This window comes from Ruegeria sp. CDSB113, from assembly GCF_059611045.1.
Genome location: NZ_JBXWOU010000001.1, coordinates 340517 through 397792, shown reverse-complemented (window position 1 = coordinate 397792; position 57276 = coordinate 340517). Strand labels below are relative to the sequence as shown.

Annotated in this window: 55 protein-coding genes and 1 tRNA gene (2 of these 56 only partly in view); 31 read left to right on the top strand and 25 right to left on the bottom strand. The window is 57.6% G+C overall.

The window, feature by feature from the left end; all coding sequences use genetic code 11:
- The 4 genes in view from AC2FIS_RS01980 to AC2FIS_RS01965 are tightly spaced (each overlapping or abutting the next) and all read right to left on the bottom strand, a layout consistent with a single transcriptional unit that may run on beyond the window.
- On the bottom strand, positions 1 to 269 hold the beginning of the coding sequence (locus AC2FIS_RS01980; protein ID WP_496771780.1) for an LLM class flavin-dependent oxidoreductase. Its footprint begins 766 nt before the window's first position; the window shows 269 of its 1035 coding nt (coding positions 1-269); its start codon is at positions 267 to 269; the stop codon falls past the left edge of the window.
- Positions 269 to 1189: a flavin reductase family protein gene (locus AC2FIS_RS01975; RefSeq protein ID WP_496771779.1), complete on the bottom strand. Its 921-nt coding sequence runs from the start codon at positions 1187 to 1189 to the stop codon at positions 269 to 271. The genes AC2FIS_RS01980 and AC2FIS_RS01975 overlap by 1 nt, the downstream gene beginning before the upstream one ends.
- The gene (locus AC2FIS_RS01970) at positions 1186 to 1965 is read right to left on the bottom strand and encodes an alpha/beta fold hydrolase (RefSeq protein ID WP_496771778.1); all 780 of its coding nucleotides are present in this window, start codon (positions 1963 to 1965) and stop codon (positions 1186 to 1188) included. The genes AC2FIS_RS01975 and AC2FIS_RS01970 overlap by 4 nt, the downstream gene beginning before the upstream one ends.
- Positions 1937 to 2536, bottom strand: a complete 600-nt coding sequence (locus tag AC2FIS_RS01965; protein WP_058271883.1) for an amino acid synthesis family protein — start codon at positions 2534 to 2536, stop codon at positions 1937 to 1939. Before AC2FIS_RS01965 ends, AC2FIS_RS01970 begins: the two co-directional genes overlap by 29 nt.
- Before the next feature lie 107 nt (positions 2537 to 2643).
- Here AC2FIS_RS01965 and AC2FIS_RS01960 point away from each other — a divergent pair, with 107 nt between their 5' ends.
- The 5 genes from AC2FIS_RS01960 (at position 2644) to AC2FIS_RS01940 (ending at position 8631) form a co-directional block, all read left to right on the top strand.
- The gene (locus AC2FIS_RS01960; RefSeq protein ID WP_496695255.1) at positions 2644 to 3507 is read left to right on the top strand and encodes a LysR family transcriptional regulator; all 864 of its coding nucleotides are present in this window, start codon (positions 2644 to 2646) and stop codon (positions 3505 to 3507) included.
- Positions 3508 to 3584: 77 nt separating this feature from the next.
- Positions 3585 to 4835, top strand: coding sequence for a sarcosine oxidase subunit beta family protein (locus AC2FIS_RS01955; RefSeq protein ID WP_058277766.1), 1251 nt, complete (start codon positions 3585 to 3587; stop codon positions 4833 to 4835).
- Between the two features lie 13 nt (positions 4836 to 4848).
- Positions 4849 to 5136: a sarcosine oxidase subunit delta gene (locus tag AC2FIS_RS01950; RefSeq protein ID WP_282168437.1), complete on the top strand. Its 288-nt coding sequence runs from the start codon at positions 4849 to 4851 to the stop codon at positions 5134 to 5136.
- A complete protein-coding gene (locus AC2FIS_RS01945; protein WP_496771777.1) occupies positions 5133 to 8078 on the top strand; it encodes a sarcosine oxidase subunit alpha family protein in 2946 nt (981 codons plus the stop codon). The genes AC2FIS_RS01950 and AC2FIS_RS01945 overlap by 4 nt, the downstream gene beginning before the upstream one ends.
- Positions 8071 to 8631, top strand: a complete 561-nt coding sequence (locus AC2FIS_RS01940; RefSeq protein WP_496771776.1) for a sarcosine oxidase subunit gamma — start codon at positions 8071 to 8073, stop codon at positions 8629 to 8631. Before AC2FIS_RS01945 ends, AC2FIS_RS01940 begins: the two co-directional genes overlap by 8 nt.
- Before the next feature lie 7 nt (positions 8632 to 8638).
- Here AC2FIS_RS01940 and AC2FIS_RS01935 read toward each other — a convergent pair whose 3' ends face one another.
- Genes AC2FIS_RS01935 through AC2FIS_RS01925 form a run of 3 tightly spaced genes read right to left on the bottom strand, consistent with a single transcriptional unit; the run spans position 8639 to position 10286 of the window.
- The gene (locus tag AC2FIS_RS01935) at positions 8639 to 9643 is read right to left on the bottom strand and encodes a GlxA family transcriptional regulator (RefSeq protein ID WP_496771775.1); all 1005 of its coding nucleotides are present in this window, start codon (positions 9641 to 9643) and stop codon (positions 8639 to 8641) included.
- Between the two features lie 43 nt (positions 9644 to 9686).
- Positions 9687 to 9941, bottom strand: a complete 255-nt coding sequence (locus AC2FIS_RS01930) for a hypothetical protein (RefSeq protein WP_108858788.1) — start codon at positions 9939 to 9941, stop codon at positions 9687 to 9689.
- Positions 9942 to 9953: 12 nt separating this feature from the next.
- Complete coding sequence (locus AC2FIS_RS01925) at positions 9954 to 10286, bottom strand: hypothetical protein (RefSeq protein ID WP_496771774.1); 333 nt, start codon at positions 10284 to 10286, stop codon at positions 9954 to 9956.
- 73 nt (positions 10287 to 10359) lie between these two features.
- Between AC2FIS_RS01925 and AC2FIS_RS01920 the strand changes: the two genes are divergently transcribed.
- Positions 10360 to 11271, top strand: a complete 912-nt coding sequence (locus AC2FIS_RS01920; RefSeq protein ID WP_496771773.1) for a LysR family transcriptional regulator — start codon at positions 10360 to 10362, stop codon at positions 11269 to 11271.
- Between the two features lie 129 nt (positions 11272 to 11400).
- On the opposite strand, the gene AC2FIS_RS01915 is transcribed toward AC2FIS_RS01920, so the two are convergent.
- On the bottom strand, positions 11401 to 12078 hold the full coding sequence (locus AC2FIS_RS01915; protein ID WP_496771772.1) for a GntR family transcriptional regulator: 678 nt from the start codon (positions 12076 to 12078) through the stop codon (positions 11401 to 11403).
- Positions 12079 to 12218: 140 nt separating this feature from the next.
- Between AC2FIS_RS01915 and AC2FIS_RS01910 the strand changes: the two genes are divergently transcribed.
- On the top strand, positions 12219 to 13220 hold the full coding sequence (locus tag AC2FIS_RS01910; protein ID WP_496771771.1) for an AbrB family transcriptional regulator: 1002 nt from the start codon (positions 12219 to 12221) through the stop codon (positions 13218 to 13220).
- A gap of 46 nt (positions 13221 to 13266) precedes the next feature.
- On the opposite strand, the gene AC2FIS_RS01905 is transcribed toward AC2FIS_RS01910, so the two are convergent.
- The 8 genes from AC2FIS_RS01905 to AC2FIS_RS01870 form a co-directional block, all read right to left on the bottom strand.
- Positions 13267 to 13356: transfer RNA gene (locus AC2FIS_RS01905), tRNA-Ser, on the bottom strand.
- Between the two features lie 90 nt (positions 13357 to 13446).
- Positions 13447 to 15876, bottom strand: a complete 2430-nt coding sequence (locus AC2FIS_RS01900; protein WP_496771770.1) for a DUF3772 domain-containing protein — start codon at positions 15874 to 15876, stop codon at positions 13447 to 13449.
- Positions 15876 to 16910, bottom strand: coding sequence for a cysteine synthase A (locus tag AC2FIS_RS01895; protein ID WP_113788936.1), 1035 nt, complete (start codon positions 16908 to 16910; stop codon positions 15876 to 15878). The genes AC2FIS_RS01900 and AC2FIS_RS01895 overlap by 1 nt, the downstream gene beginning before the upstream one ends.
- Before the next feature lie 69 nt (positions 16911 to 16979).
- Complete coding sequence (locus AC2FIS_RS01890) at positions 16980 to 18095, bottom strand: NUDIX domain-containing protein (protein WP_496771769.1); 1116 nt, start codon at positions 18093 to 18095, stop codon at positions 16980 to 16982.
- Positions 18096 to 18127: 32 nt separating this feature from the next.
- Positions 18128 to 18568 carry a TrgA family protein gene (locus AC2FIS_RS01885; RefSeq protein ID WP_496771768.1) on the bottom strand — a complete coding sequence of 147 codons (441 nt, stop codon included), beginning with the start codon at positions 18566 to 18568 and terminating at the stop codon, positions 18128 to 18130.
- Positions 18569 to 18584: 16 nt separating this feature from the next.
- Positions 18585 to 19793 (bottom strand): class I SAM-dependent methyltransferase, encoded by a 1209-nt coding sequence (locus tag AC2FIS_RS01880; protein ID WP_496771767.1) that lies wholly within the window; start codon positions 19791 to 19793, stop codon positions 18585 to 18587.
- A 69-nt stretch (positions 19794 to 19862) separates the two neighbouring features.
- On the bottom strand, positions 19863 to 21287 hold the full coding sequence (locus tag AC2FIS_RS01875) for a cryptochrome/photolyase family protein (protein WP_496771766.1): 1425 nt from the start codon (positions 21285 to 21287) through the stop codon (positions 19863 to 19865).
- A 54-nt stretch (positions 21288 to 21341) separates the two neighbouring features.
- A complete protein-coding gene (locus tag AC2FIS_RS01870; protein WP_496772102.1) occupies positions 21342 to 22568 on the bottom strand; it encodes an aminotransferase class V-fold PLP-dependent enzyme in 1227 nt (408 codons plus the stop codon).
- Positions 22569 to 22842: 274 nt separating this feature from the next.
- On the opposite strand from AC2FIS_RS01870, the gene AC2FIS_RS01865 reads away from it, so the two are divergent.
- The gene (locus AC2FIS_RS01865) at positions 22843 to 23220 is read left to right on the top strand and encodes a VOC family protein (protein WP_496771765.1); all 378 of its coding nucleotides are present in this window, start codon (positions 22843 to 22845) and stop codon (positions 23218 to 23220) included.
- A 53-nt stretch (positions 23221 to 23273) separates the two neighbouring features.
- Here the strand turns inward: AC2FIS_RS01865 and pyrH are convergent, their stop codons facing one another.
- Positions 23274 to 24026, bottom strand: a complete 753-nt coding sequence (gene pyrH, locus AC2FIS_RS01860; protein WP_058273777.1) for a UMP kinase — start codon at positions 24024 to 24026, stop codon at positions 23274 to 23276.
- Positions 24027 to 24123: 97 nt separating this feature from the next.
- On the opposite strand from pyrH, the gene miaA reads away from it, so the two are divergent.
- The 5 genes from miaA (at position 24124) to AC2FIS_RS01835 (ending at position 31852) form a co-directional block, all read left to right on the top strand.
- On the top strand, positions 24124 to 25017 hold the full coding sequence (miaA, locus tag AC2FIS_RS01855) for a tRNA (adenosine(37)-N6)-dimethylallyltransferase MiaA (RefSeq protein ID WP_496771764.1): 894 nt from the start codon (positions 24124 to 24126) through the stop codon (positions 25015 to 25017).
- 327 nt (positions 25018 to 25344) lie between these two features.
- On the top strand, positions 25345 to 27015 hold the full coding sequence (locus AC2FIS_RS01850; RefSeq protein ID WP_496771763.1) for an ABC transporter substrate-binding protein: 1671 nt from the start codon (positions 25345 to 25347) through the stop codon (positions 27013 to 27015).
- A gap of 135 nt (positions 27016 to 27150) precedes the next feature.
- Positions 27151 to 28197: an ABC transporter permease gene (locus tag AC2FIS_RS01845; RefSeq protein ID WP_058274233.1), complete on the top strand. Its 1047-nt coding sequence runs from the start codon at positions 27151 to 27153 to the stop codon at positions 28195 to 28197.
- 12 nt (positions 28198 to 28209) lie between these two features.
- The gene (locus AC2FIS_RS01840) at positions 28210 to 29673 is read left to right on the top strand and encodes an ABC transporter permease (RefSeq protein WP_496771762.1); all 1464 of its coding nucleotides are present in this window, start codon (positions 28210 to 28212) and stop codon (positions 29671 to 29673) included.
- Positions 29674 to 29764: 91 nt separating this feature from the next.
- On the top strand, positions 29765 to 31852 hold the full coding sequence (locus tag AC2FIS_RS01835) for a dipeptide ABC transporter ATP-binding protein (protein WP_496771761.1): 2088 nt from the start codon (positions 29765 to 29767) through the stop codon (positions 31850 to 31852).
- A gap of 62 nt (positions 31853 to 31914) precedes the next feature.
- Here the strand turns inward: AC2FIS_RS01835 and AC2FIS_RS01830 are convergent, their stop codons facing one another.
- Positions 31915 to 32496, bottom strand: a complete 582-nt coding sequence (locus tag AC2FIS_RS01830) for a lytic transglycosylase domain-containing protein (protein WP_496771760.1) — start codon at positions 32494 to 32496, stop codon at positions 31915 to 31917.
- A gap of 207 nt (positions 32497 to 32703) precedes the next feature.
- On the opposite strand from AC2FIS_RS01830, the gene ssb reads away from it, so the two are divergent.
- On the top strand, positions 32704 to 33216 hold the full coding sequence (gene ssb, locus AC2FIS_RS01825) for a single-stranded DNA-binding protein (protein ID WP_496771759.1): 513 nt from the start codon (positions 32704 to 32706) through the stop codon (positions 33214 to 33216).
- Between the two features lie 18 nt (positions 33217 to 33234).
- On the top strand, positions 33235 to 34305 hold the full coding sequence (locus tag AC2FIS_RS01820; RefSeq protein WP_496771758.1) for a site-2 protease family protein: 1071 nt from the start codon (positions 33235 to 33237) through the stop codon (positions 34303 to 34305).
- On the opposite strand, the gene aroB is transcribed toward AC2FIS_RS01820, so the two are convergent.
- Both aroB and AC2FIS_RS01810 read right to left on the bottom strand, forming a co-directional pair.
- A complete protein-coding gene (gene aroB / locus AC2FIS_RS01815) occupies positions 34306 to 35418 on the bottom strand; it encodes a 3-dehydroquinate synthase (RefSeq protein WP_108858807.1) in 1113 nt (370 codons plus the stop codon). It lies immediately after the preceding gene.
- Entirely contained in the window at positions 35419 to 36006 is a 588-nt protein-coding gene (locus AC2FIS_RS01810) for a shikimate kinase (RefSeq protein WP_496771757.1), read from the bottom strand. It abuts the gene before it with no gap.
- A gap of 79 nt (positions 36007 to 36085) precedes the next feature.
- Between AC2FIS_RS01810 and AC2FIS_RS01805 the strand changes: the two genes are divergently transcribed.
- From AC2FIS_RS01805 to AC2FIS_RS01765, 9 genes are all read left to right on the top strand, one after another.
- On the top strand, positions 36086 to 36235 hold the full coding sequence (locus AC2FIS_RS01805; protein WP_170557697.1) for a hypothetical protein: 150 nt from the start codon (positions 36086 to 36088) through the stop codon (positions 36233 to 36235).
- The gene (locus AC2FIS_RS01800; protein WP_496771756.1) at positions 36225 to 37748 is read left to right on the top strand and encodes a hypothetical protein; all 1524 of its coding nucleotides are present in this window, start codon (positions 36225 to 36227) and stop codon (positions 37746 to 37748) included. Before AC2FIS_RS01805 ends, AC2FIS_RS01800 begins: the two co-directional genes overlap by 11 nt.
- 2 nt (positions 37749 to 37750) lie before the next feature.
- On the top strand, positions 37751 to 38704 hold the full coding sequence (locus AC2FIS_RS01795) for a site-specific tyrosine recombinase XerD (RefSeq protein ID WP_496771755.1): 954 nt from the start codon (positions 37751 to 37753) through the stop codon (positions 38702 to 38704).
- A gap of 63 nt (positions 38705 to 38767) precedes the next feature.
- Positions 38768 to 40078 (top strand): HlyC/CorC family transporter, encoded by a 1311-nt coding sequence (locus AC2FIS_RS01790; protein ID WP_113788952.1) that lies wholly within the window; start codon positions 38768 to 38770, stop codon positions 40076 to 40078.
- A gap of 203 nt (positions 40079 to 40281) precedes the next feature.
- Complete coding sequence (locus AC2FIS_RS01785) at positions 40282 to 42699, top strand: GcvT family protein (RefSeq protein WP_496771754.1); 2418 nt, start codon at positions 40282 to 40284, stop codon at positions 42697 to 42699.
- A 31-nt stretch (positions 42700 to 42730) separates the two neighbouring features.
- On the top strand, positions 42731 to 43330 hold the full coding sequence (locus AC2FIS_RS01780; RefSeq protein WP_496771753.1) for a nucleotidyltransferase family protein: 600 nt from the start codon (positions 42731 to 42733) through the stop codon (positions 43328 to 43330).
- A 756-nt stretch (positions 43331 to 44086) separates the two neighbouring features.
- The gene (locus AC2FIS_RS01775; RefSeq protein WP_496771752.1) at positions 44087 to 45529 is read left to right on the top strand and encodes a Do family serine endopeptidase; all 1443 of its coding nucleotides are present in this window, start codon (positions 44087 to 44089) and stop codon (positions 45527 to 45529) included.
- A gap of 181 nt (positions 45530 to 45710) precedes the next feature.
- A complete protein-coding gene (locus AC2FIS_RS01770; RefSeq protein WP_058273791.1) occupies positions 45711 to 46391 on the top strand; it encodes a response regulator transcription factor in 681 nt (226 codons plus the stop codon).
- Positions 46384 to 47754 carry a sensor histidine kinase gene (locus AC2FIS_RS01765; RefSeq protein ID WP_496771751.1) on the top strand — a complete coding sequence of 457 codons (1371 nt, stop codon included), beginning with the start codon at positions 46384 to 46386 and terminating at the stop codon, positions 47752 to 47754. Before AC2FIS_RS01770 ends, AC2FIS_RS01765 begins: the two co-directional genes overlap by 8 nt.
- Here AC2FIS_RS01765 and AC2FIS_RS01760 read toward each other — a convergent pair.
- The 3 genes from AC2FIS_RS01760 to AC2FIS_RS01750 are packed head-to-tail and all read right to left on the bottom strand — an operon-like array spanning position 47751 to position 50488.
- Positions 47751 to 48218 (bottom strand): CYTH domain-containing protein, encoded by a 468-nt coding sequence (locus AC2FIS_RS01760; protein ID WP_496771750.1) that lies wholly within the window; start codon positions 48216 to 48218, stop codon positions 47751 to 47753. The genes AC2FIS_RS01765 and AC2FIS_RS01760 overlap by 4 nt on opposite strands.
- Positions 48215 to 48970 carry a ParA family protein gene (locus AC2FIS_RS01755; protein WP_496771749.1) on the bottom strand — a complete coding sequence of 252 codons (756 nt, stop codon included), beginning with the start codon at positions 48968 to 48970 and terminating at the stop codon, positions 48215 to 48217. The genes AC2FIS_RS01760 and AC2FIS_RS01755 overlap by 4 nt, the downstream gene beginning before the upstream one ends.
- A gap of 3 nt (positions 48971 to 48973) precedes the next feature.
- Positions 48974 to 50488, bottom strand: coding sequence for a CHAD domain-containing protein (locus AC2FIS_RS01750; protein ID WP_496771748.1), 1515 nt, complete (start codon positions 50486 to 50488; stop codon positions 48974 to 48976).
- 162 nt (positions 50489 to 50650) lie between these two features.
- On the opposite strand from AC2FIS_RS01750, the gene AC2FIS_RS01745 reads away from it, so the two are divergent.
- Positions 50651 to 50998, top strand: coding sequence for a TfoX/Sxy family protein (locus AC2FIS_RS01745; protein WP_496720090.1), 348 nt, complete (start codon positions 50651 to 50653; stop codon positions 50996 to 50998).
- Between the two features lie 57 nt (positions 50999 to 51055).
- Here AC2FIS_RS01745 and ndk read toward each other — a convergent pair whose 3' ends face one another.
- Positions 51056 to 51478, bottom strand: a complete 423-nt coding sequence (gene ndk, locus AC2FIS_RS01740) for a nucleoside-diphosphate kinase (protein WP_058273797.1) — start codon at positions 51476 to 51478, stop codon at positions 51056 to 51058.
- A gap of 114 nt (positions 51479 to 51592) precedes the next feature.
- Complete coding sequence (locus tag AC2FIS_RS01735; RefSeq protein ID WP_496771747.1) at positions 51593 to 52795, bottom strand: multidrug effflux MFS transporter; 1203 nt, start codon at positions 52793 to 52795, stop codon at positions 51593 to 51595.
- Positions 52796 to 52903: 108 nt separating this feature from the next.
- Between AC2FIS_RS01735 and AC2FIS_RS01730 the strand changes: the two genes are divergently transcribed.
- The 6 genes from AC2FIS_RS01730 to AC2FIS_RS01705 all read left to right on the top strand — a co-directional run.
- Positions 52904 to 54754, top strand: a complete 1851-nt coding sequence (locus AC2FIS_RS01730) for an ABC-F family ATP-binding cassette domain-containing protein (protein ID WP_496771746.1) — start codon at positions 52904 to 52906, stop codon at positions 54752 to 54754.
- Positions 54751 to 55143, top strand: a complete 393-nt coding sequence (locus AC2FIS_RS01725) for an ACT domain-containing protein (protein WP_496771745.1) — start codon at positions 54751 to 54753, stop codon at positions 55141 to 55143. The genes AC2FIS_RS01730 and AC2FIS_RS01725 overlap by 4 nt, the downstream gene beginning before the upstream one ends.
- Positions 55140 to 55763, top strand: a complete 624-nt coding sequence (locus AC2FIS_RS01720) for a MarC family protein (protein ID WP_496771744.1) — start codon at positions 55140 to 55142, stop codon at positions 55761 to 55763. The genes AC2FIS_RS01725 and AC2FIS_RS01720 overlap by 4 nt, the downstream gene beginning before the upstream one ends.
- A gap of 39 nt (positions 55764 to 55802) precedes the next feature.
- The gene (locus AC2FIS_RS01715) at positions 55803 to 56384 is read left to right on the top strand and encodes a retropepsin-like aspartic protease family protein (protein ID WP_282151030.1); all 582 of its coding nucleotides are present in this window, start codon (positions 55803 to 55805) and stop codon (positions 56382 to 56384) included.
- 60 nt (positions 56385 to 56444) lie between these two features.
- Positions 56445 to 57065, top strand: a complete 621-nt coding sequence (locus AC2FIS_RS01710) for an ImuA family protein (protein ID WP_496771743.1) — start codon at positions 56445 to 56447, stop codon at positions 57063 to 57065.
- 62 nt (positions 57066 to 57127) lie between these two features.
- On the top strand, positions 57128 to 57276 hold the beginning of the coding sequence (locus AC2FIS_RS01705) for an MFS transporter (RefSeq protein ID WP_496771742.1). 1066 nt of this gene lie beyond the right edge of the window; only the first 149 of its 1215 coding nucleotides appear in the window; the start codon lies at positions 57128 to 57130; the stop codon falls past the right edge of the window.

Below are 57276 nucleotides of genomic sequence, written 5' to 3'. Positions count from 1 at the left end.
TCACCGGCCAGTTTGATGGGATGCCAGAACGGCGCAATTACCGTCCCGGTCCCCAACCGAACATTGCGCGTGTGATGCGCCAGATCGACCAGCGACAGAAACGGGTTGGGGGCAATGGTGAACTCCATCCCATGATGTTCACCTGTCCAAACTGCCCGCATGCCCCCGTCATCAGCCATCTTCACCAGGCTCACGAATTCATCATACAGAACATCGTGAGGCTGATCCGGGGTCAGACGTTCCACGTGGGCAAACAGTGAAAACTCCATCAAATGGCTCCTTTACCGAAACTGTGAATTTCGCCGCGCTCGGCGTCACCGAGATACAGCCCGAAAACGCCTTCGCGGGCTTCGAGGGCGTAGCGGGTCATCATGTGGTGCAAACTTTTGCTGGCATAAGTCAGATCGGCCAGATCGCCGATGTCTACCCATTCGGCATTGTCCGTCTCGGCGGTCTGACCGCAGGACGCCAGAAAGAACGTATAGTGCAGGTTCGTTTCGGCATCGTTGAACGAAGAATAGACCTGTTCGATCTGTGCCCGAATGCCCCGATCGGAAAGGCCCTGTGCCAACCTGTTGCGTTGCCCCCCGGGTTCCGCACCGGCGATTTGAACCGGGCGAAACGCGCCTTTGTGGCGTTCCAGAAGAACTTTGCCATTTGCCGCAACAATCGCACCGCAGATTGTCGGAACCTGCGCGTCCATCTCACGCTCAAGTCCAAGACTGAAATACGACCCGTTCACATAACCCAGACCGTTTCCACCGATATGGGTGAAGTCTGTGACTCGGCCAATCAGAACCGTGTGGTCGCCTGCGGGCAGCGCCTGATGCGTTTCACAGCTGAACTGCGCCAGCGCTCCGTCGATCAGCGGCAAGCCATTGGCTCCGTCGCGATGCGCCACCCGACCAAATCGGTCGCCCTTGAAACTTGCGAAAGTGTTGGAGACGCCCTGCTGCCCATCTGCCAGAACATTCACCGCAAAATGTGTGCATCCGGCAAAGGTATCGTGGCTGGACAGAAACTTGCCGGGACACACCAACAACAAAGGCGGATCAAGCGACACAGACGTGAAGGAATTTGCCGTGAACCCGACCGGATTACCGGACATATCCCGGGTCGTCACAACCGTTACGCCGGTCATGAAGTTGCCGAATGCATCACGTAGGGCGCGAGTGTCAATCTCGGTCATGGCAGGCACCTCCGAACGAGCTCAAGCAAATTTGCGTTAACGTCAGCCGGGTGCGTCATGGGCATCATATGGGCGGCGTTCGGAACAATTTCGACACGCCCTTTTGTCACCTTCTGCGCCATGTCCTGTGACATGCCCGGTGTGGAATTTGGCTCATCCTCGCCCGTCATAAACAGTGCCGGGCACTTGATGTTTCCCAGTTGTGCGTCAGTCGGGCCATCGCTTTCGGCAAAGACGGTATAGGCTGCTTTGTAGCCCCCCGGATCAACATCTTTCAGCCAACGCGAACAGGCTTCGCCTTCTTCTGAAACCTGATCGCCGAACCAACGCTGCAAGGTCACGGTAGGTTCGTTCATGGCCACAGCATCCAGTGCCGCCGCGCGGGTCGTGACAGCCGCACGCGCTTCAGGGGTTCGGCGGTAAATTGCGTTCAACGCGGCAATGCCTCTCACCTGATCATGCCCCGATGCCGCAATGTCCAAAGCAATCAACGCCCCCATGGAATGCCCAATCAGAACGGCAGGCTCGGTCAATCGGGCCGCGATCGGGTTGGCGTATCCATCCAGCCCAATAGCACCTTGGAACGGGGTTTCTCCGTGCCCGGGCATATCCGGACACAGAACACGATACCCGGCGGCAGACAGCGCATCGATCTGCGCGCCCCAGGCTTCGGCGCGCAAGCCAACGCCATGGAGCAGAACCACAAGCGGGCCTTTACCTTCGTCTATCGCGGCGAGCCCGCCGATGTCAGACCGAGGCCGGGTTGTCCACGTCATGGCCCAGATCCTTCAAGTCCTGATAACGGTCGCCGATTCGATGATGCGGACGGCCCGAGGTTGCTCCGCCCAAAACCACGACGATCTCATCCGCACGGGGCGCGTCGGGGATGGCGAATTGCAGCGTCAGATAGTGTGACCGGCGGCCCGCATCATTCTTGTCCATCAGAGGCACCATGATCGGTGTGTTCGCCGGGCCCCGGGTGTTGGTGAATGAAAGATAGGACTTGGCGTCAACCGCCTGCCGGAAGATGTTCCCGAAATGCAGCGTGTGGATCAGGCCCGAGGCATGCTCAACCTCTCCGTCCAGCCCCACAACCGCGGCCTTGCCATAAGCCTCAATCGCCTCACCGCTTCCGGCAAGCGCGATCATCCTGTCGGTCAGTTCTTGACCCAGGATTGGGCCATAGGCCAAAATTTCCGGCCGTAGATCTTCGACGAAACGTCCAGCCCAAGGGTTGGTAACAACCGCTGCTACAGCAAACATGCGCCACGGCCGTTCGGCTTTGCGATATCCTTCGATCAGAACTTCTTCGTCGAAGGTCACTATTTTACGAATTTCCGGCTGCACGTTATCCCCCAATCTTGAGTACGAGAAATATCTTTGATTGGCCGGCACTTTGACAAACGAAAGAAGTTGGGTCTTAGGTATTAACAAAGCTACTAGGTCGGTTGCACATGCCCAAAACACTGCCCCCCCTTACATGGTTCAGGTCTTTCGAGGCCGCGGCCCGAAGGTTGAGCTCAACAGCTGCGGCGGATGAAATCGGATTGACCCAATCCGCCGTAAGCCAGCAAATCAGGTCGCTGGAATCCCGGCTTGGCGTCGTCCTGTTTCATCGGCATCCGCGCGGTCTTTCCTTGACGGATGAAGGGCGAAAGCTGCTGCCGCAGGTCGAAGCCGCACTGCAATTGCTGCAATCCGCCGCCTCTCCGTATTTGGCAGAGGAACGGGCTAAGCACGTCACTGTTGCAGCATCGATCAGTATCATCGAATGGTTAATTTCCCCTGCCCTGCCCCAGTTTCGCGACCAAAACCCAGATACGTCCATTCGCTTTGTCAGCACGATCTGGCCGGATGAATACTCGGCCCTGCGCGCCGATGTTGAAATCCGGTTCGGGTCAGAAAAACAAGTCGGGCGGGATGCAAAACCGTTACTGCCGAATGACCTGATCGCAGTAAAAGCGCCTGGCTTGGTTGGCGCTTTTCAGGACTTGCCCCTGATCGAGGCCGTGGGAACGTCAGACAACTGGTCCACATGGGCGGAAGTCACCGGTCATAAAATCCATACCCCGGCCTATTATGTCGATTCTTACGGGCTCGCCTTGCAATTGGCGGCTTCCGGGAACGGCGTGGCCTTGGTGAATGCACTTATCGCCGATCACGCTCTGCAGACCGGACAGGTCGCGCGTGCCTTCGATGAGACTGCTCCAGCGGCCGAAGGGTACTTTCTGGCCGTGCAGCGCGCATCACCCGAGGTTGACGCCTTTGTATCATGGTTTTCACAATTGGTTCCCGGCTCGTCACACCAAAGGGTCTGATTCAGACACACCAATGTCGCATCTGAGGATATCGCTGAGCAGGAAAATAGTGAATTCTGGCAAAAAAGGTCCGATTCATGCGATATTCAGGCTTTCGAGTCATCAAAGAGGCGCTTACCGGCCACAAAGGGTGGAAACCGGTCTGGCGTGACCCCGAACCCAAAGCCCATTACGACATCATCGTCATAGGCGGTGGTGGTCATGGGCTGGCGACGGCCCATTATCTGTCCAAGGTCTACGGTCATCGCAATGTCGCGGTTGTCGAAAAGGGCTGGATCGGCGGCGGCAATGTCGGGCGGAACACGACAATCGTTCGCTCGAACTACATGCTGGACGGGAATGAGCCGTTCTATGAATTCTCGATGAAACTGTGGGAAGGGCTTGAACAAGACCTGAACTACAACGCCATGATGAGCCAGCGCGGAATACTCAACCTGTTCCACACGGATGGTCAGCGCGACGCTTATACGCGGCGCGGCAATGCGATGATCCTGCACGGTGCAGATGCCGAATTGCTGGATGCCGATCAGGTACGCAAAGAACACCCCTATCTGAATTTCGACGACGCGCGTTTCCCGATCAAAGGCGGTCTGGCCCAGCGACGGGGCGGCACCGCGCGCCATGATGCGGTGGCCTGGGGCTTTGCCCGGTCCGCGGACAGCCACGGTGTCGACATCATCCAGAATTGCGAAGTCACTGGTCTGCGTATCGAGAACGGCAAATGCCTGGGCGTCGAGACCTCAAAGGGCTTTATCGGGGCTAACAAAGTCGGCTGCGCTGTTGCCGGTAACTCGGGCCGGGTGATGAACATGGCGGGCATGCGACTGCCGATTGAAAGCCACGTGTTACAGGCGTTTGTGTCCGAAGGTCTGAAGCCGGTTCTGCCCAGCGTCATCACCTATGGGGCCGGACATTTCTATGTCAGCCAGTCCGACAAAGGCGGGCTCGTCTTTGGCGGCGACATCGACGGTTACAACACCTATGCGCAACGCGGGAATCTGCCGGTGGTCGAGGATGTCTGCGAAGGCGGCGTCTCGTTGATGCCGATGATCGGGCGCGCCCGTCTGCTGCGCATGTGGGGCGGTGTTATGGACATGTCTATGGATGGCTCTCCCATCATCGACCGCACTCCGGTCGAGGGACTCTATTTCAATGGTGGCTGGTGCTACGGCGGGTTCAAGGCGACCCCGGCGTCCGGTTACTGTTTTGCGCATCTGTTGGCGAAGGACGAACCGCACTCTACCGCGACGGCCTATCGCTTCGACCGGTTCCGCACGGGCCGGATGATCGACGAAAAGGGCGTGGGCAACCAGCCCAACCTGCACTGAGGGGAGCACGAGAATGATTATCAACCATCCCCTTCTGGGCCCGCGTGACGCATCTGAATTCACCTATCTGGGTGACGCGTCACTGATCAACCGCCCGGACTGGCAGGCCGAAGACGCGGCGGACGCGTTCTATGAATACGGCTATCTGCGCGACAATCCCGCAGGCAAGCATCAAGAACTGTGGTATCACGAGGCTGGCGACCGGTCGTGGCTGGTCGTTACCCGCGACACCACCACACATGAGATTTCCAAGGTAGAACTGGCCCGCGATGTGGCCCGCGCGCGGGGGCGATCCAAATGACCCAGAACAACAGGCTGAGCGGTGGCCAGATCGACCGCAATACCACTGTGAATTTCCGGTTCGACAACCGCAACTATACCGCCCATCCCGGCGATACGCTGGCTTCGGCTTTGCTGGCCAATGACGTGCGGTTGATCGGACGCTCGTTCAAGTATCACCGCCCGCGCGGCCTACTGACTGCCGGATCCGAGGAACCCAATGGCCTTGTCGAGCTGCGCTCCGGCAACCGGCAGGAACCCAACACACGGGCCACAACGACCGAGATGTTTGACGGGCTTGAGGCGCAATCGCAGAACCGTTGGCCCAGCCTGAAATTCGATGCGCTTGGCGTGAACGATCTGTTCTCGAATTTCCTGTCCGCCGGGTTTTACTACAAAACCTTCATGTGGCCGGCGGCTTTTTGGGAAAAAGTCTATGAGCCGATCATCCGTCGCGCCGCGGGCCTTGGCTCTTTGTCGATGGAGGCTGATCCCGACGAATATGACAAAGGGTTCCGCCACTGCGACCTGCTGATCATCGGCGCGGGTCCATCGGGCTTGATGGCAGCCCTGACTGCAGGACGCGCGGGTGCGGACGTTATTCTGGCTGATGAGGATTTTCGGTTCGGCGGACGTCTGAACAGCGAGACATTTTCGGTTGGCGATCTAGGCAGCGACGATTGGGCCGCGCAGGCTGTGGCAGAACTGTCCTCCATGCCGAACGTCCGGCTGATGGCCAGAACCACTGTCATCGGCGCCTTCGACCACGGCATCTATGGCGCTGTTGAACGCACCGGGGATCATGTGGCCACCCTGCCCGCCGGTAAACCGCGCCAGATCCTTTGGCGTATCTACACCAAGAAAGCCTTGCTGTGTGCGGGGTCGACTGAACGGCCCATCGCGTTCGAAAACAACGATCGCCCTGGCATCATGATGGCCAGCGCGTTGCGAACCTATGCCAATCGGTTCGCGGCCACTGCCTCTCAGCGCGTGGCGATCTTTACCAACAACGACGACGGTCACCGCACCGCTGTCGACCTGCATGCCAAGGGCGTTCACATTTGCGCCGTTATCGATATGCGTGAGGATGCTCCGGTCAACTACGATTACGAAGTCCTGAGCGGCGCTCAGGTTGTGAATACCAAGGGGCGTCTTGGTCTGACCTTTGTCGAAGTTGCCCTGCCCGACGGCTCGACCCGCACGCTGGAATGCGGCGCGCTGGGCGTTTCGGGGGGTTGGAACCCGAATGTACACCTAACCTGCCATCAGCGCGGGCGTCCGGTCTGGAACGACGATCTGGCCGCCTTTGTGCCCGGTTCAAATCTGCCCGTCGGATTGACTGTCGCGGGTGCAGCGAACGGAGTGATGTCTACGCAAGGTGCATTGCAATCCGGTGCCGAGGCTGCCGCGGCAGCGCTGGAGCTGAGCGTTGCTCAGCCTGTCTTGCCCGAGGCCGAGGATACTCCGATCGCGCAGAAACCGTTCTGGTATGTCGAAGGCTGCAAACGCGCTTGGCTGGACCAGCAAAATGACGTGACCGTCAAGGACGTCAAACTCAGCTATCAGGAAGGGTTCCGGTCAGTTGAACACCTGAAACGCTATACCACCCTTGGCATGGCGACTGATCAGGGCAAGACCTCGAACATCAGCGCATTGGCGATCATGGCCGAGGTGGCCGGAAAATCGATCCCCGAAACAGGGACAACCATTTTCCGCCCGCCCTACACGCCTGTTCCGATCAGCACCTTCGCCGGTCGGATGAAGGGACAAGAATTCCACCCCACGCGCCTGACGCCCTCGCATTACTGGGCCAAGGAACGGGGCGCTGTATTTGTCGAGGTCGGCAACTGGCTGCGCGCGCAGTGGTTTCCCCTGCCCGGTGAGGTTCATTGGCGTGAATCAGTGGACCGTGAAGTGCGCCAGACCCGCGCGTCCGTCGGGGTGTGCGACTGTACGACACTTGGAAAAATCGACGTGCAGGGCGCGGACGCGGCTGATTTCCTGAACCGCGTCTACGCGAACGGTTTCGCCAAGCTTCCCGTGGGAAAAACCCGCTATGGCCTGATGCTTCGCGAAGACGGCATGGTGATGGATGATGGCACAGCCGCGCGTCTGGCCGAGGATCATTTTGTCGTCACAACGACCACGGCCAACGCGGTAAATGTCTATCGTCACATGGAATTTGTGCGCCAATGCCTGTTCCCGGATATGGATGTGCAGCTGATCTCGACCACCGAATCCTGGGCGCAATATGCTGTCGCTGGTCCCAATTCGCGCAAGCTGTTGCAAAAGATCGTCGACCCTGAATTCGACATTTCAAACGACGCGTTCCCGTTCATGGGCTGTGGCAACATTACGGTCTGCGGCGGGTTGCGCGCGCGGCTGTTCCGGATCTCATTCTCGGGAGAGTTGGCGTTCGAAATCGCGGTGCCCTCACGCTATGGCGATGCGCTGATGCGGCGTCTGATGACCGAGGGTGAAGAATTTGAGGTTGTCCCTTACGGCACCGAAGCGCTGGGCGTCATGCGGATCGAGAAGGGCCACGCCGCCGGAAACGAGCTGAATGGCACCACAACGGCATTGAATCTTGGATTGGGTAAGATGGTGTCGAAAAAGAAAGACAGCATCGGATCGACCCTGTCCGAACGAGAGGCCTTAGTAGAACCGGATGTCCTGCGGCTGGTCGGGATCAAACCGGTATCGCCCGAAGAAAAAGTCACCGCTGGTGGCCATTTGATGAACACGACCGGCCCGGTGGATGCCGCGCACGATCAGGGCTATGTCACTTCGGCTGCGTATTCGCCCATTCTGAACAGCAATATCGGGCTGGGTCTTTTAAAGGACGGCGCAAACCGGATGGGCGAGAAAATGCGCCTTGTGTCCCCATTGACCGACCTGACCGTCGAGGTCGAAATCGTATCGGCCCATTTCGTTGACCCCGAAGGAGAGCGTCTGCGTGCATGATCTAGTTGCAATAACCGCATTGGGCGGGTCCGAACCGCAGGTCGATACTGTTGGCGGGATTACGTGTTCGGAAGTTCCGGGCGTCGCACTGGCATCCGTCGCCGCGCGGATGGGACAGGAAACCAAAGCCAGCAAAGCCCTGGCAAAACTGATCGGTGCCCCTGCACCTGGTATCGGCCAACATGCCGGTGACACTGTCACTGCCTTTTGGGCCGGTCCGGATCAGTGGATGATCGAGGCGCCTTTTGACACGCACGAAGAGCTTACTGATCAAGTGAAGTCCGCTTTGGGCGATACCGTGTCAGTGACAGAACAGACCGACGGGTGGACACGGTTCGACCTGAACGGCGACCAGATTCCGGCGGTGTTGGAACTGTTATCTATGCTTGACCTGCGCAATATCGATGCGGGCAGCGTCGCCCGTTGCTCAATTCACCACATTGGGTGCTTTGTTCTCTGTCGGTCAGACGAGTCGTTCAGCATTTATGGCCCCCGTTCATCCGCCGGGTCGCTGCATCATGCCATCGTCACTGCAATGCGGTCGGCGCTGTAAAACAACGTCAGACTGACGGCAATGGCGCGTTACCTTCGACACGGAAGCGGTTGATTCTGCGACGGTCTTCGCTGGGGCTTAGCCCAAAGGCCGACCGATAATGCGTCACAAGCGGCGCCACTGAGCCATAGCCAATCGCTGCGGCGATATCTGCAATCGGGTCCTTGGTATAGACCACCATTTGGCGCGCCGCCTTCATGCGCATGGCGCGATAATAATGGCTGGGGCTTTGGCCGGTGGCTTGTTTAAAGGCGCGTTCCACCTGGCGTGGCGTAACCCCCATCTGCTGTGCGGCCTCTGCGATGGAAATTGGTTCGCTCATGTGGCCCGCGAACATGTCGACACAGCGCGAAACCAAAGGCGGAAGGCTGTCGCCAGTTTCCGGCGCAGTCGTGGTGGGAACCTGTTGCCGCACACCTGCCCCGCGCATCATCGGATGCTGGAACCAACAGGCAACCTCGTGCGCGACATCGCCGCCCAGCCGATCCTCGATCAGATGCAGGGCCAGATCGAACCCGGCCGCAGCGCCAGCTGCGGTGTAGCGCGTGGCCGTTTTCACGATCACCTCGCTACGCGAGTCGACTTCGGGAAACTCAGCCAGAAATGCGGCCTCATAGCACCAATGGACGGAAACAGGTTGCCCCCCCATCACCCCAGACCGGACCAATGGGAAAACCCCACCGCTAATCCCGCCCAAAACGGTGCCATGCCTTCCGAGACTGCGCAGAGCACCGTTGCCAACGGCTGTGTTGTCAAAGCCGGACGTTGGGCTGCTGAGAAGGAACAGAATGTCGATATCCTTGCAGTCGGTCAGAGACTTCTCGGCCTCGAACCGGACACCTGCGCTGGATTGTACTTTCTGTTGACGCTCGGACAGCAGCGACCAGCAAAACGCCTCTTGCCCGGCGATTTCATTGGCCGCCCGCAACGGCTCGATTACCGAGGTCAGGCAGGCCATGGGAAAGCCGTCAAACAGCAAAAAGCCGATTTTGATTCTGTCTTCATTTCGCATAAGGCTGTTCTAGCAAGATTTCCACAACTGCCATATGCGAAGTTCATGCCCACCGGATCAAGCCGATGATCGCCGAGGCCGCATAGAACCCCTGCAACAACAGGAACGTCCAGCGGCGATCAATCACGGCCCAGGCCGCAAACAGGCCCGAGGACAGTAACAACAGGGCAAACCCGAACAGCTCGGCCCCTGTATTAGACGCGATCAACAAGGCATAGGCCATGGCCAGAACCGATCCAGTGATTTCGAATACCGTCGTCAGACCGCGCCGGTCACGGGTTTTGATTTGATCCGTCATAGCTCAGCCCTTTCACTTCAGGAGATTGATCAGCGGCGCGGGTGTCTGTTTGGGCTGATCATTTATCGGGGATTGACCGCAGTATTTCGGCAACTTGTGAACGACGGGAACTTGATCGGTAACCGACCCATTAAGCGCCGGATCCCAAGGTCGTTCAGACTGACCAAGACGCGCCAGATCGAATAAGCGTACCCTCTTGCCCGCCGCAGCCCGTACAGGCAGCACGTCGCGCCGGATGTAAGAAAATGTGCTGTGGATCAAAACCACCGGATCGTCTTCCCCATGGGTTCCGGGGACCATCCGCGGGGTTTTGATCACTGTGTGATCCGGGACGAGATGCGGCATGCGAATGTTCCTGAGCTTTGGATTTCCTGACCAGTAGTTCAATACTGGCGCGTGACACAAATGAATGATATTCATGGCTCAATTAAAATATGTCATGGCTTCACAAATGACCGACCGATTGGAAATTGACGCCCTGCGCGCCCTTCTGGCTATCGCAACCCATGGCGGCGTGACGCGCGCGGCCGAGCATCTGGCGCTGTCGCAATCAGCAGTCAGCCACAAAATCAGACGGTTAGAGCAAGCCCTGGACTGCGATCTTCTGGCGCGCCGACCCGGTGGCCCTCTGTTCACGGAAACAGGTCTTCGCCTGTGCGACTATGCCCGCCGAATATGTGCCCTGCACGATGAGGCGCTTGCCAGTTTGGGCAAGAAACCCTTGGCCGGCGCACTCCGGCTGGGCATGACCGAAGACACGGCAACCAGCGACATCGCCCGCATTTTGGGTCGTTTCACACGGCTTTATCCGGACGTACAGGTTCGAACACGAACCAGTCAAAGTCTGAACGTGCAAGAGTGGTTGAAAGCCGGAGAGTTGGATGTCGCCGTCATGCAAATCTTTCGGCACGATGCGCGGCCAGATGACCTGATCCTGTTCGAGGACACACTCCACTGGGTAAAGTCACCGGATTACCAACTGGATACGACAGCACCTATCCCCTTTCTATCCTTCGACAGCCAGTGTTTCTATCGCAAATGGGGCTTTGGAGATGGGCAGTTGCAAGAGCACCGCTTCGACAACGTATTAGAATGCCCAAGCGCCACAGGTATTCAGTCCGCCGTGCGGTCCGGTTTGGGCGTCGCCCTGTTAAATGGAATGCATGTCACACCGGACATCGAGGTGATCAAAGGCGTGTTCCCCGCCCCCCCGGCCATCGTTTTTGTCGCGCGTATGCATGTTAAGCGCCGAAACCCTGCCGCGATGGCGCTGGTACAAGAGATCAGCCGCGAGGTTGAAGACGCCAACCCTTTGAAAGTGGTCAGCTGAGTGTTTGTACCGGAAGAACCTAAACAACGACCTCCACGATGGTCGGGTTTTTCGTCGACTTCTGCGGATGGGAGGAGTGGTTTGGCGAAGGAACCAAAGACCAAGAGTTAGGACAATCAGCTCCTCAGGTCAGGCCTGATCAATTGCGCGGTCCCGTTTCTGCAACGCGCGGATACGCATCCGCTGTGCCGCATGAACATGGGCACGCATCGCCAGCTCGGCTGCGTCGCCGTCTCGAGCCTGCAAGGCTTCCATCACACGGCGATGCTCACCCACGGCATCGTCTGCGCGCTGACCATCCAGCATTTGGGATGGACCCAATATCAACAGCGCCTTTTGCAGCGATAACATCGACTTTGTGAGAAAGCGGTTTTTGGCGGCATCCAATAGCGTGGCGTGGAAAATACGGTTCAACTGAGCGGCTACCGGACCGGTGCCAGCCTCGGCAAGGCGATTGTTCAGAACGTTCAGTTCGTCCAGTTCCACATCCGAAGCCGCGCGTGCCGCCAACCGTGCCGCTGTTCCTTCAAGTACGGCGCGCATTTCATAAAGTTCCATGACTTCCGAATAACTCAGACTGCGAACCGTTGCGCCCAGCCTGGGGACATGCGTCACCAACCCATCCGCTTCGAGTTGCCGTATCGCTTCGCGCACAGGAGTTCGGCTGACGCCCAGTCTTTCGGACAGCTCGATCTCTCTCAGACGTTCACCAGGTAACAAAACACCTTCGCGAATTTCATCCAGCAAGCGCTGATAAGCGGAATTCCCCTGCGGGCCGGTTTGATTAGGATCTTCTTGAGTTTTCATCGTTCTCAATCTTGCATATCGGGTTTCTTTGTATACATTTGGATACATGCCTTAGTCAACAAAATCGGACACTATCCTTGACCGTTTCAAGCCTTCATTTGTCGCCGCTGATGCAACGGTCAGTTACGCTGATATTGGCTATGTTAGGAACTGCAGTTTTTTGGGCGTTGAACCTGCCGCTGCCCTTTCTGTTCGGGCCGATGTCAGCGTGTTTGATTGCAGCTTTGGCACACGCACCCATGCGGGATTTCGGGCAAATCTCGGTCGGGTCCAGAACAATCCTCGGCGTCGCGGTTGGGGCGTCGATCACACCCAGCCTGTTCGCCGAACTTCCAAAGATGGCTGCGTCCCTTCTGCTGATACCGGTATTTATCCTTCTGATTGCAATGGTTGGCGTGCCGTTCTTTCGAAAATTCTGGGGCTTTGACGAAAAAACTGCGTTTTTTGCCGCCATGCCGGGCGGGTTTCAGGACATGGTTATCTTTGGGGCTGAGGCCGGTGCCAATCCGCGAACCCTGTCTCTGATCCACGGGACGCGCGTGTTGATTATCGTCACCCTTGCCCCTTTATTTCTGACCTTGTTTTACGATGCCGAACTGACCAACCCAGTGGGCGAACCTGCCTCGGCCCTACCCTTGCATGAACTGATCCTCATGGCGGTCGCAGCTTTTGTCGGCTGGAAAGGCGGAGAGAAGATCGGGCTTTTGGGTGCTTCGATTCTTGGACCATTAATACTGACAGCGGCCTTGTCGCTTGGGGATTTCATACATACCCGCCCCCCGCGCGAGGCGATCCTGTTCGCCCAGTTCTTCATCGGCTGTGGGATCGGCGTCAAATTCGTCGGTGTCACCTGGTCTGAGCTTAAACGCGTCGTGGCGGCTGGCTTCACGTACGTGATCTTGCTGGCCGTTCTGGCCGCTGCTTTCACGGCAGTGGTCACGGCGCTTGGGATTGGCCAGCCGGTCGAAGCCTTTCTGGCCTTTGCACCCGGCGGACAGGCAGAGATGACGGTGCTGGCCATCGTTTCGGGGGCGGATCTGGGATATGTGGTCACGCACCACCTGGCGCGCATTGTCGTCGTTATTATCGGCGCGCCAATCGCGGCCAACCTACTTCTGCGGTGGTCGAAATCCAGGGATTGACGGATTCACGTCCAAGCGCGGCTGGATGAATGTTGATAGGGGGTTGTGGCGGAGAGACAGGGATTCGAACCCTGGAGACGGTCTCCCGCCTACACACTTTCCAGGCGTGCGCCTTCGACCACTCGGCCACCTCTCCGTGCCGGCGTTATTTGAACTATCGCCGGGGGATTTGCAAGGCCCCATTGTGGTGAAATTTCACCTGAAATCGAAAGCCTTGCAAAGGCAATTAAATCTCGTCGCCGTCACCATCTGCCAAATCGCCCTCGGTCATCTCGACAGGATTTGTGGATGGCTTTGCGGACGGTGTTTCGTCAGTGTTCTTGCTGGGTTGGGCTTCGCCGCCCTGCAACGCCTCGGGATTGCGCAACCAGAGATCGCGCTGTGCAAACGGGATTTCGATCCCCTTGTCGACAAAGCGCCGGTTGATCTCGTGGTTCATATCGGATTTGACTGACAGCACCCAGTTCACATCGCGCAGGATGGCCCGGATTTCAAAGTCCAGCGAATCTGCGCCAAACCCCTGGAACACCACACTGGGGGCTGGATTCGCCAAAACCATCGGGTGTGAATTCGCGATTTCGCCCAGGATCTTCTCTACCATTCGGGTATCAGTACCATAAGCGACGCCGACCGGTACAATCACCCGCCCGATCGTATTGCCGCGTGTATAGTTCGTGACAACGCCGCTGATCAGGTCCGAGTTCGGAACGATCACATCCGTTCGGTCAAACGTCTCGATCCGCGTGGACCGGACGGAAATATCACGGACGTACCCCATCATCCCATTCACGTCGATCCAATCCCCTTTCGAGATTGGGCGTTCGACCAACAGGATAATGCCCGACACAAAGTTCGACACGATGGTTTGCAGACCAAAACCGATCCCGACTGACAACGCACCGGCAACAATAGCCAGCGATGACAGGTTGAACCCGGCAATCGTAATCGCAACCAGCGCGGCCAGGAAAATACCGACATACCCGGTGCCCGAAACAATCGCGTTTTGCCCGCCTGGATCAATACTGGTCTTTGGCAGTAGCGAATTGCGCAGCCCGCTTTGCAGCATCCGGGTAAGGCCATAGCCGACGGCAAATATGACAAGGAAGGTAAAGAAGTTGCTGGGCGAGATCGTGACGCCACCGATATCGAACCCCTGCAGCAGACGCGACCAGACCTCTAGCAGGTCGGTTTCACGCGCGCCCCAATAAAGCGCGAGGACCGGCATAGCCAGAATGGCCATTGCAAAGCCGATGAGAACCGAAAACAGCGAGTCCTTGGCTTTATCGCCCTGCCCGCCGAGCCATCCGTAAACAGACGTCAGGAACCGTTGGACGATGACCAGCGCGGCAATAAGAACCAACGACCGCACGGCCGGGAAAACGATTGCCTCAGCCGCATTCGTATACCCCAGCATTGCCAATATCGGGCTGGCGATACCCAGGAAGAACAAAGCGCGTCGAATGAACTCCACCAGCTGGCTGAACCCGGCAGCGCGGGCCGTTGCAGACGGCTCATCTGCATCGACCGGGACATCAACACTGCGGACGCGACGGACGCGCAAAAGAATCAAAGCTGTTGCGACGATGACCGGAAAGACGACGACAGCGCGCGTCGCATCCGAAATATTTTCGATCTGATCGAACAGGTTCACCAGTTCGTGCAGGATCAGGAGCCCGGCAAGAAAATCGAGGTAGACGCGTAACTCGGTGACTTTTTGCCGGGACAGTTTTTTGAAACCTTGCGCCGCTTGCAGCACATAAACCTGTCGGCCAATCCAGTCATAATACAGGATGATCGCGGCCCAATAGGGCACGTTCTGCATCAACAGCGTGCCGCGCAGCCCCAGAACGCCTGTCATCACAACCGCCTGAACCAGAAGCCAGACGCCGAACCAAGGAAGGATAATGCGCAGCAACGAGGTCAGGAACGTCCATACGCCACTTCCCTGCCCTCCCAAAGCTCGCATACGTTCACCGGCGGCTTCGGACCAGCGCTTGCCGTAAAGCAGCAGAACACCGGCGACGAACACCAAGGCCAGAATACCCAGCCCACGGGACCGCAAACGTTCATGCACCACGTCAGTTTTCAGATTCCGCCGCGCTTCGTTGAACAACGCTTGCGCAGCTTCGTTCACATCAACCCAGGCCGGCCGCCAGTGGGTAGGGTTCATTGGCGACGGGCCACGCTCCAAAAGCTCTTTCTTCTGACGGTCCCGCAATAGCTTGTCTATTTCGGATATCAGACCATTTGATCGGCTGAATGCTTCTTCTGAGATGATCTGTGGGACGCGCAAACTGTTCAGCTGCTCGTTTAGGTGCTCTCGTAGTGTGGCAATGTCTTCCGGTTCGGTCGCATCGCCCTCGGGCGCAGCACCAAGAGCCTTGATCTGGTTTTCAAGCGTTTGGATACGTTCGGTGTTTGCACCGCGTGCCCGATTGAAATCGTCCCGGTATTCGTTGATCTCGGCGCGCAGGTTTTCGAGCGAAGCGTTCGACGCGCGATCGGCCTCGATCACCGTCTCGGCGCGGTCCGCCGTTTTGACCCAGCCCTGATAATATTCGCTTTGACGATCTGTAAGCTGCGCGGCAGCGGGGCCGCAAAGTATCGCAAAACATACCGCAACAAGGCTCAGGAACAGGCGAACACGCCGCAGCATCACACGTCCTCAAAAACGCCGGGGATACTGCGTGGAGCTTCGGTCATCCAGTCCGGGACAGGCAATTCCTTTTCGCGCAGGAAGTCCGGGTTGAACAGCTTGGACTGATAGCGTGTGCCATAGTCACACAGGATGGTCACGATAGTGTGGCCCGGACCCAGATCTTTGGCCAGACGTACCGCACCAGCCATGTTAATGGCGGTTGAACCGCCCATGACCAGGCCTTCATCGCGCAGCAGGTCAAAGATGTAAGGCAGCGCCTCGTTATCCGACATCTGATAAGCGAAATCTGGTTTGAACCCTTCAAGGTTCTTGGTGATACGCACCTGACCGATGCCTTCGGCGATCGAGCCGCCCTCCATCGCGATTTCGCCGGTGGTGTAATACGAATACAGCCCAGCCCCCATCGGATCGACCAGACCGATCTTGACGCCTTTGGGCTGCAACGCATCCGCTACGCCCGCCAATGTACCGCCCGAGCCCACGGCACAGACGAACCCGTCAACTTTGCCATCGGTCTGTTCCCAGATTTCGGGACCGGTCGTTTCCACATGCGCCTGACGGTTCGCCACATTGTCGAACTGGTTGGCCCAGATCGCACCGTTGGGCTCGGTCTGCGCCAGTTCTTCGGCCAAACGACGGGAATAGTGTACGAAATTGTTGGGGTTGCGATACGGTGCGGCCGGAACCTGAACCAGCTGAGCCCCAGCTAGTCGCAGCATATCCTTTTTCTCTTCGGACTGCGTTTCCGGGATGACGATGACGGTCTTGAACCCCATCGACGCACCAACAAGCGCCAGACCGATCCCGGTGTTACCTGCGGTGCCTTCGACAATGGTGCCGCCGGGTTTCAGGTCGCCACGCGCAATAGCATCGCGGATGATGTAGAGCGCCGCACGATCCTTGACCGACTGGCCGGGGTTCATGAATTCGGCCTTGCCGAGAATCTCGCACCCGGTCTCTTCACTGATGCGACGCAGGCGGATCAGCGGGGTTTTTCCGACTGCGTCGGCAAGGTCTCGTGCAATGCGCATGGCGCCCTCATTTCATTTCGGATCAACGCAGATTTACCTGTGGTGCGCGATGACCACAAGCGGCGAAAATCATCCGCGCAAGCGCTCACGGTGACGTGCAAGCCAATGGGCCACCGCCAAAAGCGGCAAATCCTTGAACCCATGACTGTCGACTCTGCCCATGAAATCACTGAAAGGCAGGATCTGGGTTCGGATATCCTCACCTTCCGTGGCCAACCCGCCATCTTTGATGGTCTTGGTCAGATCAGCCAGCCCGACATAAAGGTATAGATATTCAGTCGATGAACCGCTGGAGGAATACGCGCCGCCTGCATATTCCAGCCGGTTCAGCGCAATCTGGGCTTCTTCTTCAGCCTCGCGCAGGGCCGCCTGTTCCGGCGTTTCGCCTGGGTCGATCATCCCGGCGACCGGTTCCCACATCCAGGGTTCAGGATCCTCAGCCAGAAAGATCGGTGCCCTGAATTGTTCGACCAACAATACCGTGTCGCGCACGGGATCATATGGCAGGACGATCACGGCGCTGCCCTGCATCAGGCTGCTGCGGTTCAGAACTTTGCCCATCGAGCCATCGTACTGGCGATGCTGCAACGCGACTTCTTCCATCCCGAAATAATTGACATAGGCCGGTTTGCGGTCGTGCACGATGACGTCTTTGGCAGTGTCTCGTGCATCACCTGTCGTACGTTGACGGGCAGCCAGCTTTGCCCATGCACGCGTCCGGATCGACGGAAAGCTGCGCGCAATCTGTTCCGCATCGGCCTTGCCGTATAACCCCATAACCTCTTGCGCGGCGAGCATTGTCATCGCGCCCCACTCATCCACCCAGCCCTGCAGCGACCACACGTGGGCGCGGTTCCAAAGCCCTGGCTCAGGGTAGAACACAAGGGCTTGCGATTTTGATCCGTCGGCCAGTTCAACCGTCTGCTCCAGCAGGTCGTAGTCAAAGCCACCCTCGTAAAAAACCAAACGGTTCTGATCTTCCTCACTCAATCCCCGGAGGAATAGTCCTTTGGCCAGACTGCCTTCCTCATGAACAATCATGGGAAAGGCCTGATCCTGCACGCTATGGACTGCATGATCTTTCAGAGTGGCTTGGGCAAATTCAAGTTTGGACGCTGGACGTCCCAATACAAGCTCCAGCAATGGCAAGTGCCGCAGCGTGCCATAAAAGAACAGATCTGACACTGTTGGATTCTTTCGTACTTTAAGTTGTTAGCTCACCGCCACCGGCGGGCTGCTTCCTCGGTGACCAGCCCAGTGACCAGAGCCCCAATGACCAAAGTCCACAAGATTTCGGGCACCACAAGTTGCTGACCATATTCAACACCGATTTTAAAGATGGAGATCAGCGCCTCGAACGGGCCGTCATACCGGTGGCGCATTGCCAGGCGGAGCATTTCGTTGACACCCTGAACAAACAGGCCCCAGAACACCAGCGCCGCCATTCCGGTCAAGCCGTTGTTGATTGCGGCAGTCCAGCCCCGGCCGGCACGCTTGCCCATGATCCACCAACCGCAAATCACGCCCAAAGCCATGTTTACATAGGTAAACATACCGTAGTTCTTACCTTCATCACCGTTTTCGATGACCATACTCGAAACTAAGAACGCCACGATCAAAAGGCATAAGCCAGAAACAAGCTTGGGGGCAGTGGGCATTTCTGAAGTCCGTTCCTTAACTCGGTTTCGCTATAGTGATCTGTGTCACATCGCAATTACCGGTGTCAAAGGCTGCTCCGCAGGCGGTCAAATAATAATTCCACATGCGGCGAAAACGCTCATCAAAGCCCATTTCCGAGATTTCGTCCCACTTGCCGTTGAACGTGTCATACCAGCGGCGCAGGGTCAGGTCATAGCTTTTACCGAATTCTTTCGAATTGACGACTTTCAAACCCGCCTGAGCAACTTGTTCCTTCAAAATGGAAGGCGCCGGAAGCATGCCGCCCGGGAAAATATATTTCTGAATGAAATCAATACCGTTACGATATACATCCCATCTATGGTCCGCGACGGTGATAATTTGCAACGTCGCTTGCGCCCCGGGTTTTAACCGCTCACGCACAGTGTCGAAATACACAGGCCAGTACTTTTGACCTACCGCCTCGAACATCTCGATCGATGCGATTCCGTCATACTGGCCACGCTCATCCCGGTAATCCTGCAATTTGAATTCAACCAAATTCGAAAGACCAGCATTTTCAATACGCTGCCTCGCAAACTTCAACTGCTCTTGACTGATCGTCAGACCTGTGACCCGCAGGCCACGCTCTTTCGCAGCGTATTCAGCAAAGCCGCCCCAGCCACAGCCAATCTCAAGAATATGATCTCCGGGTTTTGCCCCCATTTCATCGACCATGCTGGCATATTTTGCGGTTTGCGCCTTTTCCAGACTTTCCTGCCCTGTTTCGAACAGTGCGCTGGAATAGGTCATCGTGTCATCAAGCCACAAACGATAGAAATCATTGCCCAGATCATAATGGTACGAGATGTTCTTTTTGGCCTGTGTCCGGTTATTGCGGTGCAACCAGAACCGTAACCGCTCATACATCTGCACAAGGACTTTGCCGGTGAAATCGTCGTAGACCGTTTCATTACCCATATGCACCAGGTCCATAAAGGATCGCAGGTCCGGCGTGCTCCAGTCACCTTCCAGATATGCGTCGGAAAAACCAAGTTCACCTTCGCGGACCAGGCGGGCAAAAACGTCTGGATTATGGATATCCACGCGCGCAACCGGCCCGGGCTTGGTGCCCTCGGTTCGAAAGACACGACCATCCGGCAGTCCGATGTCCAATCGGCCAGACTGCATCCGGCTAACCATTTTGAATACTTGCGCAAAGTATCTGGGCAGGTCTTTCTGCCCCTCGGTGGTCATCAAAGTCATCCGCTCTCCTCTGTGCGGCCGCGCAAACAGGCTAGGCCGAGTTTGTGTTTGTGGCAAGTTTTCAATTCGTTACTGGTTTTTTCGGCCCTCATAGGCCGCCAATGCACGCGCCCGACCGGCTGCCAAAGTGACAACGGGTTGTGGGTATGGGTCCTGTGGGTTGAGGCTCCATGACTTCGGAACCGCATCAAAATACGCCAGTGCTGTTGCCGGTGGATTGCTCTGCCCTTCGGCAATCCACTGCTGAACGAAGTCCGATTGCGGATCGAACTTTTCCTGCTGTGTTTGCGGATTGAAGATGCGAAAAAATGGCGAGGCATCCGGCCCCGACCCTGCAACCCATTGCCAGCCCATCGCGTTTGCCGCCGGATCCCAGTCGACCAAACAATCCGCAAACCAATCCATGCCAATTTTCCAATGCGTCATCAGATGCTTGGTCAGGTAGCTCGCCACAATCATCCGGGCCCGATTGTGCATTCGCCCGGTCACATACATCTGCCGTAGCCCAGCGTCGACTGCCGGGACGCCGGTTTTCGCCTGCTTCCAGGCGAGAACTTCGGGCTGGCCCGCATCAGTGTTCCAGGGAAATCTATCCCACTCCGGCTTCCAATTACCGCTGAGTAAGGATGGAGTGTGATACATCAGATGATAAGCGAACTCGCGCCAGACCAATTGGCGCAAATAGGGTTCGCCCCCCTGAACGCCCGTCATCCCGGCCCGCTGAACTGCGTGCCAGACACTGCGCGGGCCTATTTCACCTAAAGACAGATACTCGGACAGGTTGGATGTTCCGTCCAAGTCCATGCGATCCCGGTGATCTGAATAGTTGGCGATGCGGTCCAGAAAATGATGCAACGCCTCAAAAGCTGCGGTTTCGCCCGGTCGGACATGGGGTGTGACCACGGATGCTCCGCGGCGCATCTGCGCGCCCAGATGCCAATCCTCAAGGTTTTCAGAAACGGGCCACATCGCGGGCGGTTTGAGATGAGACACAGCGTTGTTTGGGGCCGGAACATCCCGGCTGCGCACTGAACGCCACATTGGAGTGAACACACGGAACGGCTGCCCTGTTTTCGTCGCCACTGTCCAAGGTTCGAACAAAAGATGGCCGGCGAAGGATTTAACCGTGATACTCTGGTCGCTCAGAGCCGTCTTGATTTTCGTATCTCTGGCAATGGCGTCAGGGTCATAGGCCCGAGACCAAAAAACATCGCCTGCACCAGTTTCGACGACAAGCTGCTGCAAAACGGTCAGCGCATCCCCATGCCGCATAATCAGGCGGCTGCCAGCCTGTTCTAACACCTGGGCAAAAGCCTTTAGGCCCAATCCAAGACGCCATTTCGGCGCTGCGCCCAAAGCCTGGACCGTGTGGTCCAGAATGAAAACTGGTATGATCGGTCGCCCGCTCTCAACCGCGGCGCTCAGTGCAGGGTGATCCGACAGGCGCAAATCCCGTCGGAACCACATTATGATCGGTGACCGCTGCTGTTCCATGTCCGCCCTGCTCTTTTCTTCTTTCTTCGGTTACGAAGCAGCAGGGGAATTGGATCACAAAACGTCGTCTAGTGCATTCAAAAGCTGATCAATTTCCTGTTTGGAAGTATAGTGCGTGAAACTGACCCGCAGCACGCCCTGATCCGGGTCGACCCCCATCGCGGTCAACGGGCGCACGGCATAGAAATCACCTCCGCCGGCCATGATTCCATATCCAGTCAGATCGGCGGCAACCGCTTCGGCATTGCGGTTCAACGCCAGGGCCACAGTCGGCGCGCGGCGGCTGGCATCGGATGTTCCGATCAGGCGAACGGCGTTGCGGTCTTTGACCGCATCCAGAACCGGTTGCAGCAACGCGACCTCATGCGAGCGCATCAGATCATGGGCGAATGAACCACGCTCGGCCGCTTCGCCGGTTGGCCCGCCATGATGATCACACAGCAGATCAATATAATCCGCCATGCCCGCGCTGGCCGCAATCTGGGCATGGTCCGGTCCCGCCGGAGTAAACCGTTGGTACAGCACGTCGCCGTTGAAGTAGTGCCCCTGGTTCGGCAGCATCTCCCCCAGCGTACGCCGGATGACCATACAACCCTGATGCGGCCCATATGTTTTGTAGGCCGAAAACAGATAGATATCCGGCCCCAGATCACCCACATTCGGAAACCCGTGTGGTGCATAGGATACGCCGTCAACGCATACAAATGCCCCCGCCGCATGGGCAATCGCGGTGATCTCGGTCACCGGGTTGATCTCTCCGATCACGTTCGAGCAATGGGGAAAGCACACCAGACGCACGTTTTCGTCCAACAGGTTTTCTAGGTCCATCGGGTTCAACGACCCGGTTTCGGGATCAATCTGCCATTCGCGGATTTCGATCCCCTCGTCCGCTAGTCGCCGCCATGGACCTGAATTCGCCTCATGATCCTGATTGGTGACAATGATGGCCTCACCCGGTTGCATCCATTGGCGGAAAGCTTGCGCCAGAACATAGGTGTTCTGCGTAGTCGAAGGGCCAAAGCTCAGCTCATCCGTCTCGACGCCCAATATGGCTGCCATGCGTGCCCGGGCTTCATCCATTTCCTCGCCGGCAAGACGGCTGGCCTCATAGGGTGCATAGGGTTGCACTTTACGCTGGGTGTAGTACCGCGTCAGGCGATCGAGCACTGACTTGCAAGTGTATGACCCACCGGCATTTTCGAAGAATGCCTGCCCTTGCAGGCTGGGCTCGGAAAACGCGGGGAACTGCCCACGTACAAAATCGATATCAAGGGATGTCATCCCGCCTCTCTCCTTGGTCATTGTCCACGTCCTGATTGTCGGTCCTTTCATGATCCCGGACCGCTCCGAAAACATGGCAGGTCTTCCAGCCAAGCCGCGATCCAGTCACAAGTTCATGGTTCGGCGGCAGCCCCAGGGACAGATATCCTCCTGCTCCTGTGACGGGCTCAGATAACCTGACCATCGCAACTCGGTCAAGCGTCGCCGCTGGTGTCGGAATCTGTCATCAGGATTTGGCACAGTGCCCACATTCAAACGACTGTGAGGGACGAACATGAGTTACAAACCCAAGGACTTTCTTGTGTGGGGCGAATTGCCCGTACAGGACATGGAAAAGGCCATCGCCTTTTATGCGAAAGTGACCGGCGCAACGCTCGAGCTTGACCCGAATGCCCCAAACCCCATGGCTGTTTTCAAACCCGCCGATTCCGCCACCGGTGTCGCGCTGCACCTGTATCCCGGCAAACCTGCGCAACAAGGTCACGGCCCAACATTGCATCTGGCTGCAGATGGCGCCCTGGAGGACGTAATGAAGCGGGTAGAAACAGCAGGTGGAAAAGTCATTTCCGACCCGATCCAAATACCGGCCGGTCGGTTCTTCTATGCGACGGATCCCGATGGCAACTCCGTGGGCTTCTTTGAAGGCACCTAAGCAAAAAGGCCGGGCAACCTGGCCCGGCCTGATCCGGAACGTTGAGGCCAGCGTTAACCCTGAACTTTGGTGTAAGTCCCTTCGCCCGCCAGAATGCCGCGGAACCCGCCCGGTTCATCCAGTCCAAAGACAATCAGCGGCAGATTGTTGTCGCGCGCCAGCGCGATGGCCGACGCGTCCATGACCCGCAGGCGTTTGGCCAGAACATCGTCATAGCTGACGGTGTCATACCGCACGGCATCCGCGTGTTCCTTGGGGTCCTTATCATAAACACCATCGACGCCATTTTTACCCATGAAGATCGCCTGACATGCCATTTCGTTGGCCCGAAGGGTCGCGGCGGTGTCGGTGGTAAAATACGGGTTGCCGGTTCCGGCGGCAAAGATACAGACCCGCTTTTTCTCAAGGTGGCGCACGGCGCGACGGCGAATGTAGGGCTCGCAAACCTCATCCATGCGGATGGCCGAGATGACCCGCGTGAACACCCCGATCTCTTCCAACGCGGACTGCATCCCCAGCGCGTTCATGACCGTTGCCAGCATGCCCATGTAATCAGCCGTGGTCCGTTCCATCCCCTGTGCCGACCCGCTGAGACCGCGGAAGATATTGCCGCCACCGATCACCATGCAGATCTCGACGCCCAGATCGTGCACCGATTTGATCTCTTGCGCGATGCGCTGAACTGTGGGCGGATGCAGGCCGAACCCCTGATCACCCATAAGCGCCTCGCCCGAGATTTTCAGCATTACGCGATCATACCTTGCCTTTGTGGTTTCGGCGGTGTCGGTGGTCGGGGAAATGGTCATGTTGCGCTCCGGGCTGGCACGGGTTTATTTTCAAGCGCAAAATGAAGCAAAACCGCCGCAGGTTCAATGCGATTGGTAAGGAATGAGGCAGTCCGAGATGACCGAACCCGCAAGATCGCAGATATTGGACCGCTTGCCCCCCATTCCTGATGGGAAACCTGTTCTGATTGCCGGTCCAACTGCGTCTGGAAAGTCCGCCCTTGCCCTGTTGATCGCCGAGCAGTTCGGCGGCGTCATCGTGAACGCCGATGCCAGCCAGGTCTACGATTGCTGGCGCGTGATTTCCGCCCGCCCGTCTGCTGAAGAGGAAGCCCGCGCGCCACATCTGCTGTATGGCCATATCTCATATGATCAGGACTACTCCACCGGCCATTGGTTGCGCGAGGTGAAACCGCTGCTGACCGGCGGCGCACGCCCCATCATTGTAGGGGGCACGGGCCTATATTTTTCTGCGCTGACAGAAGGTATGGCCGATATTCCACCGACACCGTCCGAAATCCGGGCCGAGGCGGACAGCCTGACCTTGCAGACTCTGATCTCGGGTGTGGATGCGCAGACACTGGTCCGGATCGACACACAAAACCGCGCCCGTGTTCAGCGGGCATGGGAAGTGTACAAAGCCACTGGTCGAAACCTCAGTGACTGGCAAGACGCAACACCGCCCCCAGTTCTGGACTTGAAGAACACAGTGCCCATCGTTTTTGACGTAGATAAACAATGGCTTTTGGATCGCATCACGCGCCGCTTTGATCTGATGTTGGACACTGGCGCATTGACCGAGGTTGAAAGAATGCAGGACCGCTATGATCCGTCGCTTCCGGCATTAAAGGCCATCGGAGTGCCCGAGTTGATGGCCTATATCGACGGCACCATGACGTTGGATGAAGCCCGCGAACGGGCCACGATTTCGACCCGCCAATTTGCCAAACGACAGCGCACCTGGTTTCGCGCCCGCATGAAAAGCTGGAATCGGATTGATTTATCAAAGTGATACCTTCCGCGATTGAAGTCGCTGCCATCGCTACTACCGGTGCAATTAACTCGCGGCGAATCCGCAGTCTCGAAACTAAGTTTGCTGGAGGATTCTCTTGGGGCTGACAAAGCTGACAACGGTAAACTCGGCCCGCCGATGTCGTTTTTGTATCATTAATGACGATTTCGAACATTGACCTCACCCAAATTCTGGTGCCGAATGTCGGCCATGGGGATGTCCAGAATCCGAGATCAGAATATCCAAGAACCTGCCGTCCGGAGCATTCCGGCCTGAGCGGTTCGACACTTCATCCAAAAAAATACTGACTCACAGGGAGTAACGTTAATGAATAATCAGACAATGACCGGAGCACCGACGCACTGGGCGGCAGAAATGCACGCACAGGAATATCGGGACGGCAAACTGAACCGGCGCGAGTTTTTGACCCGCACCACTGGTCTTGGGGTCACCGCCGCCGCAGCCTATGGCATGATCGGACTGGCCGCCCCGGCGCGCGCGGCCGGCGAAGATGCCAAGAAAGAAGGCGGCACACTGCGCGTTCAGCAGGAAGTGCGCGCCCTGAAGGACCCACGCACCTATGACTGGTCGCAGATCGCGAATGTCACCCGCGGCACGCTGGAGTATCTGGTCGAGTACAACTCGGACGGTACGTTCCGCGGCATGTTGCTGGAGGGCTGGGAAGTCAACGATGACGCAACCGTTTACACTCTGAAAGTCCGCCCGGGCGTCAAATGGAACAACGGTGACGACTTCACCGCCGAGGACGTGGCCCGCAACATCGGGCGCTGGTGTGACAAGAGCTCGGAAACCAACTCGATGGCGGGTCGCTTTGCGACACTGATCGATCCGGAATCCGGTCAGGCCATTGACGGCGCAATCGAAGTTGTCGATGCCAACACCGTCAAACTGAACCTGCCAGCCTCTGATATCTCGCTGATCGCGGGCATGGCAGATTATCCGGCAGCTATTGTACACAGCTCGTTCAGTGAAACCGATCTGCTCAACAATGTGGGCACCGGTGCATATCTGGTGCAGGAATTGGAAGTCGGCGTGAAAGCCACCCTCGTTCGCAACGAGGACCACACCTGGTGGGGCGAAGAAATCTTTGGTCGCCCGGCGCTGGACAGCATCGTCTACATTGACTACGGCACCGACCCGTCCGCATGGCTGGCCGCGCTGGAATCCGACGAAGTCGACATGCTGTATGAATCGGTTGGTGAATTCATCGACGTGATGGACAGCCTCGGCTATGTGAAGTCCGAAGTTGTGACCATGAACACCATCGTCGTCCGCCCGAACCAGTTGGCTGAAATTGACGGTAAGAAACCTTACGAAGATAAGCGTGTGCGTCAGGCTCTGCAAATGGCGGTTGATAACTCGATCTGTCTGGAGCTGGGTTACGGCGGTCGCGGTTCGCCTGCGGAAAACCACCATGTTGGTCCAATCCACCCGGACTATTACGAACTGCCGCCGCAGAAGGTTGACCCAGAAGGCGCGCGGGCGCTGATGGAAGAAGCCGGAATGATCGATTTCGAGCACGAGCTGATCTCGATCGACGACGACTGGCGCCGGAACACCACCGACGCGGTTGCAGCGCAGCTGCGTGACGCGGGTATCAAGGTCAAGCGGACCGTTCTGCCGGGCAACACGTTCTGGAACGACTGGGCGAAATACCCCTACAGCTCGACCAACTGGAACCACCGTCCACTGGGCGTGCAAATCTGGGCTCTGGCCTATCGTACCGGTGAAGCCTGGAACGAATTCGGCTGGGCAAATGCCGAGTTTGACGCGCTTCTGACCGAAGCGCTGGCCATCGCGGATGCCGACAAGCGCCGTGAAGTGGTCGCCAAGGGCGAGGCGATGATCCAGGAAGAAGGCGTCACCATTCAGCCTTACTGGCGTTCGCTGTATCGCCACATGAAGGACGGTCTTGTCGGCACCGACATGCACGTGTCCTTCGAGCACCACCACTATAAGTGGGGTTGGGCGGCCTAAAACCTGCCAGACGTTAATGGGGGCGCCTGAACAGGGCGCCCCTTTCCAGCCGCAGACAGGCCGACACGGGGTCGGATGTCCGAGGCCAGACAATGGTCCAATGATCTGCGGAACACCCGAACAACAGGGGCCATCATGGGACTATTCATCCTCCGACGGTTCGGCGTCATGCTTCTTACTGCATTGTGCCTGACTTTCGTGGTCTTCTTTCTGACCAACCTCTACCCGAACCTGGAAAAGCTTGCGAAAACGCAGGGCAACCAGCGGATGTCCGACGAACAGGTTGAGACCTGGTTGGACAATCGCGGCTATCTGCAACCGACGCTAGTCAAATACGGTCAATGGCTGGGGGTTTTGCCAGGCTATACCAAGACACTTGATGACGGCACGTTCCTTGGAACGTGTACCCGACCCGGGTCAACCGAGGAAACGACCTCCAGGTATTGCGGTGTTTTGCAGGGCGACTGGGGCTATTCCAGCGTGTTCAAAGATGAGGTCGGCACTATTGTTGGCAAACGCCTGGGCAACACCGGCTATCTGATGTTTTGGGTTTTGGTCCTGATGGTGCCATCCGCGCTACTGGTCGGAGTATTGGCCGGGATGCGCGAAGGATCAGCGCTCGACCGGTCCCTCTCTACCTTCTCGATCATTACGACGGCGACGCCAGAATACGTATCAGGCGTGATCTTCATCGCGATCTTCACCTCGTCCACCGTGGGTCTGAAATGGTTCAAGGGCACTGCGACGCAGGCGATGGACAATCCGACCTTTGAGAACTTCTTTCTGCCGGTTCTGACCATTGCGCTTTACGGGATGGGCTATATCGCCCGGATGACCCGCGCTTCGATGACCGAAGTGATGACCGCACAGTATATCCGTACCGCGCGTCTCAAGGGTGTTTCATTTGGCAACATCGTTATGAAGCACGCGCTGCGCAACGCTCTGATCGCCCCCTTTACCGTCATCATGCTGCAGTTCCCATGGCTGCTGAATGGCGTGGTGATTGTTGAGACCCTGTTTAACTACAAGGGTTTCGGCTGGGCACTGGTGCAGGCGGCGGGCAACAACGACATTCAGCTCTTGCTGGCGATTTCGGTCGTGTCGGTCTTTGTGGTGCTGGTGACGCAGCTGATATCCGATATCGGCTATGTCTACCTCAACCCGCGCATCCGTATTTCGTAAGGGAGATAGATCATGGAACCTCTTAGCTGGACCGGCTCTATCGCCATTCTAAACCCTATCCTGATGATCGCGCTGGCTGCGTTGGTCGTATCAATCGTCGTCTGGATCATCGGCAGCATCGTCCTACCCGAAGCCCCGTTGAGCTTGAATGCGGACGGCACGCTCAGCTCAGGCACAGGACTGCGGGGATTGACCCAATCAGCCTTGAGATACAGCTTTTTCGCCTGTGTCGTCCTTGCGCTGGCGTATATCGTGATTGGCATCCTCATGGGTACAAGTGCCGGGATCGTCGGCGCGATCTCACAGCAATTTCTGCCTGTGTGGTTGTCGCTGATCATCCTGTTCGCAATGTCGATCGCCTTCAAACGACGCCTCGGGTTATACGGCAAACTGTTCGACAGCCCCATCGGCATGATCGGCTTCGGTCTTGTGATGTTCTGGGTCTTCACCGGTATCTTCGGTGCGCTGGATCTGATCATCACACATGATCCGCTGAGTCAGGTCTCTGGCATGAAGAACAAAGTGCCCGGAACGCCCCTGCAAAATCCTGAAGACGGCGAGTATGCCTGGTACCTTCTGGGCGGTGACAACCTTGCCCGCGACGTCTTTAGCCGCATGGTCAAAGGCGCGTGGATCGTGGTGCAGATCGCCCCGCTGGCGACTATGTTCGCGTTTATGGTCGGGATTACTCTGGGCCTACCGGCAGGGTACTACGGCGGACGTCTGGACACGTTCCTGTCCTTCCTTGCCAACCTGATCCTGGCTTTCCCAGTCATCCTGCTGTTCTACCTGCTGGTCACACCGGAAATCGTGGCGACAGGCGTGCCGAACTATATGGCAGCCGTTCTGTTCGTATTCCCGATCCTGTTCATAGGCGTTCTGCTGAACTCGCGGTATTACACCCGCCCGAATTTCCGTACTCCGCTGTTGATCGGGGTTCTGGGTATCGCGCTGTGGCTGTATCTGTCGCTGATTTCCACCGATGGCTATATCATTAACACCGATGATTACAGCATTTGGGGTCTGCCGACCTATCTGGACCTGTTCGATATCCCCGGCGGTATCCTCGTGGTGTTTGTTTCGGTGGTCTTCGTGAACTCGCCCACGGTTTTCCGCATCGTGCGCGGTCTCGCGCTGGACATCAAAACGCGAGACTACGTGGCGGCGGCGCAAACACGTGGCGAAGGTCCGTGGTACATCATGCTGTGGGAAATCCTGCCCAATGCACGTGGCCCGCTGATCGTCGATTTCTGTCTGCGCATCGGCTATACCACAATCCTGTTGGGAACCTTGGGTTTCTTCGGATTGGGACTGCCGCCGGAAAGCCCGGATTGGGGCTCTACGATCAACGAAGGGCGCAAGCTGTTGTCGATCTATCTGCACCCTGCCCTTCCGCCTGCCTTTGCCTTGCTGTCGCTGGTTCTTGGTCTGAACCTGCTGGCAGATGGCCTGCGCGAAGAAAGCCTGAAGGACTGATGTGAGAGCGACCGGGGGCTTTGCCCCCGGACCCCCAGGATATTTTTAGCCAGATGAAGGGGATCCCCGGACTCTCGCGAGGAGATACAAGATGAACAAATTGGCGGAATATGACGGCCCAATTCTTGAGATCGACAAACTTTCGATTTCTTTCTTCACCCGCCTTCGGGAAATACCCGCCGTGATGGATTTTTCAGTCAGCGTACAGCCCGGCGAGGCTGTTGGACTGGTAGGGGAATCCGGTTGCGGCAAATCCACTGTTGCGCTTGGGGTCATGCAGGACCTCGGCAAGAACGGACGGGTTGTCGGCGGTACGATCAAGTTCAAAGGGCGCGATTTGGCCGAAATAAGCGCGGACGAACTGCGGGATATCCGTGGCAATGAGATCGCGATGATCTATCAGGAGCCGATGGCCAGCCTGAACCCGGCGATGAAGATCGGAAAGCAATTGATGGAAGTGCCGATGATCCACGAGGGAGTCGGCAAGGAAGAAGCCTATGCCCGTGCATTGGAAGTGGTAACGGACGTACGCCTGCCCGACCCCGAGCGAATGCTGAATTCGTTCCCCCACCAACTGTCAGGGGGGCAGCAGCAGCGTATCGTGATCGCAATGGCGCTGATGTCGAAACCGGCGCTGCTGATTCTGGATGAACCGACTACCGCACTGGATGTGACGGTTGAGGCCGCCGTAGTCGAGTTGGTCAGGGATTTGGGTAAGAAATACGGCACCTCGATGCTGTTCATCTCGCACAACCTTGGTCTGGTTCTGGAAACCTGTGACCGGCTTTGCGTGATGTATTCGGGTGAGGCAGTCGAGCGCGGCTCGATCCATGATGTGTTCGACGAGATGCAGCACCCCTATACGCAGGCGCTGTTCCGTTCGATCCCGTTGCCGGGGGCAGACAAGAACGCCCGCCCACTGGTGGCCATTCCCGGGAATTTCCCCCTGCCCCACGAGCGCCCGTCAGGCTGTAACTTTGGCCCGCGCTGCGACTATTTCGAGGAAGGTCGCTGCGACGCGCAAAACATTCTGATGGAGCCTGTGCCCGGCAATGACCGCCACCACACACGCTGTTTGAAGTTCAACGAGATTGACTGGAACGCCCCAATCACTTTGGCGGACAAGAAGGAAAAAGGCGAAATCGGCCGCGTTGTCCTGAAAATGGACAACCTCAAGAAATACTATGAGGTGGCTGCCAATGCGTTGTTCGGGGGCGGTGAAAAGAAGGTAGTCAAAGCCAACGAAACGCTGAGCTTTGAGGCACATGAGTCTGAGACGCTGGCGATTGTGGGCGAATCCGGGTGCGGTAAATCCACCTTTGCCAAGGTTTTGATGGGGCTTGAAACGGCCACAGATGGGCAAATCCTGCTGGACAACCGCAACATCGAAGATGTGCCGATCGAAGAGCGGGATGCCAAAACCGTGGGCGAAGTTCAAATGGTGTTCCAGAACCCGTTTGACACTCTGAACCCCTCGATGACCGTTGGGCGGCAGATCATCCGCGCGTTGGAAATTTTTGGCATCGGTAATTCCGAGGCTGAGCGAAAACAGCGCATGCTTGAATTGTTGGACCTGGTGAAGCTGCCGCGCGCCTTTGCCGATCGGATGCCGCGTCAGTTGTCCGGTGGGCAGAAACAGCGCGTCGGTATCGCGCGCGCCTTTGCCGGAGATGCTCGGATCGTTGTTGCGGACGAGCCTGTGTCGGCTTTGGATGTGTCTGTACAGGCGGCGGTGACCGACCTGTTGATGGAGATACAGCGCGAACACAAGACAACCTTGCTGTTCATCAGTCACGACCTGTCGATTGTGCGCTATCTCAGCGACCGGGTGATGGTGATGTATCTGGGCCATGTGGTCGAGCTGGGGACCACCGATCAGGTGTTCTCGCCGCCCTATCACCCCTATACCGAGGCCCTGCTGAGCGCTGTTCCCATCGCGGATACGTCGGTTGAAAAAGCGCATATCGTTCTTGATGGTGATATCCCCTCGGCCATGAACCCACCCCCGGGGTGCCCTTTCCAGACGCGCTGTCGCTGGAAATCCGAAGTGCCGGGCGGGCTGTGCGAGAAAGATGTGCCGCCGGTAAAAACCCTGGCGGACGGACACCAGGTCAAATGCCATCTGTCCGAAGAAGTTTTGGCTCGCATGGAGCCGGTCATCAAAATCGCGGCCGAGTAACAGCCCAAACGCAAAGAGCCGGCCACAGCGCCGGTTCTTTTCTGACTTGGGTTGGTAGTTTTTCAGCCGCCCCAGATTACTTTCACATAGTTCTGGGTTTCTTTGTAAGGTGGCACGCCACCGTGCTTTTCCACGGCTTTCGGACCGGCGTTATAAGCCGCCAGCGCCAGCCGCCAGGATTTGAACTTGCGATACTGCCACGACAAATAACGGGCCCCGCCTTCCAGATTTTGCTTCGGATCATGCGGGTTCACACCCAAAAGACGCGCGGTTCCAGGCATCAGCTGCGCCAAACCCAGTGCCCCTTTGTGAGACACCGCGTGCGGGTTCCATCCGCTTTCCTGTTGCACCAGTCGCAAGAACAACTCTTCCGGGACACTGTGTTTCCGGGCTGCTTGCCGGGCCAGCGCCAGGTATTGGCCGCGATATTTACCATTATATCGCTTGATGACTTGAGTTGGCTGCGCTGTTTTTGGCTTCAGCCGTTCAGAGCCGCGGTACTGGGTGGCAGCGCGTGAGTCTAAAATCTTGGATTGTTTGAGGAAAATATCCTTACGGTTTTTGGTGGACAGGGTTTCTGCCGCAGCCGGAAGCGAAACCAGCGCAAGGCACAGAACAGAAAAACAACCAACTAGAAAACGCATTTATGCCAATCCCGCTCGCTCTCGAACCCTAACGAGTATAGGTATTTCAGGCAAAAATGAAAGCATGGTAAATAGAACCTTCGGGATTTCTTGCCGACCGTTGCACAGATCAACTGTGTTTTAACCACGACGTAGGCCGTATAGGGTCGCCTAGAAACTTTGCGCCAGATTCGGGCGCTCTCGACACAGACAAGAACGGGGAAATATATGGCAGGTTCAGTCAACAAGGTCATTCTTATCGGCAATCTTGGCCGCGATCCTGAAGTTAGGAATTTCCAAAACGGGGGCAAAGTATGCAACCTGCGCATCGCCACATCCGAAACCTGGAAAGACCGCAATACTGGCGAGCGTCGCGAACGCACCGAGTGGCACTCGGTCGCGATATTCAACGAAGGGCTTGTCCGCGTAGCGGAGCAATATCTGCGAAAAGGCTCGAAAGTTTATCTCGAGGGGCAATTGCAGACCCGCAAATGGCAGGATCAATCTGGGCAAGATCGTTATTCGACTGAGGTTGTTCTTCAGGGGTTCAGCTCGACCCTTGTGATGCTGGATGCACGCGGCGAAGGCGGCGGCGGAGGCGGTTATGGCGGCGGACAGTCAGGCAGCTATGGCGGCGGTCAGGCCGGCGGCGGCTATGGCGACCCCTATGGCGGACAGTCCAGCGCCCCTGCCCCGGCCCCTGCATCCGGCGGAATCGACGACGACGAGATTCCGTTCTAAGGCAAACGGAGACGAAACATGACATGGTCCTTCTCACTCGGCCGGGTACTGGGGTCGGAACTGAGGGTCCATGTCACTTTTTTTCTGCTATTGGGCTGGGTCGCCTTTGCGGCTTATTCCAAAGGCGGGGTGCCCGCCGCGATCGACAACCTGATCTTTGTTCTGGCCCTGTTTGCCTGCGTAGTCGCGCACGAGTTCGGCCACGCGCTGATGGCGCGGCGCTACGGCATTAAAACCCCTGACATCACCTTGCTGCCCATCGGCGGGCTCGCCCGGCTCGAACGGATGCCCGAGAAGCCCATGGAGGAAGTCTGGGTCGCTCTGGCCGGGCCGGCGGTAAATATTGTGATCTGGATCGTTTTGATGGCCATGGGGGCCGGAATGACGCTGGACTCCCTAGCCCGGATCGATTCGACCAGTGCCGGACTGTTGAACCGGCTGGCCTATGTGAACTTGCTGCTGGCCGTATTTAACATGATCCCGGCCTTCCCCATGGATGGCGGCCGGGTTTTCCGTGCGCTTTTGTGTCTGAAGATGGACCGGGTAAAAGCCACACGTATCGCCGCCCTTGCGGGTCAGGTCGTGGCGGTGGCGTTTTGTTTTCTCGGTCTGAGCACAGGTAACCCCCTGCTGGTTTTGATCGCCGTCTTCGTGTTCGTCGCTGCCAATGCGGAAAGCCACGATGTGGCCATGCGCTCAGTCGCGCGGCGGGTGCTGGCCCGCGACGCGATGATTACCGAGTTTCACGCCCTATCGCCCACCGACACGCTTGCAACCGCCGCACAGGCCGTCATTCACACCACGCAACACGAATTCCCCGTGTTGGGTCCGAATGGAGACCTGCTGGGCTTTATAGCACGCGGCACGCTGTTCACTGCCATGGCGCAAGAGGCACCTCGGTCAGATCTGGCAACTTCGATCATGGAAACCGAGATCCCGCGCGTTGAATTGACCACCGGCCTGGAAACCGTGCTGGGGAAACTACACAAGGGTGCTCCCGCCGTCGCAGTTTGCACCCAGGCCGGGACAATGGTCGGCTACATCACCCGCGAAAACATCGGTGAACTGATGGTGATCCGCGGACGGTGATCAGATCGTCGCCAATGCGTCTTCAAGCACGGACAACACAGCGTCCCTTGGGGCGTCCGAAGTGACGAACGCCTGCCCGATTCCGCGCGCCAGTATAAACCGCAACTGACCGTCGATGACCTTTTTGTCCTGCGCCATGAGATCAACCAGTGCCCCGGCACCCGGCAGATCTCCTGGAATGTCGGCCAGATCGGTTTTCATTCCCATTGCACGTAGGTGCGCCCGAACACGGCTCGGTTCCTCCTGTGAGCACAGCCCAAGACGAGAGGACAGCTCAAACGCCAGTGCACAGCCGATAGCGACACCCTCGCCGTGCAACAGGCGATCAGAATAGCCGGTGGCCGCTTCAAGCGCGTGACAGAAAGTGTGCCCAAGGTTCAGCAGCGCACGGTCGCCTTGCTCAGTCTCGTCGCGGGCGACGATGTCGGCCTTCATCTGAACCGAGCGTGTCACCGCCCGCACGCGCGCGGCCATATCGCCACCCGAAACGTCGGGACCGTTTCTTTCGAGCCATTCAAAGAACTCTGCATCGCCCAGCAGGCCGTACTTGACCACCTCGCCATAGCCCGACAGGAAATCCCGTTGGGTCATGGTGCCCAGAACCGAGGTGTCCGCCAGAACCAGAGAAGGCTGATGGAATGCCCCAATCAGGTTTTTGCCCTGTGGAGCGTTGATGCCGGTTTTTCCGCCAACAGAACTGTCCACCTGTGCCAGCAACGAGGTCGGTATCTGGACGAAACGGACTCCGCGCCGCAAAACGGCCGCAGCAAATCCCGCAAGATCACCGATGACCCCGCCACCCAAGGCGATCACCACATCGCGGCGTTCTACCTTTTCCGACAAAAGCCATTCAACCGCGCGCTCGAAATGCGGCCAGCTTTTGGTGGCTTCTCCTGCAGGCAAGGCCAGCGAGGTCATCTCGATACCAGCTGTTGCCAGACCATCCCGCAACGCATTCAGGTGCAACCTGGCCACGTTCTCATCCGTCAGAACAGCGACCTTGGGCCGATGTAGCAAGGGCGCAATCATCGTGCCGGATTGCACCAGCAGATCAGGCCCGATTTCCACGTCATACGAGCGTTCGCCCAGCTCTACATGTACGGTTTGGTGCATTTACTTCCGTTCCAATACGTCGGGGCGCGTCAACATCGACTCCACCACCCGGTCCACCATATTTTCAATCGAGGTTTCGCCATCGGACTCAACCGTCAGACCTGCCTGCGCATAAACCGGGACGCGGGCCTCATACAAGGCGCGCAAGGTCGCATAAGGGTCGGCCGTGCGTAGCAAAGGCCGCGTGTCCTTGTGTTTGACCCTGTTCCACAACACCTTCAAATCAGCCCGCAGCCAGACCGAGACCCCGCGTTCGGTGATCATCTGGCGATTCAGCTCAGACAGAAACGCGCCGCCGCCAGTGGACAGGATGCCTTTTTCCTCGTCTAGAAGACGCCCGATGACCTGACTTTCCTTGGCACGAAAGAACGGCTCACCATCACGCTCGAAAATCTCGGGGATGGTCATATTGGCCGCCGATTCGATCTCGGCGTCGCTGTCGAGGAAGGGAACACCCAGCCTTGCGGCCAAAGCACGGCCCACAGCCGTCTTTCCGGCCCCCATCATGCCAACAAGAACGACGGTTTTGTGCAGTTCAAAGACCGCGTCAGTACCTTCTGTGTGGGCGTTATGCTTAATTTCGCTCATTTCAACGTGAATGACGTGATCTTACGAAAAATGCCAGCTATAACTATGGCAAAAGACAAAATTGGGGCAGCGTTGAGCAATGGGCCGTCTGATCAAGTTCCTGATATATATTGTTTGCCTGTGTTTTGTCGGGCTAGTGGGATATGCGTATTTGGGTCCGATATTCGGGGTGGATTTCTCGGCCCCGCAAGACGAGATCCGAGAGCCGGTAATCCTGAATGTTGAATAAAGCCGCACTGGCTGCCTTATTGCTGGCTGGATCAGCGCAGGCGCAACAGGCTCCTCTTTCCGTCATCGATTGGCTGACGGACCCTCCGGAAAACCTGCCAGGGACTGTCCTGTTGGAACCACCGGTCACGGAAACGGGCATTCAGCCGGATATCCAAGTCTCTCCGCTTGAGGCGCTGTCACAGCCGTTGGGGCTTGTGTCGTCGTCGGTGACTGGCCTGCCGGTGCATCTTTGGCAGAATAGTGATGCCGACCGGCTGGCCGAGCTGATCACCGATGTGCCGGTTCGCTATAATCCCGCGATGCAACGGTTGTTGTTCACGTTGATCCTGTCCGAGGCCCGTGCGCCTGCCGGTTCCGGCGCCGAGGAAACGCTGCTGTTGGCCCGCATAGACCGATTGATGCAGCTTGGCGCAGCCGACCCGGCGCAATCGCTGGTCCAATTGGCCGGTCCGACGGACACACGCGAAAGGTTCCAGCGCTGGTTTGACGCCACCCTGCTCACCGGGGACGAGGATCGCAGCTGTACATCGCTGATAGCGAAGCCACACCTGTCGCAGGACTACGCCGCACAGATTTTCTGCAAGGCCCGACGCGGAGACTGGCCATCAGCCGCCCTAACGCTGGAAGCGGCGCACGCATTGCAGATATTGCCACCAGATGAGCTGGATGTGCTGGATCGTTTCCTCAGCCCCGAGTTGTTCGAAGACGCCGAATACCTGCCACAGCCTGACGATCCCAGCCCGCTGACCTTTCGCTTGTTTGAGGCGATCGGAGAACGTCTGCCTTCGGCCCCTCTGCCCCGTGCCTTTGCGAATGCCGACCTGCGGGACGTGGCCGGGTGGAAGGCGCAGATCGAAGCGGCCGAGCGGCTGACCCGCATCGGCGCGCTGACCCCCAACCAGTTGCTGGGGCTGTATACCGAGCGCTCTCCGGCCGCGTCCGGCGCAGTTTGGGACAGGGTCTCGTCCGTGCAACGGTTCGAGTCTGCGCTGGATTCGCGCGATCCCGAGAAAATCGCCCGGGCTTTAAATACCGTGTGGACGCAAATGCGCCTGATCGGATTAGAGGTGCCCTTTGCAGAATTGTTTGCAGAACGCCTGTCGAAGATCGAACTGACGGACCCGTCAGCGGAACAGCTGCGCTGGCGTATCCTGTTGTTGTCCGAACTGTATGAAACAGCGGCCCTTTCTGTGCCCGGTCAATCCGACGAAAGTCACTTTCTGGCGGCGTTAGCGCAGGGCGATCCGGGGCGCGCGCGCTCTCCTTCGCCTCTGGCGGATGCGGTTGCGCAAGGGTTTGCATGGGCTGCTCCGGTCCCGTCGAATATCGAAACGATGCTGAACAATGATCAGCTAGGTGAAGCGATCTTGGAGACCATGCAGCGGTTCGCACACGGGGCACGCGGCAACCTTGTCGACCTGACAGCAGCCATTGCGACTCTGCGCCGTGTGGGTCTTGAGGACACCGCCCGTCGCGCCGCGCTGAACTTGCTGATCTTGCAGGGCAGTTGATCGTGGCCGCCCCAGCGACTCAGGACTTGTGGATTTCCACCTTTTTGCAAGCTCAGGCCGCCGAATTGGGGGCCGCGACCAATACGCTGCTGGCCTATGGCCGCGATCTGAAAGAATTCTCGGCCTGGTTGGAGCGTCGAAAGATAGGTTTTCCTGACACACAAAGGGAACAGATCGAACAATACCTGATAGACTGCGACGCGCAGGGCCTGTCCCGTTCCACGCGCGCTCGTCGGTTGTCCGCGATCAAGCAACTTTTCCGGTTCGCCTTCGAAGAAGGTTGGCTTGAAGCGAACCCCGCCATTCAGATCAAAGGCCCCGGGCGACAAAAACGCCTGCCCAAAACGCTGGATGTCGGCGAAGTCGATCGTTTGCTTGAGGCCGCGCGCCGCACCGGCCGCAAAGATGCAGACCGGGTGCGCAACACCTGCCTGATGGAAGTTCTGTACGCCACGGGAATGCGGGTAACTGAATTGGTTTCGCTGCCGGTCTCTTCCGCCAGAGGTGACCCCCGGATGCTGCTTGTGTTGGGCAAAGGTGGCAAGGAACGGATGGTGCCACTGTCCCCTCCGGCGCGCGATGCGTTGGCGGCGTGGTTGCTTATCAGGGACGAGACCGAGGACAAGCAGGTTGTGGACGGCGTTCAGCGTTCCAAGTTCCTGTTTCCGTCTCGCGGCAAATCCGGCTATCTGACCCGGCACAGGTTTTTTCTGCTGGTCAAGGAACTGGCCGTAGAAGGTGGCGTTTCGCCGGAAAAAGTGACACCACACACCCTGCGCCATGCCTTTGCCACGCATCTTCTGGCCAATGGCGCTGATCTGAGGTCGATCCAGACCCTGCTGGGCCATGCCGACGTGGCGACCACGGAAATCTACACCCATGTCCTGGACGAACGCTTGTCAGAGCTTGTGTTGCAGCATCACCCGCTGGCGAAAGACGGCGATGACGACGGCTAACCCCTTGATCCACAGCATGCGCACCCCCATAACGGATGCAGTATCACGAACAACCAAGGACCGATGGAACCCTCTTCTGCTTCTCTGATCGACGGCGCATTCTGGTTTACCACAGGCGCCATCCTGCTTTTGCTTGTCCTGTCGGGCTTTTTCTCGGGTTCTGAGACGGCATTGACCGCGTCATCGCGCGGAAAACTGCGTGTACAGGCCGACAAGGGTTCACGCGGCGCGCAAAAGGCGCTGGAAATCACGGACGACAACGAACGGCTGATCGGCTCGGTCCTGTTGGGCAACAACCTTGTGAACATCCTTGCCGCGTCGCTGGCGACCGCGTTGTTCACTCGGCTTTTCGGTGAAAGCGGCGTTGCGCTGGCAACGCTTGTAATGACCCTGCTGGTCCTGATCTTTGCCGAGGTTCTTCCCAAGACCTACGCGATCACCAATTCGGAAAAGGCCGCCGCAGCCGTAGCACCGATCATCGGCGTCGTTGTGACGGTGTTTTCACCCATCGTTGCAGCCGTGCGCCTGCTGGTACGCGGTGTTTTGCGCCTGTTTGGCGTCCAGATCGACCCGGACAGCAACATTCTGGCCGTGCGCGAGGAAATCGCCGGAGCATTGCAGCTTGGTCATTCCGAAGGCGTGGTCGAAAAAGAAGACCGCGACCGTATCCTTGGCGCGCTGGATTTGGGCGATCGCACGGTCGAAGAGATCATGTTGCACCGCTCAAATATTGAGATGATCGATGCAGACGCCTCGCCCGAGGCCATCCTTCAGCAATGTCTGAAAAGCAGTCACACCCGCCTGCCCGTGTTTAGGGATGAGCAAGAAAACATCGTGGGTGTCGTGCACGCCAAGGACCTGTTCCGCGCGATGTACGCCCATGCCGGAGGCAGTGAGAACGCCGACAACCGCCTTAAAGAGTTTGACATCCTCAAGGTCGCGAACGACCCCTATTTTGTTCCGGAAACCACCACTCTGGACGATCAGATGCGCGAATTCCTTCGGATGCATAGCCACTTTGCGTTGGTAGTGGATGAATATGGCTCGCTGCGCGGGCTGATCACGCTTGAGGATATCCTCGAAGAAATCGTGGGCGAGATTGCGGATGAGTTCGACATCGACGAAGACGTATCCGTGACCCGAACCGAAGATGGGCAGTTTCTGGTCGAAGGGGCCACCACGATCCGCGACGCCAACCGCGCGATGGATTGGTCCCTGCCCGACGTTGAAGCAAACACCATCGCCGGTCTGGTCATTCACGAAGCGCAGATGATCCCAACCGTCGGTCAGGTATTTTCCTTTCATGGCTTCCGCTTTGAGGTGACAAAACGTCAAGGCAACCGGATCACCGAACTGAAAGTTCGCCCTCTCTGAGGGCAACCACAAAAACTGCAAAAATACACCGGCGTTCTGATCCGAACGCCGGTTTTCTTTTGGAGAACCACCATATCCTTCCTGTTTGGGTTCGCCAGCAGGCGCTAAACCCGGATCGCCTTCCGCGACACTTTCTGTCGCTGAAGCTATTGCAAAGGCAGCTTTCTTATTGAGACTGACGGCATAGGCATCAGGAGACGTGCATGAAACTCACAACCCAAGTTGCAGTCATCGGCGGCGGAGTCGTTGGATGCTCCGTACTCTATCACCTGACCAAGCTGGGGTGGACGGACGTGATGCTGTTGGAACGCTCCGAGCTGACCAGCGGGTCGACCTGGCACGCGGCGGGCGGGTTTCACACCCTGAACGGCGACACCAACATGGCGGCGCTGCAGGGATATACGATCCGGCTGTATAAAGAGCTGGAAGAGATTACCGGCATGTCCTGCGGTCTGCATCATGTGGGCGGAGTGACGCTGGCAGATAATCAGGATCGGTTCGACATGTTGCTGGCGGAACGCGCCAAGCATCGATTCATGGGGTTGGAAACCGAAATCGTTGGCCCGGATGAGATCAAAAAGATCGCTCCGATCACCAACACCGACGGGATCATCGGCGCGCTTTATGATCCGCTGGACGGTCATCTGGATCCGTCCGGGACCACCCATGCCTATGCCAAAGCGGCCCGGATGGGAGGCGCTACGATCGAAACGCACTGCATGGTACGCGAAACCATCCAACGCACCGATGGGACATGGGATGTGGTTACCGACAAGGGTACGATCCATGCCGAACACATCGTCAATGCCGGTGGCCTTTGGGCGCGCGAGGTTGGCGCGATGGCGGGCGTCTATTTCCCCCTACACCCTATGGAACACCAGTATCTTGTGACGGACTCGATCCCTCAGATCGAGGCGATCATCGACGCTGGCGGCGAGCATCCGCATGTGATGGACCCCGCCGGAGAAAGCTATTTGCGGCAGGAAGGGCGCGGGTTGTGTATCGGGTTCTATGAACAGCCCTGCAAACCCTGGGCCGTCGATGGCACACCGTGGGAGTTCGGCCACGAACTGCTGCCCGACGATTATGACAAGATCACGGACAGCATCGAATTTGCCTACAAACGCTTCCCCGTTCTGGCCGAGGCTGGCGTCAAATCGGTGATCCATGGACCGTTTACCTTTGCGCCCGATGGCAACCCGCTCGTCGGGCCGGTGCCGGGCATGCGCAACTACTGGTCCGCCTGTGGCGTGATGGCAGGGTTCAGCCAGGGCGGTGGTGTTGGACTGACGCTGGCGCAATGGATGATCGAAGGTGAGCCCGAACGCGATGTGTTCGCCATGGATGTCGCCCGCTTCGGCGACTGGATCGGGCCTGGCTATACGCGCCCGAAGGTGATCGAGAACTATCAGAAACGCTTTAGTGTCGCCTACCCCAACGAAGAACTGCCGGCCGCGCGTCCAAACCGGACCACCCCGATGTACGACATATTCAGCGATCTGGGCGCGGTTTGGGGTCAGCAATACGGGCTGGAGGTTGCGAATTATTTTGCGCAGGGTGATGAGCCAAGCTATGAAACGCCCTCATTCCGCCGCTCGGATGCATTCGAGGCGACCGGGCGCGAGGTGCGCGCTGTGCGCAATGGTGTCGGCATCAACGAGGTCCACAATTTCGGCAAGTATCGCATCACCGGCCCGGGTGCGCGCGATTGGCTGGACCGCATCATGGCCGGGCGCATCCCAAAGCCGGGGCGGCTTTCGCTGACACCAATGCTGTCGCACAAGGGCAAGCTGATCGGGGATTTCACCGTTTCCTGTCTGGCCGAAACCGAATTCCAACTAACGGCGTCATATGGCAGCCAGGCCTTCCATATGCGGTGGTTCCTGCAGCATCAGGATGACGGCGTTACAATTGAAAACATCAGCGACCGTCTGAACGGTTTTCAGATCGCCGGACCAAAGGCGGCCACGGTTTTGGCCGGCTGTACCCGTACGGACATCTCGGACCTCAGGTTCCTTGATGTTCGCCGCATGACCATTGGCATGACCGACTGCACCGTTCAAAGGGTCAGCTACACGGGCGATTTGGGGTACGAAATCTACTGTGATCCGATGGCCCAACGGCAATTGTGGTGGACTCTTTGGCAGGCCGGTCAGCCCCACGGCATGGTGCCCTTTGGCATGCGCGCGATGATGAGCCTGCGGCTGGACAAGTTCTTTGGCTCGTGGATGCGCGAGTTCTCACCTGATTACACGGCCGCCGAAACCGGATTGGATCGTTTTATCGCATTTTCTAAAAACTCGGACTTTATCGGTCGCGCTGCGGCCGAGCTGGAGCGGTCCGAGGGCACCGCGCGCAAGCTGGTCTCGTTCGAGGTGGATGCTGACGACGCCGACGTAAATGCCTATGAACCGGTCTGGCTGGATGGCGTCGTCGTCGGGTTCTGCACCTCGGGCGGGTATTCCCATTATGCCGACAAGTCCATCGCAATAGGTTTCCTGCCCTCGGATCGCATATGTGAGGGCTTGGAGGTCGAGATTGAGATACTCGGCCAGATGCGCAAGGCGCGCGTGATCTCAACCCCACTGTTCGACGCGGACAGCGCACGTATGCGGGGATGACAAAAGACGGCTATGGCGGCTATGTGATGGTATGAAAGACATTCCCATCATCCTTCTGGCCGCCGGACAATCCCGCCGCATGGCTGGCACGGACAAGCTGATGCAAAGCATCGATGGCATGCCCCTGCTACGGCGATCCGCACAAACAGCGCTAGAAGTTGGCCCTGTGATCATTGCGTTACCGCCTGCTCCGCATCCTCGCCAGGACGCCTTGAAAGGTATGGATGTTGTTGCAGTTGAAATACCCGACGCTGATGAGGGCATGAACGCCAGTTTGCGCGGTGCTCTTGCGCATGTACCCGCGGATGCCGAGGCTGTCATGGTTTTACTGGCAGATTTGCCGGAAATCACAATTGGCGACCTGAAGCAGGTCGCAGAGTCTATTCATGAATATCCAAATTGCTTGATCTGGCGTGGGGCGACAGCCACAGGAAAGCCCGGCCATCCGGTTGTATTTGCCCGTCCGCTGTTCAGAGAACTCAGTCAACTTACCGGCGATGAGGGCGCGCAGTCGGTTGTGCAGGCGCATAAGAATGCAGTGCATCTTCAAACATTGCCCGGTCAAAACGCCCTGTTGGATCTGGACACACCCGAAGATTGGGCGCGCTGGCGGGCCAGAAAGTCTACATAACCTGTCTGCAAAATTAGAAGCGGCCCGGTCGATACCGACCAGACCGCTTGCCCAAAACAGGACTACCACTTTTCACCAATCCTGAAAACGCTGCCAAAAATGCCTATGGCACCCTGGCTATTCCGCCGCTGAACCTAAACAAGACCCCCTCGTTAACATGCCGCTCAGCGTTTCCAGTGACTGTGACAAGCCGTTGGCACCCCCTAGTGCCTTCGGCTCCCCCTTCGCTTGGGCAAGTTCATCGTCACCCAAACGGTGCGTCCAAACAATGTAAAATTGGAAAGAACGGTTAATTTTTGGCGCCTCGGAATGGTTTTTGCGCAACATCCCGCCGAGGCGAAATCTACCTATAGGTGATCAATCCACTGGCCGCTTTAGGCAAAATTAGGCGTTATGTATATTCTTTATTGAGCATATATAAACCTTATCGGGAGCATATACATTTGATTTGTTCAGGCTGTAGAATCGCGTCACAACCAAAGGGTGAGCGGATTTCCGCCACAGCCTTTCAGTGATCCTTTGTTACCAAAACTGAATCAATTCAGGTTAAATCGGGATTTGACTTTCAAATTGGCAACAATCGCCGATTCGCCGCAAGCGATTCGCCACGTATCCCTACGGACCGCCGACATACGACGACCTGTTTGTGGCTAAATTAAGATATCTTAATCCTCAGCACAGGAAACTCACAGACTGATGCCTCATCTCCTCGGTTAACGCGCGCCTGCAATCGCGCGATATAAACAGGAGACTAAAATGAGCATCCGTAAATCCTCACTGCTTTTGCCACGCGCCACTGGCTTGGCTGGCGCATCCGCCCTTGGTGCCGCGCTGTTGGCCACGACAGCCCTGCCCTCACTGGCCGACGAAGCCCTGGCCGATCTGGTCGAAGGCGTGTCGCCGTCGGTGGTGACCATCATCGCGGAACAAGACATCGTACCCGTACAAGCGCCGGGACAAGGACAGAATTTTGATTTGGAAGACCACCCCTTTGGTGAGTTCTTCAAGCGCTTCGGCGCGCCTGAGGGCTTTCAGGCACCGCAGCGCGGACCATCCCAAGGTCTGGGGTCGGGTTTTGTATTGGACGAAGCCGGGTACATCATCACCAACCACCATGTTGTCGACAATGCCTCGACCGTGACCGTCCGTCTGAGCGACGATCGTAGTTTCGAGGCCGAGATTGTGGGCACCGACCCGCTGACCGATATCGCCGTTCTGAAGATCGACGCTGGCGAAGCGTTGCAGGCCGTCGAGATCGGTGACAGCGACGTTATCCGCGTGGGTGAAGATGTCGTGGCGATCGGCAATCCGTTTGGCCTGCATTCGACCGTAACCACCGGTATCGTTTCGGCCAAGGGCCGCAACATCTCGGCCGGACCTTACGCTGAATTCATTCAGACCGATGCAGCCATCAACAAGGGCAATTCGGGCGGTCCGCTGTTCAACATGGAAGGCGAAGTGATTGGCGTGAACTCGGCCATTTACTCTCCTACCGGCGGTTCGGTTGGTCTTGGCTTTGCCGTGACCTCGAACATCGTTGAACATATCGCGGCCGATCTGCGCGATGATGGTCAGGTCAGCCGCGGCTGGCTTGGTGTTTCAATCCAGAATGTCAGCCCCGAGATCGCAGCAGCGATGGGTATCGACGCCTCAACCGGCGCGCTGGTGTCGGATGTCGTCGCAGGCAGCCCGGCCGAGGGCGTGCTTGAGCAAGGTGATGTCATCCTTACCTTCAACGACGAATCCGTCGACTCCAGCAGTGAATTGCCGATCCTTGTGGGCACAACCAAAGTTGGTACCGACAGCGTCATGACCGTTCTGCGCGATGGCAAGGAACAGCAGATTGAACTGACAATCGGTCAGCATCAAAGCGCCTCGGCTGAGATCGACAAATCCGTGGACGAAGGTATCTCGGGCACTGCATTGGGCGTGACCGTCGCACCGCTGACCGACAGCAACCGTGCTCAGATGGGCGTTGCTGAGAATGTCGACGGTGTGGTCGTCACTGATCTGAAGCCAGACAGCCCTGCTGCCAAGGCCGGCCTGCAACGCGGCGACGTGATCGTGAAACTGGGCGGCCAAAAAACCGCCTCACCCGATGCGCTGAAGGCCGCGCTGGACAGCGAAAAGACTGATCCTGCGCTGGTGCTGATCAACCGTGGCGGAAACCAAATCTTCGTGGCGGTAGAAATCGCCTGATCCGAAGTCCGCGTGCGCCATTTGATGGGGATTTCTGGCGTACGCCTCCTCGGCGGATTGAATTGTCCGCATTCCGCTGAGACTGCCGGGTGCGCTGCAACGCACCCGGCACGTAATTTAAGCAAATCATGTGCTTTGCCGGATTTTTGTGTTTAAATCCCGCTAGAAAGGAACGCAAAATATGAGCCGTCGCCTGCTGATCGTCGAAGATGACGAGGACACTCGTGAGTTCATCGCCAAGGGCTTTGGCGAGGAAGGTTATGTGGTCGAGCAGGCCGCAGACGGGCGCGAGGGTCTGTACCATGCCACCGATGGCGGGTTTGACGCCATTGTGCTGGACCGGATGCTTCCTGGTCTTGATGGCCTGTCGCTGATCCGATCTTTGCGAGCCGCTGGGGTCAAGACCCCTACCCTGATGCTGACCGCGATGAGCGCGGTTGACGAACGGGTCAAGGGCTTGCGCTCGGGTGCGGATGACTATCTGGTCAAACCGTTTTCGTTCCAAGAACTGCATGCGCGGATCGAAGCCCTGTTGCGACGCCCTCAGGAATCCGAGGAAACCGCGACGCTGACCTGCCGCGATCTTGAGATGGATCTGTTGACCCGCAAGGTCACCCGCGACGGGCAAGAGATTTCTCTGACCCCGCGTGAGTTCCAGATCCTTGAATTCTTTCTGCGCCGCAAGAACCGCGTTGTATCGCGCACAATGCTGCTGGAAGGTGTCTGGGATTATCATTTCGACCCGAATACCAACGTGGTCGACGTCCATATATCAAAGCTGCGCCGCCAGCTAGATGAAGGCGACAGGCCGCCATTGATTGAAACGGTTCGAGGTGCGGGTTACATGATATCCGATGGATAACTTGCGACTTTCGTTCAATAATTCCCGTACCCGCCTCGTCCTTGCCAGCATGGTCCTCAGCACGTTGCTGACGGCAATTGTGCTGGGGCTTGTATACTTCACCGCCAATCGCAGTATCGAGGGCGAGACCCGTTCGGTGGTGTCCGCTGAATTAACTGGTCTGGCCGATGAATATGAACGGCGCGGCCTATTCGGGCTGTTGCAAGCCATTGAACGCAGGATTCCAACCGCGTCCGAGCGGGATGCGCTGTATCTTTTGACCGACCGGTTCGGTGTAAAGCTGGCCGGGAACCTCAAGCATTGGCCTGCGGATGTCACAGCAGGCAGCGGTTGGGTCGATTTGGAACTTCGCCGGGCCGATAACAACCAATTGGTACCGATCTCGGCCGCCTCGGTACGCTTGCCCGGTGGCGAACGCCTGTTGGTCGGTCGTGATGCACTTGCACGGCAGCAATTCGACCGTGCACTGTTGCGCGCGGTTGGCTTGGCCCTTGCGATTGCACTGGCGCTAAGCCTGCTGACAGGCTGGCTTTTCACGCGGCTGGTGTTCACCCGCCTGTCCGACATAGCCAGCACTGCCGAAAACATCGTGTCGGGCGACCTGTCCCGCCGCATGCCCTTGCGCGGAACCGGCGATGAACTTGATCAGGTGGCCGGAACCTTGAACACCATGTTGGACCGGATTGAGGAACTGATCAGCAATCTGCGCACAACATCAAATTCAATCGCGCATGACCTGCGATCCCCCCTGTCGCGCCTGCGTCAAAGGGTCGAGTCGCTGTCCGACCCGACCAAAAGCGATCTCGACCGCGAGGTCGACGTGGCCCGCGCCACGGCCGAGATCGACCACGTGCTGCGCGTTCTGGGACAGTTGACTGAAATCTCACGCGCCGAGGCCGGTGTCGGGCGGGAACAGTTCGAACCTGTAGATCTTCAACAACTGATCGGTGACGTCGTCGAGTTGTACGACCCGGTTGCCGCCGATCAGGGAATCTCGCTGGAGGTCGTCGGCACCGCGCAACCTGTTCAGGGGCACCGCCCGCTTCTATCCCAAGCGCTGTCAAATCTTCTGGAAAACGCTATGCGTTATGCCCCCGAAAAGACGGCGATCACGATCACTCTTTCAGAAAGCGGGCCCTACACCTGCCTGAGCGTGCATGACCGCGGCCCTGGTGTTCCTGAAGAGGATTTACCGCGTCTGCAGGTGCCGTTTGTCACGCTGGATCCCGCAAGGACCGAGCGCAACTCAGGGCTGGGTCTGGCGCTGGTCGCTGCGATTTCACACATGCATCAGGGCGCATTTGAGGCGCGCAATTGTGACCCCGGCCTGGAAGCCACGATCAAACTGGCGCGTAAGCTTTAATCGGGCAAGCCATTGATTGCCATCATCTTATTCTTATAACGCTTGTCGGCCGTCACATCCGCTCCGAACCAGTCGGGCGGCGCGTATGCCCGCGCCTCCACTTCCGTGTCGAACTCCACCTCGACCAGCCGCAGCGGCGCGAGATTTCCCAGAAAGATGTCCAGCTCAAACACCCGACCGTCTGGCAATTTTCCGGTATGGCGTTCTTTCTCAACCCGACGTCCTGCGGTTTCCGGCCAGAAGGTTTCGAATTGCTCGGCCGTGATCTCGGCCTCGCGTTCCACCCGCACCAAGGATCCCGCCCCTTTGAGCGTCAAAAAGTACTTGTCATCCTTCTGCCGCAGACGCAGTTCCGTGGAATCGTCCGGTGCAGTCAGATAACCTTGGCGGACGACGGCCTTATCTGCGCCGCTCAGGTCGGGCAGTTCCGCCACCAGAAACTTGCGTTCAATTTCGGTGCTCATCGCTTTGAAACCACTCCGTTTTCCATCTCATCGTACAGCTTTTGATATGCCAAGCTGGCGGTGCTGCGCGGGGCGAATTCACTGACCGGCGCACGGTTCTGCCCCATCCGTTCGATATCCGCCGCAAACGGGATTGAGCTGCGCAGGAACCGTTTGCGATAGAGCTTTCGCATCGCATCCATAGTCTCAAGGTGCAGGGTCTTGCGCTGTTGCACCATGGAGAAGAATGCCGTCAGCTTTTTTTTCGACAATTTGTTGGCATCAAAAAACCCGACCAACTGATCGAAAGACCGTTCAGACAGGGTCGTCGGGATGACCGGAACCACGATCTGATCGGCCGCTTTGAAGATGTTTTCCGACAGGGTCGAAAAGTTGGGCGGGCAATCCAGAATGATCACCTCATAATCGCTGCCCGCCGAGATCAGCGCTTTTTTCAGCCGCGACCGCGTGTTCCGCATCCGTGACAGGAAGACGTCAAAATCCCGAAAGGTCATGTTTGCTGGCAGCACGTCCAGCCCCTCGAAGTCACTGGCGCGAATGGACTTGGTAAACCGCGCGACATCCTCAAAGAACCTTGCATCTGTCAGCTTTTTGGATGGTTTGACGCGCAGATAAAACCCGGATGCCCCTTGCGGATCCAGATCGCACAGCAGAACTTTGTGCCCCGATGCTGCATAGGCACGGGCCAGATTTACCGAGGTCGCGGTTTTACCCACACCGCCCTTGTTACTGTAACAGGCAATGATCTTCACTTCTCAGCCCTCCTTTTGATGAAACAAACCGCGGAACAAGTGCCGGATGTCCGGGCTGTCGAAATGCTTGAAACTTGCGATGACACGGTCACGTTCCGCCATTTGGCGCTGATCCAGAACGGAAATCAGCCCGCCTACGGACAAGGCCAACTGCGCATCAGCGCGGCCTTGCTTATTGGTGTGCTGTTTCACAAAATTCAGAAGCGCCTCTTGTTGGACTGAGAAATCATTGAACAGACCCAGATTATCCTGCAGCTTTTTCAATGGCTTGATGATCGTTTTAAATGCCTTTGCGTCAAACAAAGACGCAAAGAACTCCATAAGATAACGCAGTTTTTTGTAGTCGATCCGCAGACTATGCACAGCTTCGTCAGGCGTGTTTGGCGTAATGCCGCGCGCCAGTTTGCAGGTTTTGCGATATCGCTTCCAGATCAGGGCGCGAGCGTATTCGTAGGCAGGCCGATCTGCATTTGGGCCAAGCTGCAGGTTTGTCGGATCAGCGAAAAGCTCGGTCAACTTTTTCATCTGATTGTCATAACCTTGCGTTCGAAAGCGCCGGGACAAACGGCCAAGTGCCTGGCTGCGTTCCTTTTCGAATTGCGCAAACATGGTCACGGCACCTTCATGAAGGTTCGGCGGTATCAGATTGAAGTAACTGTCTTTTTCCAACAGGTAGACGTCCAAATCCCGCGCTCGGCCAGTGGGCTCCATCAAACCGGAAAACTCGCGCTTCAATGCAGCGGTTTGTTCAGGCGAGAGCACCCCCTTGAACAGACTGATCACAGATCGCACGCGGCGCAGAGAAACGCGGTAGTCATGCAGAAATTCAGTATCGATATCATCGATCACGCCCGCCTCATTCTGGCGCGCGACCGCCAGATAGGTGCGAATGATGTCGGTGGCGACCTCGATTGATGGCTCTTGTTTACTAACGCGGATTTCGGGCTTGGCCTTGTATATGGTCGCGTCGGGAAACAACCATTCGAACAATGGCTTAGCCTTGCTCTTGCCACCCTCCAATTTCGTCAGATTTTCACAAACAGTCTTATACGCTCGGTCATATCCGCGCATGTGTTGAACGGTTACAACTGTTACCTGCCCCTGATCCGAGGACATCAACATCATCGTGCCACGCACTTGTGTCTTTTGCAGGTCACCCAGAATGGCAAACGAGCGGTGCTTGGCCTTGCCCGCCCCGACGTTCATCAACGCGCGCAACTTGGGAAAGCCCGCTAGACCCGCCTTGACGGGTCCGTCAGGCAAATCCTGCACGAACTTGCCGTGACCCTTGCACCACTGGGTTACGGCTCGGCCACCGTGCATAAAGATCAGGGACCCATCGGTTTGGATCAAAACCTTGGCAGATGCCCTGAGGGATTGGTCATGACAATCCAGAATATCAAAATTTCCAGCAGGTTCAGCGGCCTCGAACCGCAATGCCAATTCTTTCAAAGATTTAGTAAAACCCGCCTCATCGAATGTGCCCGGGATAACAAAACAGTTTTTGACCCGAGCCATTAAGAGCGTCCCTTTCACCGAGGATCCAGTACGTGATCATGAATTCATATTCCTGCGATCCGATCAACGACTAACTCCGTTGATCAACAGCAATGACCAGAACATCTGATTTTGCTCGAACAACCGAATGACTCTGTCCGGGCATTTGGCTAAGACGGGGGTATGTCTGATCCTGTTTCATCGATCCGCAATCTCGGCCCGGCTTTTGAGCAATCCTGCGCACGCGCAGGTATTCATTCTGCGCAGGAATTGCGCGATTTGGGGCCGGATGAAGCCTATGCCCGGCTATTGCAGGCGGGCACCCGGCCGCATTTCATCGGATACTACGTATTGGTGATGGGATTGCAGGGGCGCCCCTGGAACGACTGCAAGGGCGAGGAAAAGAAGGCACTGCGCGTAAAGTTCGACGCGATAAAATCCAGCGTCAGCACCGCCCCGGAAACCCGGATGATTTCTGATCTGGATGCGATAGGCATACGGGTCGCGCCGAAAGATCTTAAACAGGTCTGAAACGAAAAAGGCCGCACCCCCAATGGGATACGGCCCAGAACTTCGTCTGATGACGGATTAGCCGACCAGTTCGATGCCCGAGAAGAAGTATGCGATTTCAACCGCAGCAGTTTCAGGCGCGTCCGAACCGTGGACCGAGTTTTCGCCAACCGATTCTGCGAACTCGGCCCGGATGGTGCCGGGTGCTGCGTCTGCGGGGTTGGTTGCGCCCATGACTTCGCGGTTCTTTGCAATGGCGCCTTCGCCTTCCAGAACCTGAACGATAACCGGCTCGGAGGACATGAATTCGCACAGTTCGTCATAGAACGGACGCTCGGCATGCACGTCGTAGAACTTGCCAGCCTGAGCTTTGGTCATGTGGATGCGCTTTTGCGCAACGATGCGCAGGCCAGCGTCTTCGAACTTGGCGTTGATCTTGCCAGTCAGGTTGCGACGGGTTGCATCAGGTTTGATGATCGAGAATGTGCGTTCCAGTGCCATATCGGCCTCTCCTTACTATATGGCGCGAGGTACGCGCCGAAATCCATCGCGCGCCGCCTAACACGGTATGTGCCTCATGAAAAGTGGAATGATTGCGCCAGTGGGTCTTGGCGATCAGATTGTGTCCGGCAAGGGCTCTGACGCGTCGATCCGGCGAACGTAAAGCACAGCAAGCAATCCGACAAAGCTGCTGGCGAACATCATACCCAACACCAGATAGGGCCCATTTTCGGGGCTAACAAACGCGCCGGTCATCAAGGTCAGAACTGCGCCCAACGCCACGATTAGCGCCCCGGAAAGCCCCGCGGCGCTGCCCGCCAGATTTGGTCGCACGGACATTACGCCGGCCGAGGCGTTGGCATTGGTCAGCCCGTTACCGAAGCCCACGCAAATGGCCGATCCGAAGAATACCCAGACCGAGCCCAGACCTGCTATGAACAGCAGCAACCCGCAGAAAGGGCCAATAGAGGCAACGACGCGGCCGATCAGGATCATCGTCGTCAGCTTCGTGTGTGCTGCGATACGCCCGGTGATGAAATTTCCCACCATGAAGCCGCCGGTAATAATTCCGATCCCCAGCCCCAGCATGGCAGGGCTCAGGTCGAACCAGACTGCGGCGACCAGCGGCGCACCAGTGATAAAGCTGAAGAACCCGCCAATCGAAAACGCGGCACACAGTGCGTAACCCCAAAACCGACGCGCGCGAAACAAGTGCGGGTATTCCTTTAGCTGAGCCGAGAATGTTGCGGAACGGTTCGCATTCGTCTCACCCATATCCGCCCACAACAGCACCAGCATCCCCGCCCCGAGGACCGAATACAAAATGAACCCGGCGCGCCAACCGAACAGCATATCCAATGCACCGCCCAGCATCGGGCCAAACATCGGTGCCAAAGCCATAGCCATCGCAACATAGCCCAGTTTGCTGGCGGCCTCGTTCGGGGCATAGAGATCCCGGATCGAGGCGCTGGACAGCACGGGCCCGGCCACCACCGCTGCTTGAAGCAAACGGAAACCGAGGAATATCCAGATCGACTCGGCCAATACGCAGCCAATGGAGGCCACTGTGAAAACTGTCATACAAATCAACAGGATCGGCCTGCGGCCATACCGGTCCGACAACGGCCCCATGATCAATTGCAACACAGCGGACACCGCCAGATACCCGGCGACTGACAGGTTAATCAGGCCGTAGTCGACCTGAAACCCCTCGGCCATTCGCGCGAGCGACGGCAGGAACATGTTCAACGACAGCACCGACAACGCCGTGGCGAAGATCAAAGTGACCAAAGAAGGAGGCGTCTGAGCCGCGCGCATGATGAAAACCGTCGAGTAATGCCAACCGGATCAGCGCTAACACATTGCCTGGATATTGAACATATCAAGCTGCTGGCGGCGGCCACAAGGCTCTGCTAAGAGCGCGTCATGCTAAGGATTCAAGACATAACCTACGCGGTTGAAGGCCGCCCCCTGTTCGATGGGGCCAGTGCGACCATTCCCGACGGCCACAAGGTAGGCCTTGTGGGGCGGAACGGCACGGGGAAGACAACCCTGTTCCGACTGATCCGGGGCGAATTGGCGCTGGAATCAGGCAATATCAATGTCCCGAAGCGCGCCCGGATTGGCGGAGTGGCGCAAGAGGTGCCCTCCTCGGATGTGTCGCTGATCAACACGGTTCTGGCCGCCGATACCGAGCGCAGCGCGCTGATGGACGAGGCCGACACCGCGACCGATCCCACACGTATCGCCGAAATCCAGACCCGCCTGGTAGATATCGACGCCTGGTCCGCCGAAGCGCGCGCCGCCTCGATCCTCAAAGGTCTTGGGTTTGATGATGACGACCAGTTGCGTCCCTGCTCCGACTTCTCGGGCGGCTGGCGGATGCGCGTGGCGTTGGCGGCGGTGCTGTTTTCACAGCCCGACCTGCTGTTGCTGGACGAACCGACGAACTATCTGGACCTCGAAGGTGCGCTGTGGCTGGAGAGCTATTTGGCCAAATATCCGCACACCGTCATCATCATCAGCCACGACCGCGGGTTGCTGAACCGCGCGGTGGGGTCGATCCTGCATTTGGAAGACCGCAAGCTGACCTATTACGCGGTTCCTTATGACAAATTCGCCGAACGCCGCGCTGAAAGACTGGCACAGGCGGAATCCGAGAACGTGAAAGCCAAGGCCCGGATCGCCCATCTGCAGAGTTTCGTGGATCGCTTCCGCTACAAAGCATCCAAGGCGGTTCAGGCCCAGTCACGCCTGAAAATGATCGAGCGCATTCAGCTGGTTTCAACCCCTCAAGAGGCCGCTCTGCGCGCATTCTCCTTCCCAGAGCCAGAAGAGCTGTCCCCGCCGATCATTCAGCTTGAAGGCGGTGTGACCGGCTATGGTGAAACCGAGGTTCTGCGCCGCCTGAACCTGCGTATTGACCAGGATGACCGGATCGCATTGCTGGGCAAGAACGGTCAGGGCAAGTCGACCCTGTCCAAGCTGCTGTCCGACCGCCTGCCCCTGATGGCGGGCAAGATGACCCGCAGCAACAAGCTGCGGATTGGTTATTTTGCGCAGCATCAGGTGGATGAGCTTTATGTGGACGAAACGCCGCTGGACCATCTGCGACGCCTGCGCCCGAACGAGGCGCCGGGCAAGTGGCGGTCGCGTCTGGCGGGGTTCGGGCTGAACGCGGATCAGGCTGAAACTAAGGTTGGTCGTCTATCGGGCGGCCAGAAGGCACGCCTGTCGCTGCTGATCGCCACCATCGACGCGCCGCATATGTTGATCCTGGACGAGCCGACCAACCACCTGGATATCGAAAGCCGTGAGGCGCTGGTCGAAGCGTTGACCGCCTATTCCGGTGCGGTGGTTCTGGTCAGCCACGATATGCACCTATTGTCGCTGGTCGCGGACCATCTGTGGCTGGTCTCGGACGGAACGGTCAAACCCTTCGAGGGAGATCTCGAGACCTATCGCACAATGCTGCTGGGACGCGACAAACCGGCCAAAGAGAAACCGCAAGTGATCAAGCCCAAGCGCCCCTCGCGCGAGGCAGTGCTGAACCTACGGGCGGACCTTCGCAAATGCGAGGACCGGATCGAGAAGCTAACGGATATGCATGATAAACTGTCGGCCAAACTGGCAGATCCTGCGCTTTACGAGGACGACAGGAAAAACGATCTTGCAACGTGGAACCGGAAATTTGCCGAAGTGGTCGAGGCCATGCAAAAAGCCGAGGCCCTTTGGGTCGTCGCCGCAGAACGTCTTGAAAAGGCCGAAGCGACATGACGAAACCGGTAATCGAAACGACAGCCATGATCGCAGGCATGCGCCCTGAACTTCAGGACGGGGAATTTGCCTTTGTCGTTTGGCCGCATGACAAAGCTTGGCCCGAAGGAACGCGGGCTAGTTGTATGGAGGCCGAAGGTCTGTCCCTTATCGTGCCGATCGACGCAGCACCCGCTGGCGCCATCAGTATGAAGTGCATCACCTTGCGGGTTCATTCCTCACTAGAAGGCGTTGGCTTGACTGCTGCAGTGTCCGATGCTCTTGCCCAAAGTAGAATTCCGGCAAACATGGTCGCGGGGTATCACCACGACCACGTCTATGTTCCAAGCAATCTGGCGGAAAAAGCTGTGGCCGTTCTGTTAGACCTCCAACAAGGTGCCGGCAAATGATCGACCTCGCCTTTTTCATCACTGCCTTCACCACCCTGTTCGTGGTGATTGACCCCTTTGGCACCGCGCCGATTTTTGTGGCTTTAACTCAGGACATGGACGCCCGCGCCCGTCGCCGGACGGCATATCGCACCTGTGCCGTGGCCTCTGGCATACTCATTGCATTTGCCGCCTTTGGCGAAGCGGTATTGGGCTTTGTCGGAATCTCGATAGAGGCCTTCAAGGTTGCCGGGGGCGCATTGTTGTTCCTTACCGCATTGGACATGCTGTTCGAACGCCGCACCAAACGCCGTGAAGACCGGGTTGAGGAAGAAGAAGAACACCACGACCCGTCCGTGTTCCCGCTGGCCATTCCGCTGGTCGCCGGCCCCGGATCAATTGCAACGATTATCCTGCTGGCCGGAGAACACCCGGGCATTCTTGGCATTGTCGAGGCTTGTATCGTCATGCTGGCCGTCATGGCCGTGGTTTTGACCTTCTTTCTGTCCGGCGGCCTGATTGCGCGCCTGCTGGGCAAAACCGGCCTGAACGTATTGACGCGGCTGCTGGGGATGCTGCTGGCGGCGTTGTCGGTTCAATTCATCCTGGACGGCCTCAAGGCCTTTGGTTTTGCGTCGTAAAACCCCATATATCTTTCAGTGAATATGGTGAGGAGCGTTATGGACGGCGACAACATTGGACGTTTGGTATATCTGGCCGTGCTTGGTACGGCCGTTGTGGCGTGGTTTGTTGCGCAAAACCGCCAGTCTCTGAACAAAACGCTGCAGCAGGCTTTGGCGTGGGTCTTTATCTTTATTGGTGTCATTGCCGCTGTCGGCCTGTGGGAAGACATTCGCACCACCGTTGGCCCTGCCCCGCAGATGACCGTCACCGGCCAGACTATAGAGGTTCCGCGCGCCTCCGACGGACACTATTACCTGCCCATTGATGTGAACGGAGAGCCGATCACCTTTTTGGTGGACACCGGTGCAAGCCAGATTGTTTTAAGCTCGCGGGATGCCAAACGTGTTGGCATCGACCCTGATCAGTTGAATTATTTCGGCCGGGCAAACACGGCCAATGGCGTTGTGCGGACCGCGCCAGTGCGTCTGGACACGCTGGCATTGGGGCCAATCACGGACCAGAATATCTCGGCCTGGGTAAACGAAGGGGAATTGGACAAATCCTTGCTGGGTATGGATTACCTGCATCGGTTCTCGAATATCCAGTTCGCCAATGGCCGCCTGCTTTTGTCTCGCTAAGGCATCCGTTGCCGCAACTCCACGATTGAGAACAAAATAAGAACATGCTAGCCTGACGGCATGTCTACACATCTTCTTGGCCGCAAACCCGCACGTGAGGTGCCGGGGATAGATCTTCATCCGCAGATCAGACTGCAACTGGCCCGCGTGCACGAGGCCTGCGGCCCCGCCCGGCGCAGCTTTGCCATGTGGCTGGCGGGGCAGATGCAGGGGCCGGTGCTGTGGATCGCGCCCGCATGGGAGCCCGGCCAGCTTAACCCCGATGGCATGATGGCCTTTGCCGATCCCGCCCGGTTCATCTTTGTGCGCCCGACCCGGTCCGAAGACCTGCTGTGGTGCGTAGAAGAGGCCCTGCGCAGCGCGGCCATGCCTCTGGTTGTCGGTGATCTGCCGGGCGCACCGGGGCTGACGCCAGTGCGGCGCATGCATCTGGCCGCAGAACAGGGTGGTGCGATGGGGCGGGCTCCGCTTGGGGTGCTGCTGACCCCTGGTGACGGTGGTGCACAGGGGGTAGAGACGCGCTGGCACATGGCCGCAGACCATCAGGCAGAGGCCCGACGCTGGACCCTGACCCGCCGCCGTGCCCGCGCCCTGCCCCCGGTCAGCTGGCATGCCACGCAGACCAAACCGCGCGCCGGTCTGCACCTGCAACAGATCGCCACAGAAGACACACCCGTGTGATCACGCGCCCATCACGGGGTTTGTGACTGGCCAAAGCACAGGCCGAGCCCTAGCGTTTCGGGATGAGCCACGCGATCCACGATAGCCGATATTCCTGGCTGCGACTTGCGATCACTTTGATCATCGCAACCGTGGCAAATGTGGGAATGTGGGCCGTCATCGTGGTAATGCCCGCCGTCGAAACCCAATTCAACGCCGGACGTGCCGAGGC

Coding starts and splice junctions, on each gene's coding strand:
- AC2FIS_RS01975 (WP_496771779.1), bottom strand. CDS start 1,189: ATGACCGAGATTGACACTCGCGCCCTACGTGATGCATTCGGCAACTTC.
- AC2FIS_RS01970 (WP_496771778.1), bottom strand. CDS start 1,965: ATGACGTGGACAACCCGGCCTCGGTCTGACATCGGCGGGCTCGCCGCG.
- AC2FIS_RS01960 (WP_496695255.1), top strand. CDS start 2,644: ATGCCCAAAACACTGCCCCCCCTTACATGGTTCAGGTCTTTCGAGGCC.
- AC2FIS_RS01955 (WP_058277766.1), top strand. CDS start 3,585: ATGCGATATTCAGGCTTTCGAGTCATCAAAGAGGCGCTTACCGGCCAC.
- AC2FIS_RS01950 (WP_282168437.1), top strand. CDS start 4,849: ATGATTATCAACCATCCCCTTCTGGGCCCGCGTGACGCATCTGAATTC.
- AC2FIS_RS01945 (WP_496771777.1), top strand. CDS start 5,133: ATGACCCAGAACAACAGGCTGAGCGGTGGCCAGATCGACCGCAATACC.
- AC2FIS_RS01935 (WP_496771775.1), bottom strand. CDS start 9,643: ATGCGAAATGAAGACAGAATCAAAATCGGCTTTTTGCTGTTTGACGGC.
- AC2FIS_RS01930 (WP_108858788.1), bottom strand. CDS start 9,941: ATGACGGATCAAATCAAAACCCGTGACCGGCGCGGTCTGACGACGGTA.
- AC2FIS_RS01925 (WP_496771774.1), bottom strand. CDS start 10,286: ATGCCGCATCTCGTCCCGGATCACACAGTGATCAAAACCCCGCGGATG.
- AC2FIS_RS01920 (WP_496771773.1), top strand. CDS start 10,360: ATGGCTCAATTAAAATATGTCATGGCTTCACAAATGACCGACCGATTG.
- AC2FIS_RS01915 (WP_496771772.1), bottom strand. CDS start 12,078: ATGAAAACTCAAGAAGATCCTAATCAAACCGGCCCGCAGGGGAATTCC.
- AC2FIS_RS01910 (WP_496771771.1), top strand. CDS start 12,219: ATGTTAGGAACTGCAGTTTTTTGGGCGTTGAACCTGCCGCTGCCCTTT.
- AC2FIS_RS01900 (WP_496771770.1), bottom strand. CDS start 15,876: ATGCTGCGGCGTGTTCGCCTGTTCCTGAGCCTTGTTGCGGTATGTTTT.
- AC2FIS_RS01895 (WP_113788936.1), bottom strand. CDS start 16,910: ATGCGCATTGCACGAGACCTTGCCGACGCAGTCGGAAAAACCCCGCTG.
- AC2FIS_RS01885 (WP_496771768.1), bottom strand. CDS start 18,568: ATGCCCACTGCCCCCAAGCTTGTTTCTGGCTTATGCCTTTTGATCGTG.
- AC2FIS_RS01880 (WP_496771767.1), bottom strand. CDS start 19,793: ATGACTTTGATGACCACCGAGGGGCAGAAAGACCTGCCCAGATACTTT.
- AC2FIS_RS01875 (WP_496771766.1), bottom strand. CDS start 21,287: ATGGAACAGCAGCGGTCACCGATCATAATGTGGTTCCGACGGGATTTG.
- AC2FIS_RS01870 (WP_496772102.1), bottom strand. CDS start 22,568: ATGACATCCCTTGATATCGATTTTGTACGTGGGCAGTTCCCCGCGTTT.
- AC2FIS_RS01865 (WP_496771765.1), top strand. CDS start 22,843: ATGAGTTACAAACCCAAGGACTTTCTTGTGTGGGGCGAATTGCCCGTA.
- pyrH (WP_058273777.1), bottom strand. CDS start 24,026: ATGACCATTTCCCCGACCACCGACACCGCCGAAACCACAAAGGCAAGG.
- miaA (WP_496771764.1), top strand. CDS start 24,124: ATGACCGAACCCGCAAGATCGCAGATATTGGACCGCTTGCCCCCCATT.
- AC2FIS_RS01850 (WP_496771763.1), top strand. CDS start 25,345: ATGAATAATCAGACAATGACCGGAGCACCGACGCACTGGGCGGCAGAA.
- AC2FIS_RS01845 (WP_058274233.1), top strand. CDS start 27,151: ATGGGACTATTCATCCTCCGACGGTTCGGCGTCATGCTTCTTACTGCA.
- AC2FIS_RS01840 (WP_496771762.1), top strand. CDS start 28,210: ATGGAACCTCTTAGCTGGACCGGCTCTATCGCCATTCTAAACCCTATC.
- AC2FIS_RS01835 (WP_496771761.1), top strand. CDS start 29,765: ATGAACAAATTGGCGGAATATGACGGCCCAATTCTTGAGATCGACAAA.
- AC2FIS_RS01830 (WP_496771760.1), bottom strand. CDS start 32,496: ATGCGTTTTCTAGTTGGTTGTTTTTCTGTTCTGTGCCTTGCGCTGGTT.
- ssb (WP_496771759.1), top strand. CDS start 32,704: ATGGCAGGTTCAGTCAACAAGGTCATTCTTATCGGCAATCTTGGCCGC.
- AC2FIS_RS01820 (WP_496771758.1), top strand. CDS start 33,235: ATGACATGGTCCTTCTCACTCGGCCGGGTACTGGGGTCGGAACTGAGG.
- aroB (WP_108858807.1), bottom strand. CDS start 35,418: ATGCACCAAACCGTACATGTAGAGCTGGGCGAACGCTCGTATGACGTG.
- AC2FIS_RS01810 (WP_496771757.1), bottom strand. CDS start 36,006: ATGAGCGAAATTAAGCATAACGCCCACACAGAAGGTACTGACGCGGTC.
- AC2FIS_RS01805 (WP_170557697.1), top strand. CDS start 36,086: ATGGGCCGTCTGATCAAGTTCCTGATATATATTGTTTGCCTGTGTTTT.
- AC2FIS_RS01800 (WP_496771756.1), top strand. CDS start 36,225: ATGTTGAATAAAGCCGCACTGGCTGCCTTATTGCTGGCTGGATCAGCG.
- AC2FIS_RS01790 (WP_113788952.1), top strand. CDS start 38,768: ATGGAACCCTCTTCTGCTTCTCTGATCGACGGCGCATTCTGGTTTACC.
- AC2FIS_RS01785 (WP_496771754.1), top strand. CDS start 40,282: ATGAAACTCACAACCCAAGTTGCAGTCATCGGCGGCGGAGTCGTTGGA.
- AC2FIS_RS01780 (WP_496771753.1), top strand. CDS start 42,731: ATGAAAGACATTCCCATCATCCTTCTGGCCGCCGGACAATCCCGCCGC.
- AC2FIS_RS01775 (WP_496771752.1), top strand. CDS start 44,087: ATGAGCATCCGTAAATCCTCACTGCTTTTGCCACGCGCCACTGGCTTG.
- AC2FIS_RS01770 (WP_058273791.1), top strand. CDS start 45,711: ATGAGCCGTCGCCTGCTGATCGTCGAAGATGACGAGGACACTCGTGAG.
- AC2FIS_RS01765 (WP_496771751.1), top strand. CDS start 46,384: ATGGATAACTTGCGACTTTCGTTCAATAATTCCCGTACCCGCCTCGTC.
- AC2FIS_RS01760 (WP_496771750.1), bottom strand. CDS start 48,218: ATGAGCACCGAAATTGAACGCAAGTTTCTGGTGGCGGAACTGCCCGAC.
- AC2FIS_RS01750 (WP_496771748.1), bottom strand. CDS start 50,488: ATGGCTCGGGTCAAAAACTGTTTTGTTATCCCGGGCACATTCGATGAG.
- AC2FIS_RS01745 (WP_496720090.1), top strand. CDS start 50,651: ATGTCTGATCCTGTTTCATCGATCCGCAATCTCGGCCCGGCTTTTGAG.
- ndk (WP_058273797.1), bottom strand. CDS start 51,478: ATGGCACTGGAACGCACATTCTCGATCATCAAACCTGATGCAACCCGT.
- AC2FIS_RS01735 (WP_496771747.1), bottom strand. CDS start 52,795: ATGCGCGCGGCTCAGACGCCTCCTTCTTTGGTCACTTTGATCTTCGCC.
- AC2FIS_RS01730 (WP_496771746.1), top strand. CDS start 52,904: ATGCTAAGGATTCAAGACATAACCTACGCGGTTGAAGGCCGCCCCCTG.
- AC2FIS_RS01725 (WP_496771745.1), top strand. CDS start 54,751: ATGACGAAACCGGTAATCGAAACGACAGCCATGATCGCAGGCATGCGC.
- AC2FIS_RS01720 (WP_496771744.1), top strand. CDS start 55,140: ATGATCGACCTCGCCTTTTTCATCACTGCCTTCACCACCCTGTTCGTG.
- AC2FIS_RS01715 (WP_282151030.1), top strand. CDS start 55,803: ATGGACGGCGACAACATTGGACGTTTGGTATATCTGGCCGTGCTTGGT.
- AC2FIS_RS01710 (WP_496771743.1), top strand. CDS start 56,445: ATGTCTACACATCTTCTTGGCCGCAAACCCGCACGTGAGGTGCCGGGG.